Annotated in this window: 50 protein-coding genes (1 of these 50 cut by a window edge); 26 read left to right on the top strand and 24 right to left on the bottom strand. The window is 70.6% G+C overall.

Annotation, left to right across the window (positions count from 1 at the left end; all coding sequences use genetic code 11):
* The 3 genes from ABFX54_RS26385 to ABFX54_RS57040 all read left to right on the top strand — a co-directional run.
* Window positions 1–127, top strand: partial view of an Lrp/AsnC family transcriptional regulator gene (locus ABFX54_RS26385; RefSeq protein WP_346109019.1) — the 3' end only. Its footprint begins 392 nt before the window's first position; only the last 127 of its 519 coding nucleotides appear in the window; its start codon lies beyond the left edge, outside the window; the stop codon is at window positions 125–127.
* Between the two features lie 864 nt (window positions 128–991).
* The gene (locus ABFX54_RS26380) at window positions 992–1405 is read left to right on the top strand and encodes a MarR family winged helix-turn-helix transcriptional regulator (RefSeq protein WP_346109017.1); all 414 of its coding nucleotides are present in this window, start codon (window positions 992–994) and stop codon (window positions 1403–1405) included.
* Window positions 1402–1848 carry a nuclear transport factor 2 family protein gene (locus ABFX54_RS57040; protein ID WP_428834572.1) on the top strand — a complete coding sequence of 149 codons (447 nt, stop codon included), beginning with the start codon at window positions 1402–1404 and terminating at the stop codon, window positions 1846–1848. The genes ABFX54_RS26380 and ABFX54_RS57040 overlap by 4 nt, the downstream gene beginning before the upstream one ends.
* Here ABFX54_RS57040 and ABFX54_RS26375 read toward each other — a convergent pair.
* The 11 genes from ABFX54_RS26375 to ABFX54_RS26325 form a co-directional block, all read right to left on the bottom strand.
* Window positions 1739–3115, bottom strand: a complete 1377-nt coding sequence (locus tag ABFX54_RS26375) for a sulfatase family protein (RefSeq protein WP_346109015.1) — start codon at window positions 3113–3115, stop codon at window positions 1739–1741. The genes ABFX54_RS57040 and ABFX54_RS26375 overlap by 110 nt on opposite strands.
* Window positions 3116–3123: 8 nt before the next feature.
* Window positions 3124–5550, bottom strand: coding sequence for a beta-glucosidase family protein (locus ABFX54_RS26370; RefSeq protein ID WP_346109013.1), 2427 nt, complete (start codon window positions 5548–5550; stop codon window positions 3124–3126).
* Window positions 5551–5566: 16 nt separating this feature from the next.
* Entirely contained in the window at window positions 5567–7129 is a 1563-nt protein-coding gene (locus tag ABFX54_RS26365) for a sulfatase family protein (protein ID WP_346109011.1), read from the bottom strand.
* A 21-nt stretch (window positions 7130–7150) separates the two neighbouring features.
* The gene (locus ABFX54_RS26360) at window positions 7151–8077 is read right to left on the bottom strand and encodes a formylglycine-generating enzyme family protein (RefSeq protein WP_487047321.1); all 927 of its coding nucleotides are present in this window, start codon (window positions 8075–8077) and stop codon (window positions 7151–7153) included.
* Window positions 8074–10110: a dipeptide ABC transporter ATP-binding protein gene (locus ABFX54_RS26355; protein WP_346109007.1), complete on the bottom strand. Its 2037-nt coding sequence runs from the start codon at window positions 10108–10110 to the stop codon at window positions 8074–8076. The genes ABFX54_RS26360 and ABFX54_RS26355 overlap by 4 nt, the downstream gene beginning before the upstream one ends.
* Entirely contained in the window at window positions 10107–11003 is an 897-nt protein-coding gene (locus tag ABFX54_RS26350; protein ID WP_346109006.1) for an ABC transporter permease, read from the bottom strand. The genes ABFX54_RS26355 and ABFX54_RS26350 overlap by 4 nt, the downstream gene beginning before the upstream one ends.
* Window positions 11004–11011: 8 nt before the next feature.
* Window positions 11012–11959 carry an ABC transporter permease gene (locus ABFX54_RS26345; protein WP_346109004.1) on the bottom strand — a complete coding sequence of 316 codons (948 nt, stop codon included), beginning with the start codon at window positions 11957–11959 and terminating at the stop codon, window positions 11012–11014.
* A complete protein-coding gene (locus ABFX54_RS26340) occupies window positions 11956–13449 on the bottom strand; it encodes an ABC transporter substrate-binding protein (protein ID WP_346109003.1) in 1494 nt (497 codons plus the stop codon). The genes ABFX54_RS26345 and ABFX54_RS26340 overlap by 4 nt, the downstream gene beginning before the upstream one ends.
* A 200-nt stretch (window positions 13450–13649) precedes the next feature.
* Window positions 13650–14291 carry a TetR/AcrR family transcriptional regulator gene (locus ABFX54_RS26335; protein WP_346109001.1) on the bottom strand — a complete coding sequence of 214 codons (642 nt, stop codon included), beginning with the start codon at window positions 14289–14291 and terminating at the stop codon, window positions 13650–13652.
* 93 nt (window positions 14292–14384) lie between these two features.
* On the bottom strand, window positions 14385–15824 hold the full coding sequence (locus ABFX54_RS26330) for a sulfatase family protein (RefSeq protein WP_346108999.1): 1440 nt from the start codon (window positions 15822–15824) through the stop codon (window positions 14385–14387).
* Window positions 15821–17611, bottom strand: a complete 1791-nt coding sequence (locus ABFX54_RS26325) for a sulfatase (RefSeq protein ID WP_346108997.1) — start codon at window positions 17609–17611, stop codon at window positions 15821–15823. Before ABFX54_RS26325 ends, ABFX54_RS26330 begins: the two co-directional genes overlap by 4 nt.
* Before the next feature lie 99 nt (window positions 17612–17710).
* Here ABFX54_RS26325 and ABFX54_RS26320 point away from each other — a divergent pair, with 99 nt between their 5' ends.
* The 4 genes from ABFX54_RS26320 to ABFX54_RS26305 all read left to right on the top strand — a co-directional run bounded on the left by ABFX54_RS26320 (window position 17711) and on the right by ABFX54_RS26305 (window position 23443).
* On the top strand, window positions 17711–19201 hold the full coding sequence (locus ABFX54_RS26320; RefSeq protein WP_346108996.1) for a sulfatase family protein: 1491 nt from the start codon (window positions 17711–17713) through the stop codon (window positions 19199–19201).
* Window positions 19202–20030: 829 nt separating this feature from the next.
* Window positions 20031–21428 carry an alpha/beta fold hydrolase gene (locus ABFX54_RS26315; protein WP_346108994.1) on the top strand — a complete coding sequence of 466 codons (1398 nt, stop codon included), beginning with the start codon at window positions 20031–20033 and terminating at the stop codon, window positions 21426–21428.
* 46 nt (window positions 21429–21474) lie between these two features.
* Complete coding sequence (locus ABFX54_RS26310) at window positions 21475–22803, top strand: sensor histidine kinase (protein ID WP_346108993.1); 1329 nt, start codon at window positions 21475–21477, stop codon at window positions 22801–22803.
* Window position 22804: 1 nt separating this feature from the next.
* Window positions 22805–23443 carry a response regulator gene (locus ABFX54_RS26305; RefSeq protein ID WP_346108991.1) on the top strand — a complete coding sequence of 213 codons (639 nt, stop codon included), beginning with the start codon at window positions 22805–22807 and terminating at the stop codon, window positions 23441–23443.
* Between the two features lie 128 nt (window positions 23444–23571).
* Here the strand turns inward: ABFX54_RS26305 and ABFX54_RS26300 are convergent, their stop codons facing one another.
* Window positions 23572–24156: an HD domain-containing protein gene (locus ABFX54_RS26300; protein ID WP_346108989.1), complete on the bottom strand. Its 585-nt coding sequence runs from the start codon at window positions 24154–24156 to the stop codon at window positions 23572–23574.
* A gap of 195 nt (window positions 24157–24351) precedes the next feature.
* Here ABFX54_RS26300 and ABFX54_RS26295 point away from each other — a divergent pair, with 195 nt between their 5' ends.
* On the top strand, window positions 24352–25323 hold the full coding sequence (locus tag ABFX54_RS26295) for a GlxA family transcriptional regulator (RefSeq protein WP_346108988.1): 972 nt from the start codon (window positions 24352–24354) through the stop codon (window positions 25321–25323).
* An 80-nt stretch (window positions 25324–25403) separates the two neighbouring features.
* On the opposite strand, the gene ABFX54_RS26290 is transcribed toward ABFX54_RS26295, so the two are convergent.
* Window positions 25404–26027, bottom strand: a complete 624-nt coding sequence (locus ABFX54_RS26290; protein ID WP_346108986.1) for a LysE family translocator — start codon at window positions 26025–26027, stop codon at window positions 25404–25406.
* A gap of 110 nt (window positions 26028–26137) precedes the next feature.
* On the opposite strand from ABFX54_RS26290, the gene ABFX54_RS26285 reads away from it, so the two are divergent.
* The gene (locus tag ABFX54_RS26285; protein ID WP_346108985.1) at window positions 26138–27061 is read left to right on the top strand and encodes a LysR family transcriptional regulator; all 924 of its coding nucleotides are present in this window, start codon (window positions 26138–26140) and stop codon (window positions 27059–27061) included.
* A gap of 203 nt (window positions 27062–27264) precedes the next feature.
* On the opposite strand, the gene ABFX54_RS26280 is transcribed toward ABFX54_RS26285, so the two are convergent.
* Window positions 27265–28416 carry an ROK family transcriptional regulator gene (locus ABFX54_RS26280; RefSeq protein WP_346108983.1) on the bottom strand — a complete coding sequence of 384 codons (1152 nt, stop codon included), beginning with the start codon at window positions 28414–28416 and terminating at the stop codon, window positions 27265–27267.
* A 167-nt stretch (window positions 28417–28583) separates the two neighbouring features.
* On the opposite strand from ABFX54_RS26280, the gene ABFX54_RS26275 reads away from it, so the two are divergent.
* The 8 genes from ABFX54_RS26275 (at window position 28584) to ABFX54_RS26240 (ending at window position 38694) form a co-directional block, all read left to right on the top strand.
* On the top strand, window positions 28584–29888 hold the full coding sequence (locus ABFX54_RS26275) for a glycoside hydrolase family 36 protein (protein WP_346108981.1): 1305 nt from the start codon (window positions 28584–28586) through the stop codon (window positions 29886–29888).
* Window positions 29885–30805 (top strand): carbohydrate ABC transporter permease, encoded by a 921-nt coding sequence (locus ABFX54_RS26270; RefSeq protein WP_346108979.1) that lies wholly within the window; start codon window positions 29885–29887, stop codon window positions 30803–30805. Before ABFX54_RS26275 ends, ABFX54_RS26270 begins: the two co-directional genes overlap by 4 nt.
* Window positions 30806–30812: 7 nt before the next feature.
* Window positions 30813–31625 carry a carbohydrate ABC transporter permease gene (locus tag ABFX54_RS26265; RefSeq protein ID WP_346108978.1) on the top strand — a complete coding sequence of 271 codons (813 nt, stop codon included), beginning with the start codon at window positions 30813–30815 and terminating at the stop codon, window positions 31623–31625.
* A 10-nt stretch (window positions 31626–31635) separates the two neighbouring features.
* Entirely contained in the window at window positions 31636–32943 is a 1308-nt protein-coding gene (locus ABFX54_RS26260) for an ABC transporter substrate-binding protein (RefSeq protein ID WP_346108977.1), read from the top strand.
* Between the two features lie 14 nt (window positions 32944–32957).
* The gene (locus ABFX54_RS26255) at window positions 32958–34502 is read left to right on the top strand and encodes an alkaline phosphatase D family protein (protein WP_346108975.1); all 1545 of its coding nucleotides are present in this window, start codon (window positions 32958–32960) and stop codon (window positions 34500–34502) included.
* A gap of 12 nt (window positions 34503–34514) precedes the next feature.
* Window positions 34515–36479, top strand: a complete 1965-nt coding sequence (locus ABFX54_RS26250) for an NPCBM/NEW2 domain-containing protein (protein ID WP_346108973.1) — start codon at window positions 34515–34517, stop codon at window positions 36477–36479.
* Window positions 36480–36568: 89 nt separating this feature from the next.
* Window positions 36569–38176: a beta-N-acetylhexosaminidase gene (locus ABFX54_RS26245; RefSeq protein ID WP_346108971.1), complete on the top strand. Its 1608-nt coding sequence runs from the start codon at window positions 36569–36571 to the stop codon at window positions 38174–38176.
* Between the two features lie 152 nt (window positions 38177–38328).
* A complete protein-coding gene (locus ABFX54_RS26240) occupies window positions 38329–38694 on the top strand; it encodes a hypothetical protein (protein WP_346108969.1) in 366 nt (121 codons plus the stop codon).
* Between the two features lie 90 nt (window positions 38695–38784).
* Here ABFX54_RS26240 and ABFX54_RS26235 read toward each other — a convergent pair whose 3' ends face one another.
* Both ABFX54_RS26235 and ABFX54_RS26230 read right to left on the bottom strand, forming a co-directional pair.
* Window positions 38785–39462: an NADPH-dependent F420 reductase gene (locus ABFX54_RS26235; protein WP_346108968.1), complete on the bottom strand. Its 678-nt coding sequence runs from the start codon at window positions 39460–39462 to the stop codon at window positions 38785–38787.
* Window positions 39459–40541, bottom strand: a complete 1083-nt coding sequence (locus ABFX54_RS26230; protein WP_346108966.1) for an LLM class flavin-dependent oxidoreductase — start codon at window positions 40539–40541, stop codon at window positions 39459–39461. The genes ABFX54_RS26235 and ABFX54_RS26230 overlap by 4 nt, the downstream gene beginning before the upstream one ends.
* 91 nt (window positions 40542–40632) lie before the next feature.
* Between ABFX54_RS26230 and ABFX54_RS26225 the strand changes: the two genes are divergently transcribed.
* On the top strand, window positions 40633–41103 hold the full coding sequence (locus ABFX54_RS26225; RefSeq protein WP_346108964.1) for a MarR family winged helix-turn-helix transcriptional regulator: 471 nt from the start codon (window positions 40633–40635) through the stop codon (window positions 41101–41103).
* On the opposite strand, the gene ABFX54_RS26220 is transcribed toward ABFX54_RS26225, so the two are convergent.
* Window positions 41063–41644 carry a hypothetical protein gene (locus ABFX54_RS26220; RefSeq protein WP_346108962.1) on the bottom strand — a complete coding sequence of 194 codons (582 nt, stop codon included), beginning with the start codon at window positions 41642–41644 and terminating at the stop codon, window positions 41063–41065. The two genes, ABFX54_RS26225 and ABFX54_RS26220, sit on opposite strands and share 41 nt — an antisense overlap.
* Window positions 41645–41983: 339 nt before the next feature.
* Here ABFX54_RS26220 and ABFX54_RS26215 point away from each other — a divergent pair, with 339 nt between their 5' ends.
* Window positions 41984–43639 carry an acetolactate synthase large subunit gene (locus tag ABFX54_RS26215; protein WP_346108960.1) on the top strand — a complete coding sequence of 552 codons (1656 nt, stop codon included), beginning with the start codon at window positions 41984–41986 and terminating at the stop codon, window positions 43637–43639.
* Window positions 43640–43692: 53 nt separating this feature from the next.
* Here ABFX54_RS26215 and ABFX54_RS26210 read toward each other — a convergent pair whose 3' ends face one another.
* Both ABFX54_RS26210 and ABFX54_RS26205 read right to left on the bottom strand, forming a co-directional pair.
* Window positions 43693–45315 carry a SulP family inorganic anion transporter gene (locus ABFX54_RS26210; RefSeq protein ID WP_428834575.1) on the bottom strand — a complete coding sequence of 541 codons (1623 nt, stop codon included), beginning with the start codon at window positions 45313–45315 and terminating at the stop codon, window positions 43693–43695.
* 290 nt (window positions 45316–45605) lie between these two features.
* The gene (locus tag ABFX54_RS26205) at window positions 45606–46208 is read right to left on the bottom strand and encodes a TetR/AcrR family transcriptional regulator (protein WP_346108957.1); all 603 of its coding nucleotides are present in this window, start codon (window positions 46206–46208) and stop codon (window positions 45606–45608) included.
* 66 nt (window positions 46209–46274) lie between these two features.
* Here ABFX54_RS26205 and ABFX54_RS26200 point away from each other — a divergent pair, with 66 nt between their 5' ends.
* The 5 genes from ABFX54_RS26200 (at window position 46275) to ABFX54_RS26180 (ending at window position 51934) form a co-directional block, all read left to right on the top strand.
* Window positions 46275–48266: a HelD family protein gene (locus ABFX54_RS26200; RefSeq protein WP_346108955.1), complete on the top strand. Its 1992-nt coding sequence runs from the start codon at window positions 46275–46277 to the stop codon at window positions 48264–48266.
* Between the two features lie 84 nt (window positions 48267–48350).
* The gene (locus ABFX54_RS26195) at window positions 48351–48635 is read left to right on the top strand and encodes a hypothetical protein (protein ID WP_346108953.1); all 285 of its coding nucleotides are present in this window, start codon (window positions 48351–48353) and stop codon (window positions 48633–48635) included.
* Between the two features lie 47 nt (window positions 48636–48682).
* Window positions 48683–49279, top strand: a complete 597-nt coding sequence (locus tag ABFX54_RS26190) for an NUDIX hydrolase (RefSeq protein WP_346108951.1) — start codon at window positions 48683–48685, stop codon at window positions 49277–49279.
* 344 nt (window positions 49280–49623) lie between these two features.
* Window positions 49624–50283: a lysophospholipid acyltransferase family protein gene (locus ABFX54_RS26185; RefSeq protein WP_346108949.1), complete on the top strand. Its 660-nt coding sequence runs from the start codon at window positions 49624–49626 to the stop codon at window positions 50281–50283.
* A gap of 49 nt (window positions 50284–50332) precedes the next feature.
* Entirely contained in the window at window positions 50333–51934 is a 1602-nt protein-coding gene (locus ABFX54_RS26180) for a penicillin-binding transpeptidase domain-containing protein (RefSeq protein WP_346108947.1), read from the top strand.
* Between the two features lie 19 nt (window positions 51935–51953).
* Here ABFX54_RS26180 and ABFX54_RS26175 read toward each other — a convergent pair whose 3' ends face one another.
* From ABFX54_RS26175 to ABFX54_RS26155, 5 genes are all read right to left on the bottom strand, one after another.
* Window positions 51954–52802: an alpha/beta fold hydrolase gene (locus ABFX54_RS26175; RefSeq protein WP_346108945.1), complete on the bottom strand. Its 849-nt coding sequence runs from the start codon at window positions 52800–52802 to the stop codon at window positions 51954–51956.
* Between the two features lie 162 nt (window positions 52803–52964).
* The gene (locus tag ABFX54_RS26170) at window positions 52965–53612 is read right to left on the bottom strand and encodes a PadR family transcriptional regulator (RefSeq protein ID WP_346108943.1); all 648 of its coding nucleotides are present in this window, start codon (window positions 53610–53612) and stop codon (window positions 52965–52967) included.
* A 254-nt stretch (window positions 53613–53866) separates the two neighbouring features.
* On the bottom strand, window positions 53867–53998 hold the full coding sequence (locus tag ABFX54_RS26165; RefSeq protein WP_346108941.1) for a hypothetical protein: 132 nt from the start codon (window positions 53996–53998) through the stop codon (window positions 53867–53869).
* Window positions 53999–54127: 129 nt separating this feature from the next.
* Complete coding sequence (locus tag ABFX54_RS26160) at window positions 54128–54616, bottom strand: DinB family protein (RefSeq protein ID WP_346108939.1); 489 nt, start codon at window positions 54614–54616, stop codon at window positions 54128–54130.
* Between the two features lie 133 nt (window positions 54617–54749).
* Window positions 54750–55376: a class I SAM-dependent methyltransferase gene (locus ABFX54_RS26155; RefSeq protein ID WP_346108938.1), complete on the bottom strand. Its 627-nt coding sequence runs from the start codon at window positions 55374–55376 to the stop codon at window positions 54750–54752.
* Window positions 55377–55647: 271 nt separating this feature from the next.
* Here ABFX54_RS26155 and ABFX54_RS26150 point away from each other — a divergent pair, with 271 nt between their 5' ends.
* On the top strand, window positions 55648–56247 hold the full coding sequence (locus ABFX54_RS26150) for a helix-turn-helix domain-containing protein (protein WP_346108936.1): 600 nt from the start codon (window positions 55648–55650) through the stop codon (window positions 56245–56247).
* A 253-nt stretch (window positions 56248–56500) separates the two neighbouring features.
* Window positions 56501–56902, top strand: a 402-nt coding sequence (locus tag ABFX54_RS26145) for a hypothetical protein (RefSeq protein ID WP_346108934.1), incomplete at its 3' end; no start/stop codon positions are given.

Here is a 56902-nt window from a genome sequence, read left to right as displayed (position 1 = left end):
CTGCCGCAGCACCACGGATCTTGGCCGCTTCCCGACCGGACGGATCGCCTCCCTGGAGGGGATCAATGCGATGGAGACCGCACCGATCCTCCGTACCGTCAAACGTGCGGGAGCACTACTGCTGTGAGCGGCGCCCGCGCAACCCGCCGCCCAGCGTCATTCAAGGGCTCGCGGCACCAGGAGCAGGTGAGGGATCGCCCGACAGCGGAGGGTGGGCGCCGGCGTCGAGGCCAGGAACCCCCGATGACGGCCCTGAATCAGCCGCCGACCTTGGCAGCAATGAAACCTGTTGGCCTCGACAGACAAGGAAACTTATACTCTGAGTAATCGTTCGCATGCGATGCGTGCCTATCCCCTGGAGGGGCGATGACTCCATTGAGACGCCGGATTGCGGGCGCGCTACTGGTCGCGGCTGCGGCATGTAGCGCGCTCAGCATCCCCGCCGCGCAAGCTTCTACCACGGCGCGACATCAGGCCCGTGCAGATCCCTGCTGGGCAGAGCCGACTCACCGCATCGGCGGGGGCCTCATCAAGTACGAGCAGTTCGGAGCTCGGTCGCTCTGCAAGCCGCAGACCTGGATGCATTGGCATCAGGTTCACCTCGAGTGCGCCGACGGAGGAGGTCCGGCCTATCACGGCAACATGACCGGAGGCACTGGTGTGTCGGAGGCATGGTGTCCCAAGAACACCTTCCGGACTAATTTCTGGGTGACGCAGGGGCCAGACCATCCCTGAGTACGTACGCGCACTCCGCAGACAGCACGCCCGTCCGCTGGAGGCGTGCCGTCTGCGAGGTTGGGTCGCGCGGCGGTCGGGCGGCCAGGCGGAGCTTGCCGATGATGGGCAGAACCTATCTCCGACCTGGCCCTTTTAGGTAGTTATCTACCTGGCTGCGTAGGTGAGAACGAGAGCCGAGTGTCGAGCAGCTTGAGGGCCAGGTTGGCGATCACCAGGTCGGAGCTGCTGGCGAATTCGGGAGCCGGTTCGGTTGTTGCCGTTCTTCCGCGAGTTCGGCGGCGTGTGCGCCGATCTGCGGCAGGCATTCGCCCGGCACGTGGGCATGAGCCCACACCGAGTACAGGTGCTCGTCCGGCTGCGGCGTAACGGCGAGACCAGCCACAGCGATCTGCGCCAGGCGCTGGGCATCGACGGTGCGAGCGTCACCCGGCTGATCAAGGAGTTCGAGGCCGAAGGGATTGTCAGGCGTCGTCTCGACCCGGCCGACACCCGCTGCACCCTGGCCGCATCGACCCCCGCCGGCGAACGGGTAGCGGCCGACCTGGAGCGATCGCACCAGGCGTACCAGGAGCGACTGCTCGCCGATGCCACCGCACAACAGCAGGAGATCGTGCTGGACGTCCTACGGCGCATCCGCGCGAACGTGACCGCACAGGAGAGCCGATGACAGACGAAGTGCGGGCCGCCGCGTGGCGCATGTACGCGGCGTTCAACGCCCACGAGCACACCGCCACAGAGGAGATCTTCACGACGGGCTCTTCAGCCATCCCCCTGGGCGCCACCGGACCCGAAAGCGTCACCCGGGCATGGCGACAGTTCCACGAGGACTTCCCCGACGCGCAGGTCGTCGTCGAGGACATGGTCGTCGAGGGCGACACCGCCGCCGTCCGCACGAGCGTGCTGGGCGTTCCCGGACAGCAGCCACCGACGATGCTGGAGATCTTCCGGGTGCGCGACGGGCGTATCACCTGTGGCGGCGGTCGGCCCACCGGCCCCTCACTTACCGCACGACCCGCTGCTCGAGGTCCTGGAGGAACCCACGGTAGGTGTCGAGGAGCGGATCGCCGGTCTCGGCCATCCACGCGAGCAGGTGCCGCCGGGCGCCCTTGAGTGCCTCCCGATGGATCGGATCCTCGGCCAGGTTGGCCAGCGAGTGCGGATCGGCGCGGAGATCGTAGAGCTCCTCCGGAAAACGGTGCACGTAGAACCGGGCACGCTGTGCGAGCCGTTCGTCGCTGGAGGCGGCGGCGAGCATCGCCGGCCAGGTCCGTCCCATCATGTTCTCCGCCCGGTACTCCCGGGCTCCGTCGGACCACTCATTCCAGATGTAGCCGAACCGGTCGTCCTGCCGGCAGCGCATCTCGAACCGGCCCTTCGCCGCCGTCTCGTGGAACACCGTGAACACCGTGTCCCGGCCGTCCTGCCGTTCTCCGCGCAGCAGCGGGAGCATGCTTCGCCCGTCCAGCCCCGTCGGCTCCGGGACGCCCGCAGCCGCGCAGAGCGTCGGGAACAGGTCGATCATCGACACGAACGCCGTGTCCACTCGCGTCCCGGGGCGGGTCACCCGGGGCCAGCGGACGATCAGCGGCGTCCGGCTGCTCTGCAGATAGCAGTTCGCTTTGGCGAACGGCACGGCGATCCCGTTGTCGGACAGGAACACCACCAGCGTGTCGCCGGCGGCGCCGGTCTCGTCCAGCGCGCGCAGCACCTCGGCGACCACGTCGTCGCAGCGGCGGGACGAGCTCAGGTACTCCCGGTATTCCTCCGCTACCTCGGGCAGCCCGGGAAGGAACTCGGGCACGTCCCCGACGTCGTCGCCCGGCCCGAAGACCTTCGACGGAGCCGGGTACGTGGCCCGCGCTTCGGCTGGGAAGCGGTCCAGCTCATCCTGGCTGCCGGAGTAGGGACGATGCGGATCGTGCGCGTTGGCCATGAGGAACCAGGGCCGCCCCTGCGCGGCCGCCTCGCCCATGAACTGTCGGGAGGCCTCGCCGTAGGCCCGCGGATCGCGTCCCATCCCGAGCTCGCGCATGCCGCGGGTGAATTCCCAGCCGAACGCCTCCACCGGCTGCAGGTGCTCGACCTTGCCGAGGATGCCCGACATGTACCCGGCCTCGTACAGCAGCCGGGTCAGGACCGGCACCCCGGCGGTGATCGGCTCGAAGCCCTGAGCGCCGTTGCGGTGCGGCCACCGGCCGGTCATGATCGCGGAACGGCTGGGCTGGCACACCGCGATCGCCACGTGTGCGCGCCCGAACGTCATCCCCTCCGCGGCGAGCCGGTCCAGGGTGGGGGACACCTCCGCCGGGCCGCCGAAGCAACCGGGGGTGTCACCGCCCATGTCGTCCGCGGTGATCAGCAGAATGTTCGGTGGCATGATGCTCCTCAACGGCCGCTCAGTTCAAGGGTGGCGCGGACGTCACCCAGCCCTCGGGCGAAGATGATCCGTCCCTGCGAGGGGAGCGGCGTCCATGCTGCGCGCGTCTCGTCCCAGTACCGCCACAGGCGCGGATCGGTGGCCACCTCGACCCTCGCGCTCTCACCCGGCTCCACGGTGGCGGCCTGCCAGCCGACGAGCCGCACCGGCCGACGGTCGTCGGTGGGACGGAAGTAGACCTGGACGACCTCGCGGCTGGTCCGGCCGCCCGTGTTGGTGACGGTCACAGCCAGGCGGTGGCCTTGGCCGTCGAGTATCGCGGCGTCGGAGTATTCCCAGGTGGAGTAGCCGAGGCCGTGTCCGAACCAGAACGCCGGCGCGGGCCCACGATCGTGGCCTCGGTAGCCGACGAAGGCGCCCTCCGTGTATTCGAGCCTGCCTTCGACCGGGGTGACCGACCAGGCCGGGCCGGCTTCATCCGCGGCGGGGAACGTGGTGACCAGGCGGCCGGCCGGCTCGATGTCCCCGAGCAGCGTGGCCGCCACGGCGTGGCCGCCCTCCTGCCCCGGCAGGCCCGCCCAGAGCACGGCGTCGACCTGGTCGAGCCAAGGCATGAGGATCGGGGTCGCCGCGTTGACCACGACCACCGTGCGCCGGGCCGCGGCGGCGACTGCGGCGACGAGCGCGTCCTGTGCGCCGGGCAGCCGTAGCGTGGTCTTGTCGACCGACTCGGTCTCCTGCTCCTCGGTGAGCCCGACGACGACCACGGCGACGTCGGCGTCCTGGGCGGCGCTGACCGCGCGGGCCACCACGGCGTCCACGTTCTCCGGCGCGGGGCGCGCGACCAGCCCGTAAAGCCCTCTGCGGCCACGGCCGGCCGTTTCCGCCAGCGTGACCTCGGTCTCGAGGAGGTCGCCCGGCTCCGCGTCCGCCAGGGTCGTGCCGCCGGGTGGCCGCAGAACCGCCTCGCCGACGTCCCCGCTGTCCAGGGTCAGCTCGAACCGCTCGACCAACTGGCCGACGCGTACCTCCCATGCCCCGGCGCCGATCCCGCCGACCTGGAGTTTCCCGCCCTGGGGCAGACGTGCCCGTAGCCGTACGGCGTGCGGCGGCTCCGGTAGGTCGTCGTCGATCCCGATCATCGCGACGCCTGAGGCGGCATGGCGTTCGTCGATCACTGACCCGTCCTCGGCGTGCACGCTCACCTGCACCCCGGGTTCTCCGGTGACGGGGTGGACGGCGAATCCCGCCGCGGCCGGGACGGGCCGGTGCCGGGCCTCCACCCCGTCGGTGACCGCCACCGCGTCCCCGAGCAACGCGGTGAGCCCTTCGGCGACGCTCACCTGGTAGGGGGGATTGACCTGCGCCGACCCGCCGCCCATGTCGATGGTCTCGAGCGCGTGGCGGCCGATCAGTGCGACAGTGGCGCCTCGCGCCAACGGCAGGGTGGCGCGCTCGTTCTTGAGCACGGTCATGCCCTCGGCGGCCAGCCGCGTGAGCTGCTCTCTGCGCATCGGGCTGTCCGGGGCGGGCACCGGTGCTTGCCGCTCGCGCGGCTCGCCCAGCACACCGGCGCGTTCGGCGAGCAGCAGCAGCCGGCGCACGTGATCGTCGATCACCGCCTTGTCCACGTCGCCCGCGGTAACGGCGTCCACGAGGTGCCGGCCCCATGGTCCGCCGGGACCCGGCATCACGAGGTCGAGCCCGCCGTTGGCCGCGGGGGCAGCGCTCGTGGTCGCCCACCAGTCGGACACGATCAGCCCGCGGTAGCCCCACTCCCCCTTGACGATCTCGTTGATCACGTGGTGCTGCTCGGTCGCCGGGGTGCCGTTCACCTTGTTGTACGCGGCCATGATCGACCAGGCGTCCGCGTCGGCCACGGCGATCTCGAACGGCAGCAGGTAGAGCTCGCGCAACGTGGCCTCGTCCACGACACTGTCCACGGTGTGCCGGGCGGTCTCCGACTCGTTGGCCACCAGGTGCTTGAGACAAGCGCCGACGCCGTGGTCCTGCAGCCCTCGTACGTACGCGGCGGCGAGCACGCCGGACAGCAGCGGGTCCTCCGAGTAGGCCTCGAACAGCCGCCCGCCGAGCGGGCTGCGGTGCAGGTTGATCGTCGGCCCGAGCACGACGTGGATGCCCTGGGCGACGGCCTCCTCAGCGAGCATGCGGCCCACCTCATAGGCGCTGGCGGGGTTCCAGGCCGCGGCCAGCAGGGTCGCGTTGGGGAACAGGGCGACCGTGCGGCCGCCGGTGAACGTCAGCCCACGGACGCCTGTGGGACCGTCGGACATGCGCATCTCGCCGAGTCCGATGGACGGCTCGGGGCGCAGAGTGAACATGCTCGCGCCCGTGAGCAGAGCGACCTTGGCCGGCAGGTCCAGGGAGCCGATGAGGGCCTCGTGGCCGGTGGCGACGGGGTGCGGGCTGGTCATGGCAGGATCCTTCCGATCAGGCGGGCTCGGCCGCGGCGACCATGCGTTCCCATGCGGCGTGGCGTTCGGGCGTCCAGGCGGCCTCTGCGGCGTGCCACGAGACCGGTGTGGCACCGGTCGTGGCGGACAGCCGCTCCGCCAGGTCGTCGGCGAGGTGGGCGCGGCCGGTGGCGCGCAGGTGCTCCATGTAACGGTCCGGGTCGTTGTAGTAGGTGGGTCCGACCTGCAGCGTCGTCTGCATGGGGTCGGGCAGCGCGCCGGGCCGTCCGGCGTAGGTGTGCCACCACTCCGACAGGTACGTCCGCATCTGTGCCGCCAGCTCCGGCTCCTTCTCCAGCAGATCGGTGGTCAGGTGCGGATCGGCGGTGACGTGGAAGAGTTGCTCCCACTCGGCGCGGCAGCTGCCCGGATGGTAGGTGCGGATGTAGAGGTGGTCGCGGGTGCGTACCGACCGCTGGTAGGTGTGGGCGCCGTGGCCGAGCACCAGATAGGGGCGCGATGGGATGGCCGAGCCGCGTACGGCGTCGGCGAACGAGGCGCCCTGCCAGCCGCCCGGGATCGGGATGCCGAGCAGGTCGCACAGGGTGGGGGCGAGGTCGATGTTGTACAGCAGGGCGTCGCAGCGGCGCGCGTCCTCGGGCAGGTCGTCGGTCACCCCGGGCCAGTAGACGACCATCGGTACGCGGTGGACCGGCTCGTTGGCGTGACCGTGCTCGGCGTAGGAGCCGTTCTCGCCGAAGGACTCCCCGTGGTCGGCGCTCACGATGATCGCGGTCTCGTCGGCGATGCCGAGCTCGTCCAGCGTGGCAAGCAGCTCGCCGAACAGGCTGTCCCAGTACATGATCGTGCCATCGAACCCGTTGATGAGATGCTCGTAGTCGGCGCGGGTACGGATCTCCTCCGGCATGTTGTGCGGCACCGGCGAGCGGCGCGGCAGGACCGAGTAGTGCAGGTCCAGCGCGCTGCGGGGCCCGTAGACCTCCGCGTGGCCGTCGATGGCCTCCTGGTCCGGCCAGGCCGGGGGCGGACCCGATGCCGCCGCCTTCTCGGTCCAGCCCGGCTCGGTCAGGTACGGCGTGTGCGGCTCCCAATAGGTCAGGTGCAGATACCAGTCGTCCTCGTGCGCGTGCCGGCGGATCCAGTCGAGGCCGACCCGGTTGATGTCGCGCCCGTCCTCGTCGTTGAGCTGATCGCTGGCCCGGATGGATTCACGGAAGTTGCCGAGGAAGTAGTAGGCGCGGTGCCGCTCGGCGAACATGGACACGGCGGCCGTGTAGTAGCCGTGCTGTCCCAGCCGCTGGCCGAGCAGCGGGCGTTCGGGATGATTGCCGTGGCCGGAGTCGAGCCGGTAGCGGGCGGCCTCGCCGAAGTGCCCGACGACGCCGTTCGTGATGCCGAACTGCCCGCTGGTCAGCGCGGTCCGTGAGGGCAGGCAGGGTGAGTCCGAGCAGTAGTAGCGCTCGAACGTGACGCCCTTGTCGGCCAGCGCCTGCAGATGCGGCGTGGTCGGCCGCTGGTATCCGTAGGGCTGCGTGTGGTCGGCTCGGAGCGTATCGACGTCAATATAGATGACGCGCATGGAAACCCTTCTCGTGTCGGTTCAGCCGGGATCGCGGGCGCAGCGGAAGCCGGTGTTGCCCCCGGCGCTGTCCGGCGTGTTGTGGGAGCGGGCCGCGACCCGGTAACGGTTGCAGTAGGAGCTGTGGCACAGGTACGAGCCGCCACGCATCACCCGGTCGGTGCCCGAAGGCGGGCCGATCGGGTCTCGTGCCTGCGGAGGATGCTCGGTGCCCCACCAGTCGGCGCACCACTCCCAGACGTTGCCCGCCATGTTGTGCAGTCCGAAGTCGTTGGGCGGGAACGCGTGCACCGGCGCGGTCCCCGCGTAGCCGTCCTCGGCCGTGTTCGTGACCGGGAAGCGGCCCTGCCAGATGTTGGCCATGTGCCGGCCGCCGGGGGTGAGATCGTCACCCCAGGGGTAGCGCCGCTGGTCGTGGCCGCCGCGTGCGGCGTACTCCCATTCCGCCTCGGTCGGCAGCCGTTTGCCGGCCCAGCGGGCGTAGGCGGTGGCGTCGTGCCAGGACACGTGGACGACCGGGTGATCGCCGCGGTCCTCAAGACCGCTGCCCGGTCCCTCGGGATGGCACCAGTCCGCTCCCCTGACGGCCGCCCACCACGGGGTCACCTCGGGCCGCGGGGAGATCCGGCGCAGCTCCCCGTTGAGAAATCGAACGAACACGTACGACCAGCCGATGCGTTCCGCTTCCGTGACGTACCCCGTGGCTGCGACGAACGCCTTGAAGCCATCATTTGTCACCGCGAAGCTGTCGATGAGGAACGGAGAGAGCTCCACCGTGCGCACCGGTCCTTCGCCATCGAACGGGAAGCCCTCGGCGTCGTTGCTGCCCATCCGGAACTTCCCGCCGGGAAGCAGTACCATCCCGTCATCGGATCCGCGCCCCTCGTGTCGAGGGAGCACCGCCGGAACGCCGGTCGGCGGGCGGCCCGGGGCGCAGCAGCCACTCATGCCACCGCTCCGGTCCGGGCGAGTTCCCCGGCGAAGTGGCAGGCGGCCAGCTGCCCTGTGGCGGTCGGGGTGAGTGCCGGCGGCTGCTCGGCGCAGACCGTCCGCTCGGGATGGTTGAGCGGGCCGATCGGGCACCGGGTGCGGAACCGGCATCCGGTCGGCGGGCTCATGGGGCTGGGCAGGTCACCGCCGAGCACGATCCGCTCGCGGGTGCGCTCGGCGGTGTCCGGGATCGGGGACGAGGCGAGCAACGCCGCCGTGTACGGGTGTTGCGGCGCCGTGTAGACCGACTCGGCGTCGCCGATCTCGACGAACCGGCCCAGGTACATGACGGCGACCCGGTCGCTGAGGTGCCGCACCACCGCCAGGTCGTGGGCGATGAACAGATAGCCCAGGCCGAGCTCGTCGCGCAGCGACTCCAGCAGGTTGATGATCTGCGCCTGGATCGACACGTCCAGCGCGGAGACCGGCTCGTCGAGAACCAGCAGCTTCGGCTGCGCGGCGAGGGCGCGGGCGATCCCGACGCGCTGGCGCTGCCCTCCGGAGAAGGCGTGCGGGTAGCGGTCGAGGTGGCGTTCGCTGAGGCCGACGCGCTCCACGAGCGCCACCACCTCGGCCTCGCGCGCGGCTGCCGGGAGGCCGCGCACGGCGAGCGCCTCGTCCAGGGATTGGCGGATGGTGCGCCGGGGGTTCAACGACGCGTACGGGTCCTGGAACACGTACTGCACCGTCTCGCGGAGTGCCCGGTCATCGGTGCGATCCTTCCCGCCGACGTGGATCGATCCCGAGGTGGCCACGTTGATGCCGACGATGGTCCTGGCCAGGGTGGACTTGCCGCAGCCCGACTCGCCCACCAGCCCGACGGTCTCGCCGCTGGACACGGTGAGGCTGATGCCGTCGACGGCGTACACCGGCCGGTGCCGCCGGATCAGTCCGGCCTTGTCCGCGGCGACGTCCACCCGGAGATCGGTGATCTCCAGCAGGGGCGCCGGGGTGCGGTCACGCCGTGCCCCGCCCGCGGCGGCGGTAGGCATCGGCGGGATGGCCGCGCCGCGCTGCGTGACATGGCAGGCGGCCAGGTGGCCATCGCCCGCCCGTGGTGACAGCGCGGGCACCGCATCGGAACAGATGTCCTCACTCAACCGGCAGCGCGGGTGGAAGGGACAGCCTCGCGGCAGGTGCGCGGGGTCGGGCGGAGCCCCGGGTATGGAGGGCAGGCGCCGCCCCGCGGAGTGCTCGTCGATGCGGGGCATGGCGGCGAGCAGGTCGGCGGTGTAGGGCAGTTCGGGGCGGCGGAAGATCAGGTCCACCGGGCCGCGTTCCATGACCCGGCCGCCGTACATCACGACGACCTCGTCGCACATCTCGGCGACCACCCCCATGTCGTGGGTGATCATCAGCACCGCGATGCCCAGCTCGTCGCGTAGCCGGCCGAGCAGTCGCAGGATCTGCGCCTGCACGGTCACGTCCAGCGCGGTGGTCGGCTCGTCAGCGATCAGCAGCGAAGGCGAGCCGGCCAGCGCCACCGCGATCACCACGCGCTGCCGCATGCCGCCGGAGAACTGGTGCGGGTAGTCGCCGAACCGGCGTTCGGCGTCGGGGATGCCGACCTGGCCAAGCAGCTCACGGGCCCGCTCGCGCGCCTCCCGTTTGGCGCTACCGTGCACGATCAGTGCCTCGGCGATCTGGTCGCCGACGGTCATCGCCGGGTTGAGGGCGGACTGCGGGTCCTGGAAGACCATCGCGATCTCGCAGCCGCGTAGTTCCCGCATCCGATTCTCCGGCAGAGCCAGCAGGTCCGCGCCGCGATAGCGCACTTCCCCTGCGGTGATGCGGCCGGGCGGGCGCACCATGCGCAGGATCGAGCGGGCCGCGACCGACTTGCCGGATCCGGACTCGCCCACGATGCCGACGATCTGTCCGGCGTGGATCGAGAACGTCACGTCGTTGACCGCGTGGACCACGCCGCCCGGCGTGTCGAACTGGGTGCGCAGGCCACTCACTTCCAGGAGGGGCTGCGAGTGCTGTGTCATCGTCGGTTCGCCGCCTGGTTGAGAGCGTCGGACAGGAGGGTGAAGGACAGTGCGAGCAGCAGCAGCACGAGGCCGGGGCCGAGCACGTAGGCGGGCAGGCTGTCGATGTATCGCGCGCCCACGTTGAGCATCGCGCCCAGCGACGGGTTCGGCGGATTGATCCCGAGCCCGACGATGCTCAGCCCGGCCTCGATGAAGATCGCCACCACCATGTACACGGTGGCCTGCACCAGGATGGGGTCGACCACATTGGGCAGGATGTGGCGGACCATCACCGTCGGGCGTGGCACACCGAGCACGCGAGCCGCCAGGACGTACTCCCGCTGCTGCTGGGCGAGCAGCCCCGCGCGGGCGAGCCGGCCGAATCCGGGCAGCCCGGCGGTCACGATCGCCGTGAACAGGGCCGTCCAACCCGCGCCGATCATCATCACGATCATGATGCCGAGGATCAGGCCGGGGAATCCGAGGATGATGTCCAGCACTCGCTGGGTCGCCGAGCCGAGCAGCCGGGAGACATAGCCGGCCAGGCCGAGCAGCGTGCCGATCACCATGCTCACCGGCACCGCGGTGAGGATCAGGCCCAGGTCGGTACGCAGTCCGTACAGCGTACGGACAACGATGTCGCGCCCGAACTCGTCGGTGCCCAGCAGGTGCGCCGCGGACGGTCCGGCGAGCGCGTCCCTGGCCTGCTGGTCGTAGCCGCCTGGTGCCAGTACCGGCGCGAGCAGGGCCAGCGCGACCAGCAGTGTCAGCAGCACTGCCGCCGCGATGCCCTTCGCGGTCCGGAACGCCTGCGCGTACGGCGCCAGCGCGCCGCCGCGGCCGCGCCGGCGGCGGACCGTCGACTCGCCGATCTCCAGCAGCGCCGGAGCGGCGGGCGTCTTCTTCGCCATGGTCATCTTCACTGTCCCAATCGGATCCGGGGATCAAGAACGGCCAGAGTGATCTCGGTCAGCAGCTGCGCGATCACGGCGATGAGCACCGTGCCGACGATGAGGACCTGGATGACCGCGTAGTCGGCGCTCTGCGCCGCCGACACGGCCAGCTGGCCCAGCCCGTTCCTGGCGAAGATGGCCTCGATCACCACGGCGCCGGCCAGGAGGTCGCCGAACCGGATCCCGATCGCGACCACCCCCGGGCCCAGGCTGTTGCGCAGTACGTGCCGGACGCTGATCCGCCGGGACGGCACGCCCTTGGCCACCGCCAGATCGATGAAGTCCTCCTGGCGCACCGCCAGCATCGAGGTCTGCACCAGCCGCGCCACTCCGGCCGACATCGGCAGCGCCAGCGCCAGCGACGGCAGCAGCAGATACTGCATGCCGAGGTCCGGGCTCTGCAACACCGACATCTCGCCGCTGACGGGCAGGAGCTGGATGGCGACCCCGAACACCAGGATCAGCAGCAGTCCGACCAGGAACGGGGGCGCGGCCAGCAGGCCGGTGTTCGTCGCGTCGGCGAACAAGCGCGACCACCGCGAGCGGGCGGAGCCGGCCAGTACGCCCAGTCCGATCCCGAACAACGCCAGGAACAGTCCGGCCAGCACGGCCAGCTCCACCGTGCTCTCGACGCGGGTTCCGATCAGCTCGGCCACCGGGCGGCCGTACTGGAAGGATCGCCCGAGGTCGCCGGTGAACAGGCCGCCCATCCAGTGCAGGTACTGCGTCACCAACGGCTGGTCCAGGCCCAGCTGGGCACGGATGGCGGCGATGGTCTCGGGGGTGGCGTCCGGGCCGGCGATCACGGCTGCTGGATCGCCCGGTGCCAGTCGCGGTAGCAGGAACGCGATCACGCTGGTGGCCAGCAGCACCAGCACCACTGACGGGATGCGTCGGATCAGGTAGCGGATCATCGGACCAGGCACGTCTCACGTGACAGGAGGCCACCTGAGACCAGGGAGAACCCTTGGACAGCCGTGGATTTGGCGGTGATGGCCGGGGTCGTCACCAGAACGTGCTGCACCGCCTGGTCGAGCATGTACGTGGTGAGCTTTCGCACCGCCTCCGCGCCGGCCTGCCCGCCACCCGCCTGGATCACCCCCTGGACGAGAGCGGTGTACTCCGAGCTGCTGAATGTGCGGTGGGCGCCTTGGAGCCGCACGTCTGGGTTCGTCTGCGCGACCAGCGACGGGCTGGGCACCTGGCCGCGGAAGGACAGGTAGTTCCCGCCCTTTCCCGCGGCGAGTCGAGCCTGGTAGTCCGGCGCGGGGAGCGCGACCAGTGTCGGCTTGAGCCCGATGTCGGTGAGGTTGTTGGCGATGATCTGGTACACGGCCTGCAGCTGGGGGTTGTTGATGATGGTGATCGGCACCTCGGCCCCGCTCGCGCCGGCTTCTTCGATCAGCTGCCGAGCCCGGTCGGGGGTGTAGCGGTAGGCGTTCTCCAAGTCCTTGGGATACGCGGAGCCGGTGAGCCACAGCAGGCCGCTGGTGTTGCCGAGGCCGCTGAAGACCTGCTGTTTGATGCGGTCTCGGTCGATGGCGTACCCGACGGCCTGGCGGACAGCCTTCTTCGCGAACGCGCCACTCGTGTCCAGGACCAGGGAGTACAGCACGTTCTGGCCCTCGTTGAGCTGGAACTGGCCGCCCTTCTGGGTGACGGTCGCGGCGTCCTGGGTCGTCAGACCGGACGCCACCTGCGCCCGCCCGGACCGCAGGGCGGCGAGCTGAGCGGTCGAGTCGGAGATCACCACGTTCTCGATGCGGTCGAGGTGGGGCAGCGTCTTGTCCCAGTAGCGGTCGTTGCGGACCAGCGTGATCTGGGCGCCCGGCTGGTAGCGCTCCAGCCGGTAGGGCCCGGTTCCAATGATCTTGGAGCCGTCGGCGAGGTCCTTGTAGGTCTGCGAGTCCACGATGGGGGTGTCATCGAGGACGCTGGCGAGCACGGGCGACAGGGGCGTCTTGGACTCGATGGTGACCTCGTGCTCGCCCGTCGCCTTGATTCGCCAGCCGCTGATGATCTGCTTGTCGTTCGACGGGCTCGCCGGGGTGAGCGCCTGCTTGAAGGTGTACACCACGTCGGCCGAGGTGAAGGGGCGACCGGAGTGGAAGGTCACGCCATCACGCAGGGTGATCGTGGCGGTCCGGTCGTCGCCGCCGACCTTCCACGCGGTCGCCAGCAGCGGCACCGGATGTGCGAGGTCGCTGCCCTTGACGCTGATCAGCGGTTCGAAGACGCCGCGCACCCAGAACAGGTTGGCGGCGCCTTGGGCGAGGACACGGCCGGGGATGGGCGGTTGCGCGCTCGCGGCGACCAGCGTGCCGCCCGCTCGGCAACTCGCGGTGGAGACGCCGGCGGCTTGTTGCCGTTCCAGCTTGACCGCGGATTGGCAGCCTGCCGTCAACGCGGACGACAGGGCCAGTGTCAGGGCGGCTCGGAGAGCTGAACGGGAGTGTCGACGGCTTTGTATGCCTGTGCGCATGTTTGGTGCTCCTCGTTAAGCCGGGACGACGTCGCTCGCGAGCACGCTTGCGCTGACGTCGTCATGCCGACTGATGCGCCGGTCCGCGCGGGGACCGTGGCGCAGGGGGTGTTTCTGGAAGGTCAGGCCTCTGCCTGCGGAGGCTCTACCAGTGGAGTCACGGTGTTCGGGTGGTTCTCGAGGCGCAGCAGGCTCGCCTCGAAAAGCCCGCACATGTCGATCGCAGGGTCGCGGAGCCACTGCAGTTGGAGACCGTTCATCAGCGAGACCAGCTCGGCGGCCGCGGCTGCCGGATCGAGTGATGACAGGAGCCGGCCCTTCGCCTGGTCAGCCTCGATCAGTTGGGCTATCCGGTTCCTGACCCGCTGGTTGCGCTGATAGAAGAAGTCGTGGGCCGGGTGCGCCGGGTCCAGGCTTTCGGCCGCTTGGACGGTGAACAGCCGGACGAGATCGGGTTGCGTCTCGTTGCGGCGGCAGAACGCCATCAGCCACTCGCGGGTGGTGGTCTCCGTGCCCGCGAACTGTGCTTCGACATACTGCTCGTCCTGGAGATCGCGCTGCTGGAGCACCGCGATGATGAGGGCCTCTTTGCTGCTGAAGTGGTGCAGCAGTCCAGGCTGGGAGACCCCGACCTTCTGGGCCACCTCGGCCAGGCTCGTGCCCCGGAAGCCCGCGATGGCGAACGCGTCCGCGGCGACGGCGAGGATCTGCTCCCGCCGCGCGGCGGCCGGGCGCCGGATCCGGCCCGTCTCTTCTCGTGCCATGCCTGCCTCCGTTCCGCGTTCACCGGTTCACGGCCTGGCTACTGAGCTGTGAATTATTCGTAACCTACCGAGTACTCGGTAGGTAAGGAAGACCTACCGGCCAGTAACGTGAGCGGAGGCCTCGCTGCCCAGCCGGGCGACCAGTTCGTCGGGGATTTCCGCAGCCGATCGGGCATGGGCCCGCAGTGCCATGAGCAGGGTGTCCCGTACGCGGGCGCACCTCGGGTCGGCAGCGAGATTGCGCAGCTCGCTGGGGTCGGCGAGGCTGTCGGCCAGGAACACGTCCTCCTCGTCCGGCGTCGCGGGCTGCCCGTCGAGGCGAACGGTCGAGTCGAGCCGGTAGCGACCGTTCCGGATGCAGGTGCGCCGGGGCCAGCCGCGCCCGCCGTACCAGGTGCCCGCGTTCCGGTTGGGGAACGCTCGGCTCGCCGGGCCCCCGTAGCCGATGGTCGCCATGACGTGCTCGGGAGCCGGGTCGGTGAACAGATCGCGGCCGCCGGTCTCCGCCCCTGCCGCGATCCCGGCCAGGCCGAGCAGAGTCGGGCCCAGATCGAGGGATTGGGCGAGATCGCCGCGCCGCGCCGGGGCCAGGTGACCGGGCCGGCGCACGATGAGCGGCACCCGATGGCTCTGGGGCGCGAAGGTGTGCTTGCCGAACGCACCGCCCTCCCCCAGGTGCACGCCGTGGTCGGAGGTGAGCACGACAATGGTCTCCTCGGCGATGCCCAGCTCGTCCAGCGCGGCGAGGAGCGCCCCGATCTGCTCGTCCACCCAGGCCACCAGTGCCAGGTAGTCCGCTTGGGCCCGGCGCAGATCGCGCTCGGCCATCTCGCGCCCGCCGTTCAGCTCGCCGAAGCGCCGTTCGAACCGGCTCTCACCGGCACCGCGGTCGAGGTCGCGGCCTGGTTGCGCGTCCGGCCGGAAGACGCGGGCCCACCGTTGAGGGGGCACCACCGGCGTGTGCGGCTGCAGGAACGACGCGCGCAGCAGGAACGGCGTGGACGCCTGGCGCATCCAGGCGATGGCGCGCCGGGTCACCTCTTCAGGGCGGTAGTCCTCATCACGGTGCCTGCCTCCGACGACGAAGCGCATGCCTGGTGTGCGGACCAGCGAACGTTCGTCGCCGCCGGCGAGCGGGTCGCGCATTCCGGCGCCGGTGTGGTCGTCCAGCTGCCATGGGGTGAGCGCGGACGGGATGTGCTCCTTGCCGAAGCTGGCGGTGGCGTAGCCTGCGGCGGCGAACACTTCAGGAAAGGTGACCAGCCCTTCGGGGAGAGGGAACCCCGGGCTTGCCGCCTCATTGTGGTAGACGCCCGTCCGGTCCGGGGGAAGGCCGGTCAGAGCGGAGGTCCGGCTGGGCACGCATACCGGCGAGTTGGTGTAGCAGCGGTCGAACACCACTGCGCCGGCCGCCAGCGCGTCCACGGCGGGAGTGTGCGGGCTCAGCCCTCCGGCCGTCGCGTAGCAGCCGAGCGCGTCGGCGCGCAGTTCGTCACAGTACAGCCAGAGGATGTTGGGGCGGCGGAAGCTCATGTGGCGGCCTCCGCCGCGCACAGCCCGAGCAGCGCGTCGCTGAGTTCGGCGAGCCTTTTCCGCGGCAGCAGTCCGATGGCGGTGGCCGCGATCTCCACGAGGCTGAGTGGTCCTGCCATGGCCGCGAGCGGGCCTGACAGCAGGCCGGGGAGCCGCTGGTCCAGGAGCGCTCGCGCGGCCGGGTCGGTCAGTAGTTCCCGCAGCGGGGTGTGCACGCTCAGCGGCCCGTCGGGGTAGTCCTCGCGTCGCACCGGCTCGCGTGCCGCCACGACCCGGGTCCATTGCCGCCGCACCTGCAGATGGCGCTCATCGGGCTCGTCGTGCGCGGGCAGGCCGAGCCGTTCGTACTGCTCGGCAGGCGCGTCGCCGTCTCGCATCAAGCCGACCAGGAGACGGATCATCCTGGCCTCCAGCGCGTCGTCGATCAACGGCCGCTGCTGCTCCGGGTCCTCCTGGAGGTCGAACAGCAGGGTGCCGAACGTGTGCGGGTTGGACATGGCCTGGCCCGAGGTCCGCAGCACCGGCACGTCCTTGGTGAACGCGAACGGCGCCACGAGCTCGGCCTCGCGCAACTCCTCGGGGCGGAAGCGGGCCATCATGTGCGTGGGCATCAGCGTGTATTCGAACAGCGGGCCGTTGGACGGGCCCTCGGGCGCGCGCATGTAGACGTAGCGGCCGTCGGTGACGCTCACGTGACCGCCGAAAGCGCCGAAAAGGGCCGCCTGACGCACCGGCCTGTCCGATGCGACCACCTGCCCCAGCGGCCTGCCCTGCATGTCGGGAGGGCACGGGAGGCCGAACCATTCCAGCAGCGTCGGCCCGAAGTCGATCGTCTGCACCAGGGCCGAGCGGTGTTCGCCCGCCGCCTGCGCGGAGCGGGGGTCCCACACGAACAGCGGCGTGTGAATCGTCTCGTCGTACCAGGGCGGCACGTTCTTGCCCCACCAGCCGTGCTCGCCCAGCAGGAAGCCGTGGTCGGTGACGACCATGAGCAGGGTGTCGCGCCACAGGTCCAGTTCGTCCATGCGGTCGAGCACCCGGCCCAGCGACCGGTCGCACATCGACAGCAGCGCCGCGTAGCGGTTGCGTACGTGCGCGACCTGCTCGGGGGTCTCCAGCACCTGCGCGTAGTCGGGCCAGTCCAGGTGCGGACCGTCGTAGTCCTCGGGGTAGAGGTCGTGATAGCGCTGGTAGCTGAAGAACGGCTCGTGCGGGTCGAACGTCTCGATCTGCAGGAACCAGCCGTCCTCGGCATGGTTGACGTCCAGGAAGTGCAGGCCGGCGTCGAAGGTCAGCGTCTGCGGGTGGTCGGCCTCGTCGGCGAGGTAGCGGCGGTTCACCCAGTCCTGGCGGTAGGCGGGCCGCCGGACGCGTCTGAGATCCTCGGGCATCTCCGGGTCCGCGACCTGGCCCTTCCAGAAGTCGCCCTCCTGACCGCGGAAGAACTCATAGGTACGGAAACGGTTGTGGTACGTCGCGCCACCGTCCTCCCAGTAGTGGGCGTGATCGGTGGCCAGGTGCGTGTGCACGCCCGCGTCGGTGAGCAGTTGCGGCACCGAATCGTCGAACGGCTCCAGCGGCCCCCATCCCCGATGCAGGAAGTTGTAGCGCCCGGTGTGCATCTCCCGGCGTGCCGGCATGCACGGCATGCTTCCCGCGTAGCAGTTGTCGAAGGTGGTCGCACGCTCGGCGAGCCGCGCGAAGTTCGGTGCGTGGACGCCCTCTGCCCCGTAAGGCGGCAGGTGGCGGCGGTTGAGGCTGTCGAACATGACGACGATGGCCTTCACGGGTTCCCCTTCCAACGCTTTACCTACCGAGTATTAGGTAGGTAACGTTGTGGACATACAACCGTCGCACCGCCCTCATAGCAACCCCCTGGAGACATCGTGGCCACCCCGCCCGACATCGTGGTGATCGTCGCCGATCAGCTCCGCGCCGACGCGGTGGGCGCCTTCGGCGCGAAGCATGCTCGCACTCCGCACCTCGACGCGCTCGCCACCGACGGGATGACCTTCACGAACGCGTTCGTCCAGCATCCTGTGTGCTCGCCAAGCCGGGCATCCTTCCTCACCGGCTGGTATCCGCACACGACCGGCCACCGGACCCTCGACGGGCTTCTGCGCCCGGAGGAGCCGAACTTCTTGCGGACGTTCCGCGACCAGGGTTACCGGGTCGTCTGGGCGGGCGACCGAGGCGACACGTTCGCACCGGGTGCCACCGAGCTCAGCGTGGACGAGCACGGTTTCACCCGGCCCCCCGCCGGGCCACGCTGGGGAGGCGCTCCCTACCAACGGATGCGGCGCCGCCCGGAGATCACCGGAATCGGGCCCGACGACCCGCTCTGGGACCGGCTTTTCTACGGCGGTGAAGTCCTGGACGACGCGCTCGATTTCGACGAGGCGGCCGTGCGGACCGCGGAGTCATGGCTGCGTACCGTCCCATCGCAGCCATGGGTGCTGTTCGTGCCGCTGGTGGCGCCGCACTGCCCGTTCGAGGTGCCGGAGCCGTGGTTCTCCTTGCACAATCGCGCGGAACAGCCGCCCCCGGTCGCGGCGCCCGACGGAGACAACCCCGCGTACCTCGCGGCGATCAGGGACAGGCACGGTCTCGCCCGTGCCACCCCCGAGGTATGGCAGGAGGTGGCCGCCGTCTACCACGGCATGGTGTCCCGTTTGGATGATCACGTCGGGCGCATTCGCGCCGCCGTCGCCGCCGCGGGGACCACCGACAACACCGTGATCGCGTTCTTCGCCGATCACGGCGAGTACCTGGGCGATTTCGGAGTCGTCGAGAAGTGGCCCTCCGCCATGCACGCGTGCATCACCCGCGATCCGCTGATCCTCAGCGGCGGCCCCGTGCCCTCCGGCCGCACCAGCGACGCGCTCGTCGAGCTCATCGACGTGATCCCCACCCTGCTCGACCTCGCCGGCATCAGCGCGACCCACAGCCATTACGGGCGCAGTCTCCGGCACCTGTTCGACACCCCGGACGCCGAGCACCGCACCTACGCGTTCACCGAAGGCGGCTTCCTGGTCGAAGAGGAGCCGAGGATGGAGCGCGGCCCGTTCCCGTACGACCTCAAAGGCGAGCTCCAGCACGAGAACCCGACCCTTGTCGGCAAGGCGTTCGCCGTGCGAGACCGCGACTGGACCTACGTGTGGCGCCTCTACGAACCACCGGAGTTGTACAACCGCCACGCCGACCCCGACGAGACCGATAACCTGTGCGGAAGGCCGGACCACGCGGCCGTCGAAGAGAGGATGCGCACCGCGATCCTGTCCTGGCTCGCCGCCACCACGGACGTCCTCCCCATGGACCGAGACCCTCGCCGCCCCACCGTCGACTTGCCGACGCCCGGCCTGGCAGCACCCGCATGAAACCGGCCCGCAGACGCCTGGCCCCCAGGTAGACCTGTTCGGATCAACGACGAGCCCGCCATCGAGGCGGTCAGCCTCACCCGTACCTCCACCGAAGCACCAGGAGTCCCCGGCCGACTCGGCGGAGGCGGACCGGAGCAGCCGCAATGCACCCGGCGACAAGCCTGTCAGGATGTCGGCGGCCTCGTCCAGATCCGGGCACCCCCTCCGAACGTTCTGACGACCAGGCTCGCTACCTGTCATGCGCACTCCTCGCCGCCCCCAGCGGCCACGCTCCGTCGTCAACGGAACGGGCAGCCCGACGAATGCCGATCACGCGATCAGCGACTCCGGCCAGTCCCTCTCCTCCCGAGGCGGGCCGCAGCCACCCTCTCCTCCAGCTTCGTGAGCACGTCAGGGAGCGTCAGATCGATACCTCTCCTGGGCGTCGGCCGAGAACCTCGGGCACCCGGCTGTGCCGGCGCACCATCGCCGCCGATCCTTCGTCGATGTAGCCGAGGCAGCACGGGATCGCCTCGTGGTCGGCGACGAGGTGGCGGTGATGGATCGGCCCGTGCTGGGCGATCTTGTTGCGGAGGACCTGAGCGCCCGGTTGAGCACGAGCACTTTCGGCCCGCCCGGCGGCGAGTGACGGGCGAGCCGGCCGCTGACCGTGCGCATGAGCCGCGGTACCGGCGGGGGCCGGATCGGCGGGCAAGGCGCATGGAGCCGCCGGCGTGTGGAGCCATGCGCGCCGGGCGCGGCCCGGCCATCCAAGCGGCGGGTCGCGCCGGGAATGTCTATCGAAGGTGTGACGCATTCGCAGGTTGGTCCGCGACAGGCTCGGCACATGAACATCACACGCGCTCTGGCCGCGGCGGTCACGCTGATGGCCCTCTGCCCGTCCGCCGCCGCAGCCGGTGCCCGGGAAGGCGCTCTGAGCTGGGGTGACTGCCCAGGAGGGAGCGGCGCCACGGGCATGCGCTGCGCCACGCTGCGGGTTCCGGTGGACTGGTCGAAGCCCGGCGGCCGCACGATCGAGCTCAAGCTGGGCCGGCTGGCCGCCACCGGATCGCGCCCGGCCAAGGGGACGGTGCTGGCGAACTTCGGCGCGGGCGCACCGGGGATCGCCTACCTTCGTGACGTGCCCGGCGTGTCGACCGCGTTCACGCAGCTTCGGCAGAGCATGGACATCGTCACCTGGGACCCGCGCGGCTACACCAACGGCCACAGCACGCCCCTGCCCTGCCGGATCACGAGCAAGACCGATCCCGAGCTGCCTGACGATCAGGCGGGATTCGACCAGATCGCGGCCGGCAACCGGGCGGACGCCGCCCCGTGTCACGATCCCGATCCCCAGTTGTTCGACAGCATCGGCTCGGTCACGCACGCCCGCGATATGGAGGCGATCAGACGCGCCCTCGGCGAGCCCAGGATCAATCTCTTCATGGGTTCGTACGGCGGTGCCTTCGGGCAGGCGTACGCTCACCTGTTCCCGAAGCGCATCCGGACCATGGTCCTGGACGGGACAGGCAACATGAGCGATCCGGAGAAGGAGAACGCGGCCCGGGCGCGCGACAGCGAGCGGCGGCTGCGGCGATTCCTCGCGTGGTGCGCGGACGAGCCCTCTTGCGTGCTGAGAGGCAAGGACGTACCGCGCCTGTGGCAGGAGCTGGTGGCGCGGTCGGACCGGGCACCGCTTCAGCCCGGCGGCTTCGACGGCGTCAGACTGCAGGACTACCTCGGACAAGCGCTGATCTCCCAAGGACCCGAGCGGTGGCCGGCCCTCGCCGAGGCCATCGCCGCCGCCGGACGTGGTGACGCGTCCAAGTTCGCCGCCTTCCCCGCGCTCGGTGGACCGAACCCGGACGTCATCGCGTGTCAGGACATGCCGCGACCTGCGAGCCATGCCGCGCTGAAGGCTGCCATGAAGCGGCTGCGCGCCGTCGCGCCCAGCACCGGGACGGGTGGCACGACGGTGACCAGGCTTCGCTGCCTCGGCTATCCATCGCCGGTGACCTTCCCTGCCGGGCCGCTGCCCAAGACCGTGCCGCCGCTGCTCGGCGTAGGCACCTGGGCCGACTTCCCAGCCACCGAACGGGTCGTCCGCCAGGTACGGGGAAGCCGGACGATCTACCATGACGGGCCGGGCCACGAGATCTACCTCTCGGGCAACGCCTGCGTCACGGAGAAGGTGAACGCGTACTTCGTCGACAAGACTCTCCCTGCTCCCGGGACCGAATGCTGATGCCCGAATTTGCCCTGGCAGCCGGGTGTGTCCCAGGGTGAGCCGCATGCCACCTGAGCACAGAGGCCGGCTCCGGACGTTCCGCATGCTCGCGGGCACCCGTCGCCTCCCGCAGCCCACCCGCCGGCCGGCGGACGGGAGCCGCCGCCCGCGATGGTGGCGGCTTCCGCCGGTGATCCCGGGCATCCCGTCGATGGCCGCCGATGCCCTGCAGGCGCTCGCCTCCGCGATCGCCGTCTACGCGGTGGCGAGCTGGGAGCGGGCACTGTGGGACCTGAGTGGGGGAAGTGGAGGAGTCACCGCGCCGACCGTGCCAGGTGAGCCGGGCGTGGGCATTCCCCTGATGCCGGCCGCCTTCAGCGTGGGCGTGGCCGCGCCGCTGGCGCTGCGGCGCCGGTTCCCGCTGAGCGCGGCGCTCGTCTCGGTGGCGGTGGCACTGCTCGGTACGGGGGTGCCTGGATGGCCGGGGCGGCTGGTGGCGGCCGTCGCGCTCTGCTCGGCCACCTATCATCGGCCACGGCAGGCCCCTGTTCTGCTCGTCCTGGCCGTGGCATCGGCACTGACGCCGATCTTGTTCGCCACTCCGCTCCCGGGCGGCGCCTGGCCACCCGGGTTCGCGGGCCGGGTCAGCCCCACACCCCTGGCGCAGGGTGTGCTGATCGCCGTCGCGCCGATCGCCGTCGGATACGCGTCGCGCCTGCACCGGGAACACGCCGAGCAAGAGATCCTGCTGCACCAGGCCCAGGCCGCCCGGGTCGTGGCCGAGGAGCGGGCCTGGATCGCCAGGGAGATCCACGACGCCGTCGGACACCACCTGACCGCGATCCGCATGCAGGCGAACGCCGCCCGCCACGTCCTGCCCGACGCGCCTCCACCGGCCGCACGCGCCCTCGGCACCGTGGCCGATCTGTCCGCCTCCGCGTTGCGCGACGTCCGCCTCCTGCTGACGGCGCTGCGCGACGACCACCGGCCCACCGGCGCCACCCTCGCCGACGTGCCCGCCCTCGCCGACCGGCTGTCAGCCCCCGGCTGCCGCGTTCACGTCACGATCGACCGGCACGCCGCGGCCGGCCCGCTGCCCGCCCTGGTCGACCACGCCGGCTACCGCCTCGCCCAGGAAGCCCTGACCAACGCGGTACGGCACGCCGCCGCGAGCCGCGTGGACGTGCGGATCCACCAGGACCTGGACACCGTGACCATCCTCGTCGAAGACGACGGCCAGGGCCGCCCACCGGCCGGCCACCCACCGGCCGGGAGCGGCCTGCGCGGCATGCGGGAACGCGCCCACCTGCTCGGCGGACGGCTCGACATCGGCCCCCGCCCCCCGCACGGATGGCGCGTCGAGGCCGTCCTGCCCACCCACAGCGGAGGATGACATGACGATCCGGATACTGATCGCCGACGACCAGCCCGAGGTCCGCTCTGCGCTGCGGCTCGTCCTCGACGCCGAGCCGGACATCGAAGTGGTCGCCGAGGCGGGCGACGGGTCCCAGGCCGTGCGCGCGGCACACCGGCATCGCCCCGACGTCGTCATCATGGACATCCGCATGCCGCGCATGGACGGCCTGGCCGCCATCGAAACCCTCACCGGCGCGGGCACCGTACCCACGATCATCGCCCTGACCACGTTCGACCTCGACGAGTACCTGTTCGGCGCGCTCCAAGCAGGAGCCGCCGGCTTCCTGCTCAAGGACACGGACCCACGCCTGCTGCTCGACGCCGTCCGCGCCGCCCACCAGGGCCACGGGCTCATCGATCCCCAGGTGACCAGACGCCTGATCCACCGCTTCGCCACCCTCAGCCCCAAACCGGTCACCCCGGCGTACAACCAACTCACCGTCCGCGAGCGGGAAGTGCTCCACCACCTGGCGCAAGGGCGCAGCAACGCCGAGATCGCCCGGGAACTCTGGATCGAGGAGGGCACGGTCAAGACGCACGTCAACCGCATCCTCGCCAAGCTCCGCCTACGCACCCGCGTACACGCCGCGATCTACGCCCATCAGCATCGCCTCTGATCCCTGCTCGCGGCCGATCACGCGGGACGGCGCACACCGCGATCCGTCAGCACCTGGACGGCCTCACCGCCCGCCACCTGCCGCTCGCGCGGGCTCGGAGTCGGATGGCGTTGACGACGCGGTGTGCTTCATGCTCCCGGAGCGTCGATCGGGTTGCTGCCGAATCGGCCGGAGAGCGCGACGACCCGTTCGAGGTGAGCGAAGGCGCCCTCCGGATGCCGATGGACCTCGTCGAGAAAGCTGCTTCGCATGCTCGATGCGAAGTCGAGCCGCGGATAGGCCGTCAGGATGTCGGCGAGATCATCGGACGCGAGCCCTTCCCGGCCGAGTCCGGCGACGTCGACGGCCGCCCCCGCTTGGACCAACCGGAACACGGGCACCTGCTCGGCCACGAGGTTGGCGTGCCGCAGAATCGCCTCCTCCACGAGGTGGATGCGCTCGAGGTCCCATCCGCGCCCTTCGAGGAAGCGGCACGCCACATCGGCACCGACGCGTGCGAACTCGCTCTCGCCGGCGTAAGTGTCGGTGAGGCCGAGATCGTGGATCATCGCCGCGACGAAGGCGGCCTCCTCGTCGGCTTCGGGCTCTGGCACGAGGCACCGGCCGAAGAGGTACGTGCGATAACTGTGATTGAGCAGGTAAGCGGGTGCGGCCTCGGCGGCGAGGTCGGCGGCTGCCCGGCTCGTGGGCGTTCGAGGAATCGCGGGGATCATCGGCTGGTCCATTCGTCAGAGGAATCGAACGATCACCATCATCGTCGGCGGCACGACCTGTGTCCGCAAGGACGCGGACATGTCAGATCCGGACACGGCTGCGCCGGGCGGGTCACGTCCGGATGTGACATGTTCATGTCGCTGCGGACATGCCGACGATCCGGCAGAGTTGGTGCCATGACCTCTCACCTCGTCGTGATCACCGTGTTCGACGGCGTGGAGCTCCTCGACGTCGCCGGACCGCTTGAGGTGTTCTCCACCGCTGATCGCCTCCTGGGCGAAGACGTCCCCGGCTACAGGACGCTGGTCGCCGGCCCCCGGCCTGGGCTCGTCCGCTGTGCCGGGGGTACCTCGATCGCAGCCGATGTCTCATGGAGAGAACTGCCTCGCGAGATCGGCACTCTCGTCGTGCCGGGTGGCCTGGTGTTCGATGAGAGCGGGGTGAAGGCGCTGGAGGTGGAGTCGCTTGTCCAGTGGCTGGCCGGTCACGCCGCTCACAGCGCGACTCGAATAGCCTCGGTATGCGCGGGAGCGCACATGCTGGCCACCGCCGGGTTGCTCGACGGGCGGCGGGCGACGACGCACTGGGCGACGGCGGGCCAGCTCGCCGCCGACCATCCCGAGGTGACCGTCGAGCCCGACGCGATCTACGTGCGTGACGAGCACGTCTGGACGTCGGCGGGCGTGTCCACGGGGATAGACCTCGCGCTCGCCCTGGTCGCCCGCGACCACCATGCCGAGTTGGCCCGCCGTGTCGCCCAATGGCTCGTCATGTACATGCGGCGACCGGGCGGTCAGAGCCAGTTCAGCGAGCTTCTGGCGTACTCGTCAGCCACGGACGCCCAGGTCGCCCGCCTGCAGGCATGGATTCCGGATCATCTCACCGAGGACCTGTCCAACGACGCGCTCGCGCGCCGGACGAACCTCAGCGTCCGGCACTTCTCGCGGCTCTTCCGTCAGCACGTCGGGGTGACACCTGCACAGTATGTGGAGTCGGTCCGACTCGCCGCCGCCGCGCGGCAACTCGTCCACACCGGCAATGGGCTCAGAGCCATCGCGAACGCGGTCGGGCTCGGCTCGGTCGAGACGTTCCACCGGCTGTTCAAGCAGCGCTTCGGCGTCACGCCCGCGGCCTATAGGGAGCGTTTCACCACAGTGGAAGCATGACCGTGTCGTCTCGCCCTGACACCGCCGCTGACACGGCACCGCGTGAAGGAAAATCTCTCGCAGGGATCGAAGACACCCTTTCAAACACCCGCTGCCACCGCGATGCCCAGTCCCAGCAGGACGACGCCGGTGATCACGCTGAGTCCCCGCAGGACGGCCGGCCGCGACACCAGGGCGCGACCCCGGCCGACGGCCCAGGTGAGCAACGCGTACCAGGAGGCGCTGACGAGCGCCCACAGGGCTCCCAGGGCGACGGTCGACAGGAACACCGGGCCTTGCGCGGTCACGAACTGGGGCAGCACCGAGACGGCGAACACGCCCGCCTTGGGGTTGCCGAGGTTGGTGATCAGGCCGGTGACATATCCGCCCGCGAAGCCGGTGCGCCGCCCCTCCTCGCGGGACGGGCGGGCGGAGATGGGGGTGAGCGCGGTCCGCAGCGTGTTCACCCCGAGAATCATCAGCACGACGCCGCCGGCGATCCGGAGCGCCGCGTATGCGGCGGGGCTGGCGAGCAGGACGGCGGACAGCCCGGTCGCGGCGGCCGTCGACCACAGCAGGAAGCCGCTGGCGTTGCCCGCGAGCGTGCCTTGCAGCGTACGCCGGCCGCCTTCCAGAGCCTGGCGGATCATCAGGGCTTGGCTCGCGCCTGGCAGCATCGCCAGCAGCAAGGTGGTGGCGAGGAAAACGGGCACATGCGTGGGCATGGGAAAGAACCCCTTCCCGGGGAACGCGGCCGATGGATGCACCACCAGGCTTCCCGTCTCGCGCCCCAAAGAGAAGTTAAAAGAGAAGGGCGCAGCGTTAAGATGAGTAAATGCTGGTGGATCCGGGGCAGCTGCGCCTTCTCGCCTTGATCGAGCGGCACGGCTCCCTGACGGCGGCGGCGCACGCGCTCCAGCTCACACCCGCGGCGGTCACCCAGCAGGTGGCCAAGGCCGAGCGCGACTGGCAGGCGCCCCTGGTCATCCGCGGTCCTCGCGGAGCAACGCTCACCGCGGCCGGTGCGCTGCTCGCCTCCCACGGCCGAACCGTGGAGGAGGCATCGGGCAAGGCCGAGGCGCAACTGGCCGCGCTGCTCGGCCACCTCTCCTTCCGTCTGCGGATCGGCACGTTCCAGGCGGCTGCCCTGCACCTGCTGCCACCGGCCCTGACGGCCCTGCGCCACCGCCATCCGGACGCCGACATCTCCCTCATCGACGTGGTGTCCGGACGCGGAGCGGGCGAGATCATCGCCGGGCGCCTGGACCTGGCCGTCGTCGCATCCTGGGGAACGCCGCTCGCCCCGCCCCCGCACCTGCGGGCCCACCCGCTCCTGCTGGACCCGATGGTCGTGGTCCTCCCCGATGACCACCCGCTGGCCACCGGGCAACCCGCGGACACCGCTCTGCACCTGCGACAACTACGCGACGAATCGTGGGTCTCCATCCTGGCCGGCCACGCCGCCCGCGAACAGTTCCACGACGCCGCCCGCCAGGCCGGCTTCACTCCCACCGTACGGTTCGAAACCGAGTCCTACGACGTCGCCCAGGCCCTCGTCGGCACCGGCATCGCGGTGGCACTGGTCTCACGCCTGGCCCTGACCCACGCGCCCGGCACCACCCACCGCGAACTGGCCCACCCCAGGCCCTACCGCCAGATCTACGCCTTGACCAGAACCGACGCCGGCCTCACACCACTCGCAGACCTGCTCATCGACCTCCTCCGTGATGTCGCGAGCGACATCACCGCCACCTGGTAAGCCCCCTCGCAAGAAAGAACAACACTCACCGAACTCACGGCCTACTCCCTGCTCGATTCACCCCGGTTCCCAGTCGTCAAGGAGACGACGCGGCACGAAGCCGGATTTGGACCGGCCCGATCAAGCTGATGAACGCGGTCGAGGCGAGGTGGAGGCCTCGCGTGGAAGGCTGCGCCGCTTGTCCCGATGCGGCGACGCCGGTTTCACCGGCTGATGGGCAGCGGTCCCGCCTCAGGGGTGAAGAATCGGCGGTCGACGTGCTCCACCGCGTGGTCGATCGCGCCCACCACCACGCACTCGTCGCCCAGCGTGGACGCCCGCACCTCGGGCGGGCGGATGCAGCGCTGTTCGAGCCGGTCGCGCAACGGGGGCAGCAGGACGTCGGCCGAGCGGGAGAATCCGCCGCCGAGGACGACCAGTTGCGGGTCGAGCAGCAGCACCATGGCCGCGGTGCCCACGGCCAGGTCGTCCACGTAGCGGAAGAGCTCCTCCAGCGTGGCCAGGTCGCCGGCGCGGGCGGCGGTCAGCGTGTGGCCGGCGGCGTCCTCGGGTGAGGTGCCGGGCGGCACGACGGCGCTGGTGTTGAGGTGCTCGGGGGCGTGGAACCAGCGGGACTCCGGCAGCATGGCGACTTCGCCGGCGGCCGCGCCGAACCCGCGGTGGACCTTTCCGTCGATGATGAGCCCGGCGCCCATGCGCCTGCCGACGTGCAGGAACACCACGTCGCGGGCATCGCGGGCGGCCCCTCGCCGAAATTCGGCCAGCGCCGCCAGCCGGCTGTCGTTCTCGACCAGGATCTCGCACGGGAACATCTCCCGCAGGCGGCCCGCCAGGTCCAGGCCGGTCCACGCCGGGACGGCGGCGGAGAAGGCGATGCGGCCGTCGGGAGTGATCACGCCGGTGGTACCAGCGGCCACGGCCCACAGATCGGCAGGGGTCTTGCGGCTGGCCGCGAGACAGCCGGATACGGCGCGTTCGATGGCGGCCAGGCGTTCGTCCAGCGGGGCGTCCGGTTCGACGGGCTGGCGGGTCTCGGCCAGGACGTGGCCGTCCAGGTCGGACAGCGCGGCCCGGACGTTGTGCCCGCCTATGTCGACGCCGACGAGATGCCCGCTGTCGGCGCGGAAGCGGTAACGGCGGGCCGGTCGTCCCATGGTGCCGGGGCTCGGCGATACCTCTTCGACCCAGCCGAGTGAGGCCAGTTCGTCGACCACCTCCTTCGTGGAGGGGCGCGACAGCCCGGCCCGTTCGGCGAGCGCCGACAGGGTGAGCGGTCCGGTCTCCCGCAGTGCCCTGATGGTGGTCAGGGAGTTGAGCTGCCTGAGGCGGGACAGGTCGCCGCCGCGTAGATCCACCAAGCCACCTTAATGTAGGTCTCCTCTGTAATCAGACATTATGCCAGCGTCGGCAGCCGGGCGCGTGCTCCAGGATGGCCGCATTTGCCCGGAAGTTGTCCATTGACCGTTGTGATCGTTCACTGCTACTAATGAAGCGCTCCTTCTTAAGTGAGATGAGGCAGGCGATGTCCTTCGCAGATATCGGCGAGGTCGGGTGCGCGCGGGGCGAGGCGCGGGTGTTCGAGTTCGGATGGCAGTCGTGGAGCCCCACCGGCGTCTACCGGTTAGGTGACACCCCGCCCCGACCGGCCGACGGCAACATCCAGACCCTCTGCTACCGCCCGGAGACGCCGGTACCGGCCGGGTCGTTCCAGGGCGAGGGCCTGCTGGCCGTCGATCCGGGGGACGGCGGCCCGGTGGAGCTGTGGTCGGCGCCTGATCCGCCGGCCGTGCCCTCGATCCGGGCGCGCCGGGTGAACGACCGTCTGGTGATCTCCGCCGACGGTCCGGTACGGCATGAGCGCGTCGAGGGGGGCCTGGGACGAGCGCTGCGCCATTGGGCCGACGGCCTGGCCCCCAGCCGCGCTTTCCCGTCCGTGCCACCGATGTGGTGCACCTGGTACGGCTACTTCGACCGGGTCACCGAGGCCGACGTGCTGGAGAACCTGAAACTGGCCGCCGAACACGAGCTCGGCGTGGACATGTTCCTCATCGACGACGGCTACGAGGCGGGCATCGGGGACTGGCTGGACCCCAGGCCCGGCTTCGGCTCGCTGGAACGGGCGGTCGGTGCCGTGACCGCGTCGGGCGCGAGGGCCGGCATCTGGACGGCGCCTTTCCTGGTCGGCCACGACAGCCGCCTGTACAGGGAGCACCCGGACTGGATGGCCGGCGGCGCTCACGCGGGCCACATGTGGGACCAGGACCTGGCCGTGCTCGACGTCACCCATCCGGACGCGGCCGCGTACCTGGTCGGCGTCTTCGAACGGTTCGCCGCGATCGGCGTCACCCACTTCAAGCTCGACTACCTCTATGCCGGCGCTCTGGCCGGGCGGCGGCACGAGGATCTCGGCCCGATCGACGCCTACCGGCGCGGCCTCGAACTGGTCCGCCGGGGCGCCGGCCCCGGCGCCACGCTGCACGGCTGCGGCGCGCCGATGCTACCGAGCATCGGCCTGGTCGACATCATGCGCGTCAGCCCCGACATCGCGCCCACGCTGCACCCGAAGAAGGGCGACCTCAGCCAGCCGTCGCAACTCGGCGCCCGGCTGACCGGCGCGGCCCGCGAGTTCCTGCACGCCCGCTGGTGGGTGAACGACCCCGACTGCCTGATCGTCCGCCCCGAGGTCGAGGCACGCGAGGAATGGGCCGCGCACATCGGCGCGACGGGCGGCCTGCGCGGCTCCAGCGACCCGATCGCCGCGCTCGACGACTGGGGGCTGTCGGCCACCCGGCGGCTCATGGTCCCCACCCGCACGGAGCCGGCATGAGGCGGCACGGCGGCATCCGCGGCCGGGAGAGGCCGTTCCCGTCGCACACCCGCGGCACCTGGTACGCCTACCTGTTCGTGGGGCCGAGCCTGTTCGGCGTGGTCGCCTTCCTGCTGCTGCCGGTCATCGTCGTCTTCGTCCTCAGCTTCTTCCACTGGGAGCTGCTGTCGGACCCGTCCTTCACCGGGCTGGAGAACTACGCCCGCCTGGTCGGCGACGGCGAGGCCTGGCATTCGCTCTGGGTGACCGTCCTGTACGTGCTGCTGTGCGTCCCGTTGCAGACCGTGCTCGCCCTGGCCGCCGCCATGCTGCTGAACCAGCGGGTCAAGGGCGTGCGGTTCTACCGGTCCCTGTTCGTGGTGCCCTGGATGGCCACCCCGATCGTGCTCGGCCTGGTCTGGAACTGGATCTTCGACCCGCGCGACGGCGCGCTCAACCAGGCGTTGTCCCTGATCGGCGTGACCGGCCCGGACTGGCTGTCGGACCCCTCGTGGGCGCTGCCCGCCGTCGCCCTGGTGACGGTCTGGCAGTACAGCGGCTACAACATGCTGTTCTTCCTGGCCGGGCTGCAGGGCATCCCGAAGGAGTTGTACGACGCGGCCGCCACGGACGGCGCCACGCCGCGCCAGCGGTTCTGGCGGGTGACGCTGCCCCTGCTCAACCCCACGATGTTCTTCGTCATGGTGACGAACATGATCGGCGCCTTCCAGGTGTTCGACACCGTCTACGTGATGACGAACGGCGGGCCCTCGGGCAGCACCGCGGTGCTCAACTTCACGATCTTCGAGACCGCGTTCAGGCGGTTCGACTTCGGCTACGCGTCCACGCTGTCGATGCTGCTCTTCGTGATCATCCTGCTGGTCACGCTGGTGCAGGTCAGGTTCTTCAGCAAGCGCACCACTTACGACCTGAGCTGAGTGACGGATGACGACCAAGCGGATCCTGCTGTACGCGGCGCTCGCGGCCGGGGCCTTCATCTCGGTCTTCCCCTACCTGCTGGTGGTGCTGACCGCGTTCAAGACCAAGGCGCAGCTCAACTCCACCGAACCGTGGCTGCCCGGCGTGCCCCCGACCCTGGACAACCTCGGCCGGCTGCTCGGCGGTGACTTCCCCCAGTACATCCTCAACACAGTGATCATGACCGTGCTGCTCACGCTGGGGCAGCTCGTGTTCACCACGTTCGCGGCCTACGCCTTCGCCCGGCTCCGCTTCCGCGGCCGGGACGTGCTCTTCTGGCTCTACATGGCCACGATGATGGTGCCGAGCGCGGTGACCATGATCCCCCTGTTTCTCATCATGCGCGAGCTCGACCTGGTCAACACCTGGTACGGGCTGCTGGCCCCGTACATTCTCGGCACGCCGTACGGCATCTTCCTGATGCGGCAGTTCTTCAAGGGGCTGCCCGCCGGCCTCGAGGAGGCCGCGCGGATCGACGGGGCGGGCCCGCTGACCGTGCTCGTACGGATCCTGCTGCCGCTCTGCCGGCCCGCCCTCGGCACACTGACGATCATCACGGTGATCTCGTCGTGGAACAGCTTCCTGTGGCCCCTCATCATCACCAGCGGTGACGCCACCAAGGTCGTCACGGTCGCGATCGCCGCGCTCAAGGTCGGCATCGGCGTCGACTACAACCTCATGATGGCCGGCGGCCTGATCGCGCTCGCCCCCATGGTGGCCGTCTTCGTCTTCTTCCAGAAGTACATCGTCCGGTCGGTCGTCCTCACCGGCCTGAAGTAGGAGAGCCCACGTGCGAACCCCCCGTCTGCGCCACGCGGCCGTGCTGGCCGGTGCCGCCCTGCTCACCCTGACCGCCTGCGGCTCCGGCGACGCCGGTGCCGGCGACGGCGGCAAGGTCACCCTGACCTACCGGCTCTGGGACGACCAGCAGAAGGTCGGCTACGAGAAGGTCATGGCCGCCTTCGAGAAGGCCAATCCCGGCATCGACGTCCAGATCGAGCTGCTGCCCTACGACCAGTACTGGACCAAGCTGACCGCCGACGTCGTGGCCGGCACCGCGCCGGACGTGTTCTGGATGACGCCCACCCAGTTCCCCGAGTTCGTCACCAAGGGCGTGCTCGCCGAGGTCGAGGCCGACACCGCCAAATACAACCAGACGGTCGTCGGCTCCTTCACCTACCAGGGCGAGCTTTACGGCGTGCCGAAGGACTGGGGCACCGTCGGCCTGCTCTACAACAAGGACCTGTTCGACAAGGCCGGCGTCGAGATGCCGGACCAGCTCACCTGGAACGCCGACGGCACCGGCACCCTGCTGGACGTCGCCCGCAAGCTCACCGTGGACGAGGCCGGCAAGCACCCCGACGAGGCCGGCTTCAATCCGGACAAGGTCAAATCGTACGGGTTCGGGTCCTGGAACCACTACCAGACCCAGTGGATGAACTGGGTCAACTCCAACGGCGGCAAGCTCCTCGACCAGCCGTTCGGCAAGTACACCTTCAACGACGAGGCGTCGGTCCAGGCGCTGCGGTTCGGTGTCGACCTGATCAACAAGTACCACGTGTCGCCGCCCGCCACCCGGACGAACCCGCCCACCGGCAAGATCACCGACATGTTCACCGCGGGCGAGGTGGCGATGTTCCCGGCCAACAACGCGCTGCTGCCGTTCGTCGCGCCGGGGGCCGGCTTCAAGCTGGGCGTCGCACCCATGCCGGAAGGACCGCAGGGCCGCTCGGTCAACCTCAACGGCCTGGCCGAAGCCGTCTACGCCAAGAGCGAGCACCCCGAAGAGGCGATGAAGCTGGCCGCCTACCTCGGCACCGCGGAGCCGCAGAAGATCATGGCCGACGGCGGCTACGTCTTCCCCGCACTCGACGGTCTCGCCCAAGGCTACGTCGGCTTCTGGAAGGCCAAGGGCATCGACGTCTCCCCGTTCCTGGAAGAGGCCGAAGGCACCACCTTCCCGCTGCCCGTCACCACCGGGTTCACCGGCTTCGAGACGAAGCTCAACCAGATCTTCAACGAGATGTACCTCGGCAAGCTCACCCCGAAGCAGGCGGCCGACCAGGCCGTGGCCGAAGGCAACGCGACCATCGAGTAGGGAGCCCCCACCCCATGATCACCCGGCGTGCGTTGTTCGCCGGGGGCGCGAGCGCGGGCTTGGCCCTCGCACTGGGCGGCAGCCCGGTGCGGGCGGCGGCCCGTCGTGCCCCCTTGTCCGATCCCTTCCAGCTCGGCGTCGCCTCCGGCGAGCCCACGTCCGACGGCGTGGTGCTCTGGACGCGGCTCGCCCCCGACCCGCTCGCCCTCGACGGCCTGGGCGGCATGCCGGACCGCCCCGTCCCCGTCAAGTGGCAGATCGCCAAGGACGAGAACTTCAAGAACGTGGTGCGCGCCGGCACCGAGACCGCCGTGCAGGAGGAGGCGCACAGCGTCCACGTCGAGGTGGACGGCCTCGACGCGGGCGCGGAGTACTTCTACCGTTTCCGCGCCGGCGGCGACATCTCCGAGACCGGCCGCACCATGACGGCGCCCGCCCGGGGCGTCCGTGACCGCGCGCTGAACCTGTCGTTCACCTCCTGCGCCGACTACCAGACCGGCTGGTTCACCCCGTACCGCCGGATGGCCGAGGACCAGCCCGACCTGATCGCCTTTCTGGGCGACTACATCTACGAGTACGGCGACTACAAGTACCCCGTACGCGACCAGGCCGGCGGCGAATGCCTCGATCTGGCCGGCTACCGGCTGCGCCATGCCCAGCACAAGGCCGACCCGGAGCTGCGGATGGCGCACGCCATCGCCCCCTGGGTGGTGGTCTGGGACGATCACGACATCGAGAACGCCTGGGCCGGCGACGTACCGGAACAGCCCGACCCGCCCTTCCTCAAGCGCCGCGCCGACGCCTTCCAGGCCTACTACGAGAACATGCCGCTGCGCCGCGCCCAGAAGCCGGACGGCTCGTCGCTGCGCCTTTACCGAAGCCTGCGCTGGGGCTCCGTCGCCAACCTGCACCTGCTCGACACCCGCCAGTACCGCGACCTGTACGCGTGTACCGGCAAGTCCGGCACCGTCGGCCCCGAGTGCCAGGAACGCTTCGCCCCCAACCGCACCATCCTCGGCCAGGAGCAGGAGGCCTGGCTCGACGGCGAACTGAAGGGCTCGGAGGCCACCTGGGACCTGCTCGGCCAGCAGGTGTTCATGATGGAGATGGACTGGACCAACGGCGAGGGCAAGGGCTACTCGAACGAGGGCTGGGACGGCTACGTCGGCTCCCGCGACCGCCTGGCCGCCGGCATCGACGCCTACCGGCGCAACGCCGTCGTGCTCACCGGCGACGTGCACTCGCACTGGGCCGGCGAGATCAAGCGCGACTACCGCGACCCCGGGTCGAAGTCCGTCGCCGTCGAGCTGGTCACCACCTCTGTCACGAGCGCGGGCGACGGCCTGGACGAATACCCCAACACGCAGATTCTGCTCGACGAGAACCCGCACGTGAAGTTCTTCAACGGCCGCCGCGGCTACGTCAGGACCCGGATCAGCGACAGCGAGATGAAGGTCGACTTCCGCTCGCTGGCCCGCGTCACCGAGCCGTACGCTCCCGCCTACACCTCCGGCTCGTTCGTCATCGAGCCCGGCGTCCCCGCTCTCAACCCGATCTGACGGGATCCTCCCATGCGTCTCGCGCCGGCTGCCCTCGCGGCGGCCCTCCTCGCCATGCTCTCCGTGCCGTCACCCTTACCCGCCGCCGCCGAGGTCCCGTCCCCGGCAGCCGCGCAAGCGCCGCCCATGGGCTGGAGCAGCCGCTCGCTCGGCTGCTCGGTCTCCGCGACGTCCGTCCGGCAGGCCGCCGACGCGCTGGCCCCGCTCGCGCCGCTCGGCTACCGGTACGTCATCCTCGACGACTGCTGGCTGGCCCCGCAGCGCTCCGGCGGCGCGCTGGTCGCCGACCCGGCTCGCTTCCCCGGCGGAGTCAAGGCCCTGGCCGGCTACGTCCACGGCAAGGGGCTCAAGCTGGGCCTGAGCCTCTCAGCCGGGACGAAGGCGTGCGCCGGCGGCGGCCCAGGCTCCTACAAGTCCGAGGCCGCCGACGCCGCTCTCGTCAAGGGATGGGGCGCCGACTACGTCAAGTACGACTGGTGCTCCATCCCCGCGGCCGACTTCCCCGGCAAGAACGTCCAGCAGATAGCCCAGACCCTCTACCCGCGCATGCGCCAGGCGCTCGGCGACGGCGTCGTGTTCGCCATGAACAACGAGGACGGCAGCACCGTCCCCTGGCTGTGGGGCAAGGACGCCGGCGCCACCACCTGGCGGACCAACCTCTACAACAAGCCCATCGCCGACAACTACCCGAGCATGGTCTCCATCTGGGAGTACAACCAGCTTCGCGCCGAGTACGCCGGCGCGGGCAGTTGGGCGGACCCCGACCTCATCCAGGCCGGCCTCGGGGGCATGACCGCCACCGAGTACCGCGCCCAGTTCTCCCTCTGGGCCATCGGTGCCGCACCGCTCATCCTTCAGGCCGACCCGGCCAAGGCACCCGCGGCGATCGTCGCCAACCCCGCCGTGATCGCCGTCGGCCAGGACCGGCTCGGAGCGCACGGCAGGCTCGTCCGGTCCGACGGCTGGTACCACGTGCTCGTCAAGCCCTTGGCGAACGGGAACCGGGCCGTGGTGCTGTTCAACGAGAGCGACCGGGCCGCGACGATCTCCACGGACCTCGGTGCGGGCCGCCACCTCGTCGAGGACCTGTGGACCGGCGCGGTGACAGGCACGAAGGGCGCTCTGGCCGCGCAGGTTCCCGCCCATGGTGCCGCCATGTACCGGGTGCTGGACGATCAGACCCGGGTTCCGCTCGTCACGTTCGAGGTGGACCCGTCCCCGCTCGGCGACGACCGGCCGACCGTACTGGAGCCCGGCAAGACCGGCGAGATCAGCACCCGGGTGACCAACACCGGCGCCACCCGGCCGGTGCGCGACCTGACCGTACGGCTCACGGTCCCGCAGGGCTGGCAGGTCACCGCCCGTACGCCCGCCACCACCGGACAGCTGAACGGCGGGGAGACGTTCACCGTCACCTGGGCCGTCACGCCGCCCGCCACCGCGGCTCGCACCGACCACCCGCTCAACGCCACCGCGACCTTCGAGGGCGGCCAGGTGCCGGGGGCCGCGGTCGTCAAGGTCGCCGCGGCGCCCGGCTCCGGCACCACCTACCTCAGCGACCTGACTTGGACCGCCGTCCAGAACCACTTCGGCCCCGTCGAGAAGGACACCTCCAACGGCGAGGCCGCCGCGGGCGACGGCAAGCCGCTCACCATCGCCGGCGTCCGGTACGCCAAGGGCCTCGGCGCGCACGCGCCCGCCGAGATCGAGTACTACACCGCTGGCCGGTGCACCACGCTGCAGTTCCTGGCCGGCATCGACGACGAGGTCGGCCAGGCCGGTTCCGCCCGCCTGGAGGTGTGGGCCGACGGCGGTCGCGTCGCCCGGTCCGGGCTCGTCACCGGGGCCGGTGCCGCCGTGCGGGTCACGGCCTCCATCCAGGGCGCCCGCCACGTGCGGCTGGTCGCCGGCAACGGCGGCGACAACGCCTACTCCGACCACGTCGACTTCGCCGACGCCACCATCACCTGCACCTAGGGGTCGGCTCCACCGACGCCGGCATCACCTGCAACCAGGGGTCGACTCCACCGACGCCACCATCACCTGCGACCAGGGGGAACCTGTTCATGATCGTGCCCAAGCCCGTCCACTGCCAGGCCCGGCCGGGACACTTCGTCCTCGGCGGGCGGACCGCGCTCGCCGCCGACCCGGCGCTCGGCGACGTGGCCGCCTGGCTGCGGAGCGAGATCGGCCCCGTCATCGGCGGCGACCTGCCGCCCGCCGCTCCAGGGCCGGGCACGATCACGTTCGCCCTGGACGATCTGCCGCGCGAGGCGTACCGGCTGACGGTGGCGCAGGACGGAGTCCGGATCGCGGCAGGCGGCCCCGCCGGAGCGTTCTACGCGGCGCAGTCGCTCCGGCAGCTCATGCCCCCGGCCGCCTACCGCAAGGCCGGCCCGGGCGGTGAGCTGGAGATTCCGGCCGTCCACATCGAGGACGAGCCACGCTTCGGCTGGCGCGGCTGCCTGCTCGACGTCGCCCGCCACTTCATGCCCAAGCATGACGTGCTGCGCTTCGTCGACCTCATGGCCATGCACAAGCTCAACGTGCTTCACCTGCACCTCACCGACGACCAGGGCTGGCGCGTGGAGATCCGCCGCCACCCCAGGCTCACCGAGGTCGGCGCGTGGCGCGCGCAGAGCCAGACCGGCTGGAACGGCCCCCTCGACGGCCGGCCGCACGGCGGCTACTACACCCAGGACGACCTGCGGGAGATCGTCGCCTACGCCGCCCGCCGGCACATCACCGTCGTCCCCGAGATCGACCTGCCCGGCCATACCCAGGCCGCCATCGCCGCCTACCCCGAGCTCGGCAACCTGGACACGCCCCTCGGCGTGCGCACCGGCTGGGGTGTCGGTGTGAACGTGCTCAACGCCGAGGACAGCACGGTCAAGTTCTTCCAGGACGTCTTCGACGAGGTGCTGGAGCTGTTCCCCAGCCCGTACGTGTGCGTGGGCGGCGACGAATGCCCCAAGGACCAGTGGCGTGACAGCCCGGCCGCGCAGCGCCGCATCCGCGAGCTGGGCCTGCGCGACGAGGAGGAGCTGCAGAGCTGGTTCATCCATCAGTTCGACGCCTACCTGACCGCCCGCGGGCGGCGGCTCGTCGGCTGGGACGAGATCCTCGAAGGCGGGCTCGCGCCCGGCGCCGTCGTCGCCTCCTGGCGCGGCGACCTTGGAGCCGTCGCCGCCGCCAGGAACGGGCACGACGTCATCAGCACTCCCAGCACCTCGGTCTACTTCGACTACCGGCAGGGGCCGGGCGAGGACGAGCCGGTCCCGTTCGGCACCGTGCTCTCGCTGGAGGACGTCTACGCCTTCGAACCGATCCCCGCCGAACTGCGCGGCGACCCCGCGGCGGAGCGGGTGCTCGGCTCACAGTGCGCCGTGTGGACCGAGCTGATCGATTCTCCCCGGCAGGTCGACTACATGGCCTTCCCCCGCCTGACCGCTTTCGCCGAGACCGTGTGGAGCACGGCCGACCGCGACGCGGCCGACTTCCTCCGCCGGCTGGAGGCCCACCTCGATCGGTTGGACGCGATCGGCGTCGAGTATCGGCGCGAGAGCGGGCCGCTGCCCTGGCAGACCCGCCCGGGCGTCCCCGGCCGGCCCGAGAGTGCCGACACCTGGCAGCGCAAGATCGACGCCTGGACCGGTAACTTGCGTCGCTCCTGATGATGTCCCGAAGCTCAGCCGTCGGGGCTGACCTGGGGTTCGGCGTTTCCGCTCTGCGAACGGCCCCATGCCGCACGGCCGCTCCCCTGCAGGGTGGGACGACGGCCGGATCCGATTTCCGCTGTCGACAGCGGGGCTGCCATAGTCGCTGGATGCATCATCGTCCCCGCACCTGGGTTCTGCGACGGTTGCGGTCACTGACTTGGCTGGAGTTGCTCAACATCCCCCTTCAAGCGGTGATCTGGTTCGGCTCGGTGGGGTTTCCGGTGACGGTGGCGAACAGCGTGGGCTTCGCGTTGTTCGCGCTTCTCCTACTGGAGGGTGCAGGGTACTGGTTCGCCAAACACCGCCAGATCGCCACGCACGACAAGTCCCTCCCAGGAGCTGGAGCCTTCGCGGTCGCCCGCAGGGGTAACGTCGCCGCGCTGGTCGTTGGATTGCTGTTCATCGCCTGGGCAGTGGTGAACGAAGCTGGCCAGGCCTGGGGTTCGGACTGTTCGCGGTGCTGGAGCATGTGAACTACTTCCACACCCAACTCATGTACGACACCGCTGAGGATCTCCGCTACCCGCGCTCACGTGGCGCTGCCTGTGCCGCTTGCGGATCGCTCACTTGGACCACTCCCCGATCGTGTCGTGCGCGGTTGTCTGGATCAGCAGCCGGAGCTCGGCGGCCTGGACGTTGGCGCCGAAGGCGGCGGTGCCCGGCTCGAGCCGGACGCCCTCGGCGAGGGGTCCGATGGGCAAGGGGTCGAAGCCCAGGTCGTCGACGAGCGCCGCGACCTCGGTGACGTCGGCGTCGCTGTCACCGGCGACCGCGATCGCCTTGCGGCCCGGTGTGCCGGCGGGCCGGCTCTCGTCCTCCAGGTCGTGGTACCCCATGTGGTTGAAGGCCTTGACGACGCGTGCGCCGTCGAGGAAGCGCCGCACCTCCTCGCTGGAGGAGACGCCGGGCACGAGCAACCGCTCGCGGGGCCCGTCGACCTCCCACCAGTGGTTCATGGCGTCGATGACGAGCTTGCCGCGCAGCTCGCCGGTCGGGAGCGCGCGGTACTTGCTGAGCGGGAGCGCGAGGATCACGACGTCGGCGTCCCGTACGGCCTCGACGGCCCGGACGGCGGTGGCGCCGGGCGTCAGGACCTCGATGGTGAGGGCGATCCTGGCGGGATCCCCCGACCCCGCGACGAGTACTCGATATCCGGCGGCGAGAGCGAGGCGGGCCAGGACCGTGCCCACCTTGCCGGCCCCGAGGACGCCGATCGTGCGTACGGCCGTGCGCCCCGTCATCGGGCCGCCTCCACCGTGCCGGACACCGTGCTGTGCCGCTCGGCCAGCAGTTCGCGCACCATCGGGATCACCTTGGTGCCGTACAGCTCGACGGCGCGTAGCCGGTAGCCGGCCGCGACGGTGCCGGCGGCGGAGTAGATCAGGTCGAAACGCCCGACGTCGAGGGTGCGGATGGCACGGGCCATCCTGCGCGCGACCGTCTCGGGTGAACCGACGTAGAGGGAACCGTGCTCGACGTCGGCCTCGAATTCCGCACGCCGGAGAGGGGGCCAGCCGCGCAGGGCGCCGATGCGGTCGCGCATCTCCTTGTAGCCGGGCCAGAAGAGTCGCTTGGCCTCCTCGTCGGTCTCGGCGACGAAGCCGGGCGAGTGCATCCCGACCGGGTAGGCGGTGGTCCCCAGCTGTTCCGTGGCGCGCCGGTACAGGTCGATGTACGGGGCGAAGCGGTCGGGCGCGCCGCCGATGATCGCGAGCATGAGCCGGAACCCGTACCGCGCGGTACGGATGACGGACTGGGGCGACCCGCCCACACCGACCCACGTCGTCAGCCGCCCGGACTCCGTCTTGGGGAACACGTCGGCGTCCTTGAGCGCAGCGCGCGTGGTGCCCTCCCAGGTGACCGGTCCCTCGTCCAGCAACTTGTGGAACAGGTCGATCTTCTCCTCGAAGAGGATCTCGTAGTCAGCCAGGTCGTACCCGAACAGCGGGAACGACTCGGTGAACGACCCGCGGCCCAGGATCACCTCGGCGCGCCCGTTCGAGAGCGCGTCCACCGTGGCGAAACGCTGGAAGACGCGCACCGGGTCGTCGGAGGACAGGACCGTCACCCCCGAGGCGAGGTGGATGTGTTCGGTCCTGGTGGCGATGCCGGCCAGCACCGTCTCGGGAGTGGAGATCGAGTACTCGGGACGGTGGTGCTCACCGAGGCTGACGGCGTCCACGCCGACCTGGTCGGCGAGCACCGCCTCTTCCACGACAGCGCGGATCGCCTGAGCATGGGAGACGACCTTCCCCTGATCGTCGCGAGGCAGGTCGCCGAAGCTGTCTATGCCGAACTGGACGGCGGCGCTGTCGGTCATGGGTTCGCTCCTTGGGAGATCCGTGTGCGATGGGATTGACGTGTCAATCGCCTAACGTATGTAGTTGATGTGTCAATTCCCAGGAGGTGCCATGGCTCAGAAGAAGCGCCGCACGATGCCCACGCGCGAGGAACTGCGCATCTGGCGCGACTACATCGAGACCGCCGAGACCTTGCGCACCCTCCTGGAGGGACGGCTCCAGAGCGAGTCGTCCTTGTCCTCCGCTGACTATCGAGTGCTGCTCGCGCTGAGCGAGGCGGATCGAAAGACGTTGCGCTCCTCCGAGCTGGCCCAGCTGATCGGCTGGCAACGCAGCCGCCTGTCACACCACCTGGGGCGGATGGAGAAGCGGGGGCTCGTATGCCGGGCCCCGTGCCCCGACGACGTCCACGGCATCGATGTGCGGCTGACCGACCTCGGGGCGGAGTCGTTCCAGCGCGGCTCACGCCCGCACCTGCGTGACGTGCGCGAGCTTTTCGTCGACGCGCTCACCCCGGAACAGCTGGCACAGGTCGACGAGTTCACCGGGGCCCTACGCCGGCATCTCGACCTCGAGCCGTAGCACGCGCATCGCCTCCGTCAGCTCCCGGCGGGGATGGCGTCCTGGCTCGGCGCGCGCCGCGGTAGCCGTACTCCTCGCCCGCGCTCTGCAGCGGAACGACGACGATCGTGGCCGCGAACATGACCAGCAGGTCGGCGACCGCCCAGTTCCCTGCCGGGGATGGCTCCAGGGCGGCGAGAACCGTCAGGTAAATCGCCCAGACCGGTGCGAGGAAGAGGATCGCCCGGCCGAGGACCGCCGGCCGGAACGCCCCGGCGACGGAATGCAGCCAGCCGCCCTTGACGCCGTACAACCGGCGCTGGATGAGCATGCTCCAGGGGATCAGCAGCGCGGTGGAGGCGAAGGTGGTGGCCATCGTGACCGGCGTGAACTCCGTACCGCCCGTCACGACGCTGTCTCGTCCGAGCAGGAGGTCGATCTGGCCCCCGAGCTGGGCGAAGGCAGCGCCGAAGCCCAGCAGGCCGGCGTGCAGCAGCACTATCGCGAGGATGCCACGGCCGATTCGGCGCTTCTCCCCCGCCAGCACCAGGTGATACGGCACGCCCTCAGGGATCGGTCTGGGCCGACCCTCCGGACCGCCGGCGGACGAGGTCCCGGACAGATCAGGCATGGTGTGTCTCCTCGAGAAGGCGTGCGCGGGGCCCGAGAGATCCCCGTCGTGCCGGGATGCCGCTCGCGCCCCGACGCGCCGACCACACCCGGACGCGGTGAGGTCCTGTCGCTGTTCGAGATTGTCCGTGGGCCGTTCGAGAGCCGGCGTCAGCACATGGGTGCCAACGCCTGCCACCGGAGTCTCCGCAGCTCAGTGGCACCATGGAATGGACGGCGGCCTCCCGGAGGTTGCAGGACAAGCAGTCGTTCATGGAAGAAGGCGTTTCGCATGTCAGCGCAGGCCCGTGCGGCCCGGCTCATCGTGCAGGCTCTGGAGGCGGAGGGCGTCGAGTACGTCTTCGGCATCCCGGGCGAGGAGAACATCCATTTCGTCGACGCGCTCAGCGACTCCCCCATCCGCTACGTCCTCGTACGTCATGAGCAGGCCGCGGCGTTCATGGCCGAGATGTACGGCAGGCTGACCGGCAAGGCGGGGGTGGCCTCGGCCACGCTCGGGCCCGGGGCGATCAATCTGCAGCTGGGCGTGGCCGATGCCACCACCAACAGCACCCCGGTCGTGGCGATCACGGCGCAGGTCGGGCTCGATCGCATCTACAAGGAGTCGCACCAGGTGGTGGATCTGGTGTCGTTGTTCAGGCCGATCACGAAGTGGTCGGAGCTGGCGCCGTCGGCGCAGGCGCTGCCGGAGCTGATCCGTAAGGCGTTCAAGACCGCTCAGACCGAGCGGCCGGGCGCGGTCTATCTGGCCATTCCCGAGGACGTGGAGTCGGCGCCGTTGCCGGAGGGGCTGCGGCCGCTGCCGGTGAACGTGGTGCGGCCGCAGGATCCGTCTCCCTCGCAGATCGCCCGGGCGGCCGAGGTGCTGGCGGGGGCTCGCCGGCCGATCGTGCTGGCCGGGCACGGTGCCAGCCGGGCCGGGGCTTCCGAGGCGCTGGTACGTTTCTCCGAGCGGCTCGGGCTGCCGGTGGCGACCACGTTCAACGGCAAGGGTGTCTTTCCGGACGATCATCCGCACGCGCTGGGCGCGGTCGGGTTCATGCGGCACGACTATGTGAACTTCGGCTTCGACGAGGCCGACGTGCTCATCACCGTCGGGTACGAGCTGCAGGAGTTCGACCCGGTCAAGATCAACCCGAAGCGGGACAAGAAGATCGTTCACGTGCATCAGTTCCCGGCCGAGGTGGACGACCACTACCCGGTCGCCGTCGGCGTGCAGGGTGACGTCTCGCGTTCGCTGGACGCGCTGGCCGGTGCCGTGGATCGGCGCTTCGAGCTGAACGGGACCGGGGAGCGGATCCGCCGCATGCTGCGGGAGGAGCTGGAGCAGGGACGCGAGGAGGGCGGGTTCCCGCTGTCGCCGCGCCGGGTGGTGACCGACATCCGCGAGGCCATGGGGCGCGAGGACATCGTGCTGGCCGACACGGGCGCGGTGAAGATGTGGATGGCCCGCATGTATCCCACCTACGAGCCCAACACGATGCTGGTCTCCAACGGGCTGTCGTCCATGGGGTTCTCGGTACCGGGCGCGCTGGCCGCCAAGCTGGCCTTTCCCGGGCGCAAGGTGCTGGCGGCGACGGGTGACGGGGCGTTCCTGATGAACTCGCAGGAGCTGGAGACGGCGGTGCGGGAGCGGATCCCGTTCGTGGTGCTGGTGTGGGTGGACGGCGCGTACGGGCTGATCGAGTGGAAGATGGATCTGGAGCTCGGCCGCAATTCGCAGGTGGCCTTCGGCAACCCCGACTTCGTCAGGTACGCGGAGAGCTTCGGGGCTCGGGGGTATCGGGTCACGAGCGCGGACGAGTTGCTGCCGACGTTGCGCAAGGCGCTGGACGATGATGTGGTGTCGGTGGTCGCGGTGCCGGTCGATTACTCGGCGAATCTGCAGTTGACCGACAAGCTGGGTGAGCTCACCGGCCCCTTCTGAGCCTCCTGTGGAATGGCCCGCGCGGCGCGGAAAGTGCGCGCCGCGCGAGCCGGTCAGCCGGCCAGGCGGGGGACGATGCCGGAGGTGTGCAGCCGTTCGCGGGCGGCTTCGATGGCCGCGCCCGTGGTGGCGAACACCTGCCCGGCCTGGACCAGCCGGGCGATCACCCCGAGCGCCTCCAGCGGCTGGTGGCCGTCGTCGGGGATGCCGGAGACGTACACCAGGATCCCGCGTTTCTCCAGCCGCGCGATGGCGTCGCCCAGGGCGCGGGCGCCGCTGGCGTCGATGGTGGTGACGCGGCGCAGGCGCAGCACCACGACGGACACGCCGGTCACCTCCGACAGCTCGCGCAGGAAGCGGTGGGCGGCGGCGAAGAACAGCGGCCCGTCGAGCCGGAAGGTGACGATGTGCTCGGCGAGCAGCGCGTGCTCGTCCTCGGTGTGCTGCGGCTGCAGGTCGTGGCGCAGCGGCTCCTGGTCGAGGCGGACATTGCGGGCGATCGCCCGCAACGCCAGCGCTCCGGCCACCACCAGGCCGAGGATGACGGCCAGGACGGTGTCGAGGGTGAGGGTGGCGACGGCGGTCAGGACGAGCACCAGGCCGTCGCCGCGGGTGCTGCGGAACATGGCGCGTACGGCGTCCTTCTCCACCATCCGCACGGACGTGGCCAGCAGCACGCCGGCGAGCGCGGCGAGCGGGATCTTGGCGACGAGTCCGGCGGCCAGGTAGACGATGACGCCCAGGATCAGGGCGTGGGCCAGCGCCGCGAGCCGCGAGTGGGCGCCTGAGCGCACGTTGACGGCGGTGCGCACGATGGCGCCGGTGCCGGGCATGCCGCCGAACATCGGCGTGACGATGTTGGCGATGCCCTGGCCGAACAGCTCCCTGTCGGGGTCGTGCCGGTGGTGTCCGGTCATGTTGTCGGCGACGGCGGCCGACAGGAGCGACTCCAGCGCCGCCAGCGCGGCCACGGCGACGGCCGGGGCGAGCAGCGACGGCAGCACCTGGAGGTCGAGGAACGCCAGCGACGGCGCGGGCAGCCCGGCGGGCAGGTGGCCGATCCTGGCCAGCGGCAGCCCGGCCAGCTCCACGACGAGGGTGACGGCGGCCACGACGACGAGCGAGAGCGGCAGCGCCGGCCGTACGCTCGCCACCACCAGCAGCACCGCCGCCACGGTCAGCGTGGTGGACATGGCCCACCAGTGCGGCCTGGACAGGAAGTCCATGACGGCGTGCCAGGCCACGACGGCGATTTTGTCGCTGTCGTGGGCGGGGACGCCGAGCGCGTGCGGGAGCTGCTGCAACGCGATGACGCCGGCCATGCCGACGGTGAAGCCCGCGACGACGGGCGCCGGCACCAGGGCCATGTAGCGGCCGGCGCGCGCCAGGGCCAGCCCGACGAGGAGCAGCCCGGCGAGCAGGCCGACGGTCAGGACGCCGGTGGCGCCGTGGGCGCTCATGATCGGCATGAGCACGACGGTCATGGCGCCGCTGGTGCCCGACACCTGCAGGGCCGAGCCGCCGAACAGCGCGGCGAGCGCTCCGGCGACCACGGCGGTGGCCAGGCCGGAGGTGGCGCCGAGGCCGGAGGAGATGCCGAAGCCGAGCGCCAGCGGCAGCGCGACGATCGCCACCGTGAGCCCGGCCAGCAGGTCGTCACGGGGACGGTCGCGCATGGCGGCCAGCGCGGCGCGTTCGGGCAGCACGTTGCGGACGCGGCCCCAGCCCGCGGCGAGCACCGCGCTCACGTCGTGTCACCGTTCGAGCCGATCCTGTGACTGCATGCACGCATGAAAGGTTCGCCCATGATCACTCCTTCTGGGTAAAGACAACCCCGCGTTGTCCCCAATTGCATAACTCTGCAATTGGTGAAGAGATCGTCAGCGTATCAACTGCACCCCGTCTCACCTGGCCAAACTGGACGGGGAAAGGTGTTCGCCAGGCGTGAAAACGCCCCTGGACAAAGTCAGGCGGGCAACATCGCGAAGGCCCGTCCGGCCGCGCGCACCGCCTCCGGCTCCACCTCGGCCATCGGGCGGCCCTCGGCGAGCATCGACCAGTTGCGCCGGGCCAGCACCCGTTGCGTGGCCATCACCTGGCCGGCCAGCAGCGCGGCGGTCAGGCGATCATGGGATCCCTCCAGCGCCTCCGCCAGAGCCTCCTCGTCGCGGGCCATGTGCTGGTGCAGCCGCGCCAGCAGGCTCGGCGCGGTGGAGAACACCAGGCGGTGGTACGCCACCACGTCAGGGTGGTCGTTGAGCCCCGTGACGGGGTCGTGCGCGGCCAGCCGGTCGAGGAAGTGGCGGCGCAGCGCCTCCAGCGGGCTCAGCCCCGGCTCCCGCTCGCGCACCACCCGGGCCGACTCCCCGAGGTGGTCGGCGATGCGGTGCAGGACCAGGTCCTCCTTGGACGCGAAGTACTTGAACAGCGTCGGCTTCGAGACCCCCGCCACCGCCGCGATCTCCGCCACGGGCACCGCGTCGAAGCCGCGCTCCAGGAACAGCCGGATGGCCGCCTCCGAGATCGCCTCGTGCACGCGCCGCCGCTGCAGTTCCCGCAGTCCCGTCATGGACGCACTCTACCAAAGTGTTAACCTGGTCAATCTCTTAACCCGGTTAATGTTTCTGGAGGCGTGATGGGAACGCTCGACGAGGAGCGCGAGCATGTCGAACGCTGCCGGGCCGGCCTGCGCAGGATGCTGGACGGCGCACGGGACAACGTGATCGCCGGTGAGACCGTGGCCGGCGACCGCTACAGCGCCGAACGCCTGGGACGCCACCTCAAGAGCCTGGCCAAGGAGCTGAGCGAGGCGCCCGACGGCCCGCCGTTCTTCGGCCGGCTCGACTTCGGCCCGGACTCGGCCGAGCACGGCGGGCGCGCGTACCACATCGGCAGGCGGCACATCAGCGGCGAGCACGGCGGCCCGCCCGAGGTGATCGACTGGCGCGCGCCGGTCGCGCGGGCGTTCTACCGGGCCAGCGCCCGCGACCCCCTCGGTGTCGCCGTACGCCGGCGTTTCGGCTGGTCGGACGGCATGCTGACGAGCTTCGAGGACGAACGGCTGGCGCGCGGCGAGGAGGGCGGAGGCACGCTGCTCGCCGCCGAGATCGAGCGGCCCCGCGTCGGCCCGATGCGCGACATCGTCGCCACCATCCAGCCCGAGCAGGACGATCTCGTACGCGCCGAGCTGGACACCTCGATCTGCGTCCAGGGCGCGCCCGGCACCGGCAAGACCGCCGTCGGCCTGCACCGGGCCGCCTACCTGCTCTACGCGCACCGCCGCCGTCTCGGCCGCGACGGCGTGCTGGTGCTGGGCCCCAACCGGGCCTTTCTCGGCTACATCTCCGCCGTCCTGCCCGCGCTCGGGGAGGTGGACGTCGAGCAGACCACGCTGGAACGGCTGCTCGGAACGGTCCCCGTCACGGCCGAGGACGCGGAGGAGGCGGCCTTGGTCAAGCACGACGTACGCATGGCGCAGGTGCTGCGCCGGGCCCTGTACGGCCGCGTGCGCAAGCCGGTCGAGCCGGTCGCGGTCGCCGACGGCTCCTACCGCTGGCGCGTGCCCGAGGACGAGTTGCGCCGCGTCGTGGACGACACCCGGCGCGAGTCCCTCCCCTACGGCGTGGGCCGCGAACGGGTCAGGGCCCGCGTGGTGGCGGCCGTGCGCCGCCAGGCCGAGTCGCGCGGCGCGACGGCGAACGCCGCCTGGCTGCGCCGGATCGGCCGCGGCGTCACCGCGTGGCTGGACGGCGTCTGGCCCGCCGTCAAGCCGCAGGAGATCCTGTACGAGGTGCTGCGCGGCCCCTCGGGCGACGCCCCCGACCCGGCGCGCGGCGTGCTGACCGAGGCCGAACGCGCCGCCGTCACCTGGGCCAGGCCGCCTCGAAGCGTCAAGAGCGCCAGGTGGACGGCGGCCGACCTGGTGCTGCTGGACGAGCTCGCCGGCCTGATCGCGCGTCCGCGCGGCTATGGGCACGTCATCGTGGACGAGGCCCAGGACCTGTCGCCGATGGAGTGCCGGGCCGTGGCCAGGCGCAGTGAGCACGGCTCGCTGACCGTGCTGGGCGACCTGGCGCAGGGCACCACGTCGTGGGCCGCCACCTCGTGGGCGCCGCGCATGGAGCTGCTGGGCAAGCCGGACGGTGAGGTGATCGCCCTGACGACCGGCTTCCGGGTGCCGGCGGCGGTGGTGGCGCTGGCCAACACGCTGCTGACGGCGCTGAAGGCAGAGGTGCCGGCGACGCGCTCGTACCGCTCGGACGGACGGCTGCGGGTGACGCGCGCCGCCGGGCTGGGCGAGGGAGTGGTCGCGGCGGTGCGCGACGCGCTCACGTTCGAGGGCTCGGTCGGGGTGATCGCGGCCGACGCCGAGGTGGAGGCGCTGACGTCCGCCCTCTGGAACGACGGCCTGGACGTGAGCGGCCGGCTCGGCGTCGTGCCCGCCTCGCTGTGCAAAGGCCTGGAGTACGACCACGTCGTCCTGGCCGAGCCGGCCGCCATCGCCGAGGCGGAGCGGCGCGGGCTCAACCGCCTGTACGTGGCCCTCACCCGTGCCGTCTCCCGCCTCGACGTCGTGCACGCCCGGCCGCTGCCGCCGGAGCTCGTCCTGCCCGCCGCAGCCACCTGAAATGGGCAGACGCCGGGTACGCGTGGCTCGACAGGGCCTGCCGTCCGGTGTGTGATGTGGTTCACCCTGAGGAAGGAGCCGCCCGTGACCGCTTCGCAGGACCCGCCCCCAGGCGGCGACCCGGGCCGGCCGCCCCCGCCGGCTCCCGCGCGCCGGCCCAGGGTGAGCGACCAGGTCCTGTCGATCATCGGGTTCGTCTGCGCCGTGGTGGCCGTCCTGTACGTCCCGGTGCTGTTCGGCCTGGCGGGCGTCGTGCTGGGGATCGTCGGCCACACCCGCGGCGAGCCCCTGGGCCGCTGGGCGGCCATCGCCGCGGGCGCGGCCATGCTGGCCGGCACGATGCTCAGCATCCTGCTGGTCCCGCGCTGACGTACGGATCCAGGGCCGTCCGTACGGCCCCGTGCGATCCTTGAGGGGTGCTTTCGCCCATCGACGCGCTGCGCGAGCAGGTCACCGCCCGGCTGTCCGCCTTCGACCGCCGTCAGGTCCCGCCGGCCGGAGGCGTGCGCCGCGCCGCCGTCACCGTGTGCGTGCTGGAGGACGCCGGGGGCGGCCCGTACGTCATCGTGATCCGGCGCGCCGCCAGGGGCCGCAACCCCGGGCAGTGGGCGCTGCCCGGCGGGAGGGCCGACGACGGCGAGCAGCCCGTGGCGGCGGCGCTGCGGGAGCTGGCCGAGGAGACCGGCGTCACCGGCGTCGAGGTGGCCGGGCTGCTCGACGACTTCGTCACCGACTCAGGGTTCGTGATCACGCCGGTGGTGGCGTTCGGCGGCCGGCAGGAGCCGGTGCCCGATCCGCGCGAGGTGGCCTCGGTGCACGCGGTGCCGGTGGAACGCTTCCTGGCGCCGGGGGTGCCGCGCTGGAAGGGGAAGCTGCTGCAGATGCCGCTGGGGCCCTCCATCGTGATCCACGCGCCGACGGGGGCGATCCTGTGGCAGTTCGCCGAGGTGGCGTTGCGCGGGCGCGAGCAACGGGTCTTCGACGTGGCGCAGCCCCACTGGACCAGGACCTGAGGGTGGCTCAGCCGCAGTGGAGCGAGGGCCTGATGCGCGGCCCGGCCGCCCTGGAGCGAGGGCCTGAGGGCCCGCGACCTGTCGAAACCACGCTCAAAGCGGAGGCCGCGATTACCTTTCCTGCCGGACGGTGTGCTTAACTCAAGATTGCCGATGTGGTCTGTGTCCCCCGGGCCGCAAATTACCGCCTTCACGGAATACCGTTCGGCTGGAGCCGTGTTGTGCACCTCGCCGAGGAGGCGACCGCCACATCGGCCTAAAAGCTTTCCCAGGCGTCCCGCCGCACCGGCGGGACGCCTGCTTTATTGTGGGGTGGCCGCCCGCCCGATGATCAGGAGAGCTCGTTGCTGTACGAAGTGGTCAAGTTCGCCTCCGCGCCGCTCGCCAACGCGATGTGCCGGCCGCACATCTCCGGCGCGGCGCACGTGCCGCGGACCGGCCCCGCGATCCTGGCCGTCAACCACCTCTCGATCCTCGACTCGTTCCTGCTGCCCGCGCTGCTGCCGCGCCACGTGACGTTCACGGCCAAGAACGAGTACTTCTCCGGCAACCCCGTCTCCGGCTTCTTCATGCGGCTGGGCGGCAGCCTGCCGATCGATCGCGAGAGCGCGCACGCCGCGCAGGCCATGCTCGACGACGCCGCCGCGCTGCTGGAGCGGGGTGAGCTGTTCGGCATCCACCCCGAGGGCACCCGCTCCCCCGACGGCCGCCTCTACCGCGGCAAGATCGGGGTGGCCTGGCTGGCGCTGAAGACCGGCGCGCCGGTGCTGCCGGTGGCGCTCAGCGGCACCGAGAAGGTGCTGCCCGTGGGCGCGAAGGTGCCCAGGCCCGCCCCGATCGGCATCACGATCGGGGGGCCGATGCGGTTCGAGGGCGACCACACCAAGGCGCGCGACCGGCGGCGGGTGACCGACGAGATCATGATGGCCATCCAGCGGCTGTCGGGCCAGGAATACGTGCCGACCTACGCGGCCAGTTACAAGGCGTCCAATGGCATGTCATAGCACGACGCCGGGCTCGGACGCCTGGCGCCGGGAAACGGGGGGCTGATCAGTGGCACGGGGTCGTACCATCGCGATCGTTTCCGGCGCCACCGTGCTCGCGGTGGGGGCCGCGGCCGGCGGTGCGTACTACGTGCTGCACACCAGGGGCACCCCGGCCGAGACCGCGCAGCGCTTCGCCGCGGCCTGGCAGGCCGGCGACAAGAGCGCCATGACGCGCGAGCTGGCCACGCCGCAGCAGCTGGGCGCCTACGACCAGCAGCGCAGCGCGCTCGCGGTCGAGTCGGCCGCGATCAAGCTGGGCCGGGTCGCCGAGGGCGACGGCCGCGCCACCGTCCCCTACACCGCCACGCTCAACCTGAAGAACCTCGGCGAGTGGACCTACGAGGGCGAGATCGGCCTGGTGGTGGCCGACCGCACCTGGAAGGTCGACTGGAAGCCCACGACGCTGCACCCGTCGATGACGCAGGGAGCGGCGTTCTCGCTCAAGACCAGCTGGCCGGACCGTGCCAAGATCACCGACGCGTCCGGCGAGCGCATCGACACCGGCACGGTCGGCGGGTCGGTCCAGCAGCTCGTCGGCTACCTCGACAAGGCCACCAAGAAGGACGTGGCCAAGCTGGGCTCGTCCTACAAGGTCGGGCAGGCGGTGGGGCGCGGCGGGCTGCAGGAGACCTTCCAGAAGCGGCTGGCCGGCCGGCCCGCGACCGAGATCCGGCTCGGCGACAAGACGCTGAAGACCATCGAGGGCGCCGACGGCGAGCCCGTCGAGACCACGCTCGACCCCGAGGCGCAGGCCGCCGCCGTGACCGCGATCAAGACCGTCAAGAAGCCCGCCTCGCTGGTCGCGATCCGGGCTTCGACGGGCGGGATCCTGACCGTGGTCAACAACGTGGGCGGGTTCAACCGGGCGCTCGACGGCCGCTATCCGCCGGGCTCGACGTTCAAGGCGGTCACCGCGATCGGGCTGCTGGCGGCCGGGATGTCGCCCGAGGACAAGGTGACCTGCCCCATGTACGCCACCGTCGGCGGGCTCAAGATCCGCAACTCCGACAAGGAGGAGTTCGGGAGCCTGTCGTTCCTCGACTCCTTCGCCCACTCGTGCAACACGACCTTCGCGCCGCTGGCCGAGCAGAAGCTGGGGGCCGACAAGCTGCTCGAAGCGGCCGAAAGCGTCGGCTTCAACCAGCCGCTCAGCATCGGCGTGCCCGCCGCCAAGCCCAGCTTCCCCAAGGCCGCGTCGGACGCCGAGCTGGCCGCCGAGGCGTTCGGGCAGGCCAGGATCACGGCCAGCCCGCTGACGATGGCCTCCGTCGCCGCGGCCATCGCCGACGGCACCTGGCGTCCGCCGACACTGGTGCCCTCGATCAAGCAGAAGGCCACCGAACGCGAGCTGCCCGACGGAGTGAAGTCCGGGCTGCACACGATGATGTCGGCCGTGGTGACCAAGGGCACCGCCAAGTCGGCGGGCCTGCCCGCGGGCACTCACGGCAAGACGGGGACTGCGGAGTACGGGACGGGCGAGAAGCTGGAGTCGCACGCCTGGTTCATGGGGTTCAAGGGGGATGTCGCGTTCGCCGTGGTCGTGGAGGGCGGGGGCGGCGGCGGGGCGGTCGCCGCCCCGGTGGCGGCCACGTTCCTCAAGCACTTGTGACGTTTCAGGCGTTTTGCCGTCAGGCGTCTTGCAGGAATCGGCGGAGTTCGGCGGCCACCCGGTCCGGGTGGCCGCGCTGGGCGGTGTTGGAGGTGGCGCTGTGGTCGAGCCCCTCCATGAGCACGCGGCGGGCGCGCGGCAGGACCCGCTCCAGCCCGGCGAGTGCCGAACGCAGGTAGGCGGGGCTTCTGGTGCCGCCGAGCAGCAGCACCTCGGCCCGCACCTGGCTGTATATCGCCAGGTCTCCCGCGGCCCGCGCGGCCAGCTCCAGGTCCTGGCGCAGCGTCGGCGCCAACTGCCCGAACGACTGCCCGTCCTGGCGCTTCAGCATCAGGGTGGTGAGCAGTTCCAGCACCCGGCGGGGCAGGGCCTGGAAGATCGGCGGGCCCAGCCGGGCGGCCTTCATGCCGGTGACGAGCGCTGCCGCGGTCCTGCCTGCGGCCAGCTCGCGGTCAAGGCGCGGCAGGCAGTCCGGCGGGAAGGCGTCCGCGTCCTCGAACAGTGGGGGCTCGAAGGCGACGGCCTTGCGTACGTCCAGGCGTTCGAGCAGGGTGCGCAACATGATGATCGCGCCTGAGCTGACGCCGGCCACGTACGGCGCTCGCGTGGCGTCGAGCAGCGCCTCCAGGTCCTCGATCTCGCTGCGCAGACCGTAGCCGGGGCCGGCCGGGCCGCTGCGGCCCCGGCCGCGGCGGTCGGGCAGGTAGCAGGTGAAGGCGTCGGACAGGGCCTGGGCCAGCTCGATCTGACTGTGTCCGGTCTGCATGGCGCCGTGCAGGATCACCAGGCCGGGGCCGCGCCCGACCTGGTGGTAGGCGATCTCGGTGCCGTCGGCTGACGTGACGGCGCCGAGGGTGGTCGTGGTCATGAGGGCTCCCATCGTTTCCGTACGGGAGGTCCGTACGGTCGGCACGCGAAGGAAGCCCGGCTATCGTAGAGCTGCCCTCTCGTGGGCCGGGGCTCCGCTTCGCGGGTCTTTCGGTCGGCGAGGTCTCCCGGCGGTGGTGTTGCCGCACCTCCGCCGGGCTTTTCACTCTTCTGTCGCTCCCCTTTCGGCGAGTTCGGCGAGGCCGGGCGGCATGCGGCCGGTCCGGTGGAAGTCGCGCCAGGCGTCCAGGCCGGGGAAGGTGCCTTCGGCCAGCTCCGCCAGCAGCGAACGCACCCAGCCGGCCTGCGCCTCCAACATCGCCAGCGCGTACTCGGACTCGACGAGGAACAACCTGGGCAGCTCGTCCCGATGCTCCTCCAGCGCCCGCCGGTCGGCCTCGATCCGCTCCTCCAGCGACCCGAGCCGGCTCCGCAGCAGCTTCGTCACCTCGTCGGGGGCCAGGCCGCCCATCACCGACAGGCCGGCCTCGAACGAGGACGGCTCGCGCTTGGGGGTGGACAGGAGCGCCCGGGTCCAGTCCTCGGCCTCTCTGCGGCCCGCCTCGGTGACGCGGTAGACGGTCCGCTCGGGACGGGCGCCCTGCCGGCCGCTCTCGACCGCCTCCAGCAGGCCGTGTTTGTCGAGGTTGCGGACGACTGTGTAGAGGGTGCCCCATTTGATGGGCATGTCCTGGTCCTTGCCACGGGCGCGCAGGATGGAGGCCATCTCGTACGGGTGCATCGGGCGCTGGACGGCGACGGTGAGCACGGCCAGAGCCAGCAGGTTGCTCACCGGACGCCGCTCGGCCATGCCGCACACTCCCTCACTCTATTACTCGTCTGCGAGTATACGGCTGCGAGTATCTACTCGGCAAGGGCCGTTCGGGGCTCGGCGTACGGCATGGGCGGCGGCCAGGAGTGAGAGGCCGAGCCAGATGGACGGGAGGTCACGGGTGTCCGCGGGAAGCGCGCTGGAAACGACGACCAGGAAATGCTCGCTGTTCAGCACTCTGCCGAAAGCATTCGCCAGGACGTTCACGCACCCGCCCGCGATCAGAAATCCGGTCACGGTGTGAGTGAACGTCGTCCGCGCCATTTGCCCGTCAGCGCGACCAGCAGGGCGAGAAACACGAACAGCAGGAGTACGGACTCGATTACGGTCAGCCAGAAAACCGACGAATTCCCGCGCACCAGCATGGAGGCGAGCGCGCCGAGCCCCAGGCCGGCGTCCGGGCCGGCGTCTGGCGGACGGTGCTCAGGAGGAGCGGTGCCACGGCCACTGCTTGGGACCTCGGACTTTCGGTCTGGAAAGGGTGCTGTGGTCGGTCAGCGGCCGGTTGTGCCGTCGATCAGTTCGCGCAGGATGTCCGCGTGGCCGGCGTGGCGGCCGGTCTCCTCGATCAGGTGAGTGAGCGCCCAGCGGACGCTCGGCCCCGGACGGCCCGTCCTGGGCAGCGGGGCGGCGAGGTCGGTGCAGCGGTCGAGGACGTCGTTCGCGCGCTCGACGGTCCTGCGGTAGCGCTCGACGACGTCGGCGACGCTGTCCGCCGGCGCGGCGTGGAACGTCGCCTGCCAGCCGGTGACCTCCTCCCCGAGGAAAGTGGCGCGTTCGACGGAGGTGAGGTGGTTGAGCAGGCCGAGCAGGTTCGTTCCGGAGGGTACGGCGGGCGTACGGACCTGGGGTTCAGGGGCGCCGTCGACTTTCGCGGCGATCGAGGCGCGCAGGTAGTCGAGGAAGCCGCGCAGGACCTCGATCTCGGTGCCTCCGGTACGGGGCGGCGAGGTGTCGCGGCGGCGGCGGGAGGCGGTGGTCATGGTGATCTCCTTCGTACGGGAACGGCTCGGGCGCGGGGCCGGACCGGGCAGCGGCGTCGCCGGACTCGGGCCGCCGCACGGCCGGGCTCGGTCCGTGCGGCGGTGCCGTGTGCACGGGCCGACGCGTGATCGGTCAGGCCGTGCGGCGGATGAGGAGGACGTGATCGATGACCTCGGCCGTGCGGCCGCCGGGTCCGGTCGCGATTCGGCGGGGTGTGTCGGCGCGCTCGACCGTCCACGCCGCCGGGTCCAGGCCGATGCCGGCCGCGATCTCCTGCGGGGACGGATAGTGAGCGTCGGGGTCTTGGTTCCATGACCACGGCATGGTCGAACCGTGATCGACGACCAGCAACCGCCCGCCCGGACGCAGCGCGTGTGCGGCCGTGCGCAGGACGGCCGCGCGGTCCACGTCGAACGGGGTGTGCAGGTAGTGGGCGCAGATCAGGTCGAACTCGCCCTGTGGGAACGACTCGTGCAAGGCATGCCGTTCGGTGACGATCCGATCGTCCAGGCCGGATGAGCGGGCGAGGGCGGCGAGCCGCTCGACCGCGACGGCCGAGATGTCGACGGCGGTGACGTGCCATCCCTGGCGGGCGAGCCACAGGGCGTCGCCGCCGTCGCCGCAGCCGAGGTCCAGGGCGTTGCCGGGCAGCAGGCCGGCGATCGTCTCGGTGAGTCGGTCGTTCGGGCGCGGGTCGGTGGCCGCGGGCCGGGCCGCGTAGACGCCGTCCCAGAACGTGGTCATGTCGGTGGTGCTCATCGAAACTCCCTCTGCTGCCGGGTGGCTGCGCTCATCGGAACGTTCGCGATCCGAAACGCGCCCCAGGACGGAACGCGCTCGGGTCGAAACACGCTTCGGGCCAGAACGCGCCCAGCCCAGAACCCCTTCTGACCGGAACGCGCTCTGGCCGGAACGCGTGTCAGGTCGTAAGGTGCTGCGGGCCTGAACGCGCCTCAGGCCGGAACTCGCTCAGTCTCGCCAGCCCTGCCCGATTTGGCACGCGTTCTTGCGGTTCTGGCAAGATGGCCTCGTGGACGGCGCGACGGAGGAGGTCCTCGACGCGGTGGGGCCGCGGCTGCGGGCGCTGCGCCGTGCGCGCGGGATCACCCTGGCCGACCTCGCTGCCACGACAGGGGTGTCGGAGAGCACACTGTCGCGACTGGAGAGCGGGCAGCGCCGGGCGACGCTGGAGTTGCTGCTGCCGCTGGCCCGCACCTACGACGTCCCGCTGGACGACCTCGTCGGCGCCCCGCGCACGGGTGACCCCCGGATCCATTTGAAGCCGATCCGGCGGCACGGGATGATCTTCGTTCCACTGTCCCGGCGGCCTGGCAGCACGCAGGCGTTCAAGATGATCATCCCCGCTCGGCCGGAACCGCTCGAACCGACACCGCAGACGCACGAAGGCTTCGAATGGCTGTACGTGCTCAACGGCCGCCTGCGGCTGGTGCTCGGCGAGCGCGACCTGACGATGACGGCCGGCGAGATCGCCGAGTTCGACACGTCGCTGCCGCACTGGCTGGGGAGTGCGGACGGTGGCGCGGTGGAAGTGCTGGTCCTGTTCGGTCTGCAAGGAGTACGCGCGCACGTACGCGCCCGATCTCGGCGATCGTCCCACGACGAAAGCTAGACGCGGCGGAAACCAGTACGTCGCGCTCTGGGGCCGCAGGTCGTGCGGCACCCCGGTTCGTCCCTGGAAGCGGATCGCGTTAACGATCTCACGTAACTCCGTAGTTGCCCCCATGACCGCTGACGGACGAGTGCGCGGCCTTCCACGCCGCACTCTGCGAGCGGCCCCATGCCGCACGCCCGCTCCCACGCCGGGTGGGACGACGGCCGGATCCGATTTCCGCTGTCGACAGCGGGGCTGCCATAGTCGCTGGATGCATCATCGTCCCCGCGCCTGGGTTCTGCGACGGTTGCGGTCACTGACTTGGCTGGAGTTGCTCAACATCCCCCTTCAGGCGGTGCTCTGGTTCGGCTCGGTGGGGTTTCCGGTGACGATGGCGAACAGCGTGGGCTTCGCGTTGTTCGCGCTTCTCCTACTGGAGGGTGCAGGGTACTGGTTCGCCAAACACCGCCAGATCGCCACGCACGACAAGTCCCTCCCAGGAGCTGGAGCCTTCGCGGTCGCCCGCAGGGGTAACGTCGCCGCGCTGGTCGTTGGATTGCTGTTCATCGCCTGGGCGGTGGTGAACGATCCGGGGGCTGGAAGCTGGCCAGGTTTGGCGTTCGGACTGTTCGCGGTGCTGGAGCATGTGAACTACTTCCACACCCAACTCATG

It is taken from the genome of Nonomuraea maheshkhaliensis (genome assembly GCF_039529435.1).
GTDB classification, from domain to species: Bacteria; Actinomycetota; Actinomycetes; order Streptosporangiales; family Streptosporangiaceae; genus Nonomuraea; species Nonomuraea maheshkhaliensis.
This window is presented reverse-complemented; position numbering and strand designations above follow the sequence as displayed.

Bases quoted from the DNA above. Each gene is read 5' to 3' on its own strand.
- ABFX54_RS26160 (WP_346108939.1), bottom strand. From the start codon at position 54,616: ATGACCACCGCCTCCCGCCGCCGCCGCGACACCTCGCCGCCCCGTACC.
- ABFX54_RS26290 (WP_346108986.1), bottom strand. From the start codon at position 26,027: ATGCCCACGCATGTGCCCGTTTTCCTCGCCACCACCTTGCTGCTGGCG.
- ABFX54_RS26275 (WP_346108981.1), top strand. From the start codon at position 28,584: ATGTCCTTCGCAGATATCGGCGAGGTCGGGTGCGCGCGGGGCGAGGCG.
- ABFX54_RS26175 (WP_346108945.1), bottom strand. From the start codon at position 52,802: ATGACCACGACCACCCTCGGCGCCGTCACGTCAGCCGACGGCACCGAG.
- ABFX54_RS26155 (WP_346108938.1), bottom strand. From the start codon at position 55,376: ATGAGCACCACCGACATGACCACGTTCTGGGACGGCGTCTACGCGGCC.
- ABFX54_RS26365 (WP_346109011.1), bottom strand. From the start codon at position 7,129: ATGCGCGTCATCTATATTGACGTCGATACGCTCCGAGCCGACCACACG.
- ABFX54_RS26270 (WP_346108979.1), top strand. From the start codon at position 29,885: ATGAGGCGGCACGGCGGCATCCGCGGCCGGGAGAGGCCGTTCCCGTCG.
- ABFX54_RS26335 (WP_346109001.1), bottom strand. From the start codon at position 14,291: ATGGCACGAGAAGAGACGGGCCGGATCCGGCGCCCGGCCGCCGCGCGG.
- ABFX54_RS26170 (WP_346108943.1), bottom strand. From the start codon at position 53,612: ATGGCCGAGCGGCGTCCGGTGAGCAACCTGCTGGCTCTGGCCGTGCTC.
- ABFX54_RS26230 (WP_346108966.1), bottom strand. From the start codon at position 40,541: ATGACCGACAGCGCCGCCGTCCAGTTCGGCATAGACAGCTTCGGCGAC.
- ABFX54_RS26300 (WP_346108989.1), bottom strand. From the start codon at position 24,156: ATGATCCCCGCGATTCCTCGAACGCCCACGAGCCGGGCAGCCGCCGAC.
- ABFX54_RS57040 (WP_428834572.1), top strand. From the start codon at position 1,402: ATGACAGACGAAGTGCGGGCCGCCGCGTGGCGCATGTACGCGGCGTTC.
- ABFX54_RS26205 (WP_346108957.1), bottom strand. From the start codon at position 46,208: ATGACGGGACTGCGGGAACTGCAGCGGCGGCGCGTGCACGAGGCGATC.
- ABFX54_RS26200 (WP_346108955.1), top strand. From the start codon at position 46,275: ATGGGAACGCTCGACGAGGAGCGCGAGCATGTCGAACGCTGCCGGGCC.
- ABFX54_RS26250 (WP_346108973.1), top strand. From the start codon at position 34,515: ATGCGTCTCGCGCCGGCTGCCCTCGCGGCGGCCCTCCTCGCCATGCTC.
- ABFX54_RS26215 (WP_346108960.1), top strand. From the start codon at position 41,984: ATGTCAGCGCAGGCCCGTGCGGCCCGGCTCATCGTGCAGGCTCTGGAG.
- ABFX54_RS26315 (WP_346108994.1), top strand. From the start codon at position 20,031: ATGAACATCACACGCGCTCTGGCCGCGGCGGTCACGCTGATGGCCCTC.
- ABFX54_RS26375 (WP_346109015.1), bottom strand. From the start codon at position 3,115: ATGCCACCGAACATTCTGCTGATCACCGCGGACGACATGGGCGGTGAC.
- ABFX54_RS26245 (WP_346108971.1), top strand. From the start codon at position 36,569: ATGATCGTGCCCAAGCCCGTCCACTGCCAGGCCCGGCCGGGACACTTC.
- ABFX54_RS26330 (WP_346108999.1), bottom strand. From the start codon at position 15,824: ATGAGCTTCCGCCGCCCCAACATCCTCTGGCTGTACTGTGACGAACTG.
- ABFX54_RS26350 (WP_346109006.1), bottom strand. From the start codon at position 11,003: ATGGCGAAGAAGACGCCCGCCGCTCCGGCGCTGCTGGAGATCGGCGAG.
- ABFX54_RS26240 (WP_346108969.1), top strand. From the start codon at position 38,329: ATGCATCATCGTCCCCGCACCTGGGTTCTGCGACGGTTGCGGTCACTG.
- ABFX54_RS26165 (WP_346108941.1), bottom strand. From the start codon at position 53,998: ATGCTGGTGCGCGGGAATTCGTCGGTTTTCTGGCTGACCGTAATCGAG.
- ABFX54_RS26370 (WP_346109013.1), bottom strand. From the start codon at position 5,550: ATGACCAGCCCGCACCCCGTCGCCACCGGCCACGAGGCCCTCATCGGC.
- ABFX54_RS26255 (WP_346108975.1), top strand. From the start codon at position 32,958: ATGATCACCCGGCGTGCGTTGTTCGCCGGGGGCGCGAGCGCGGGCTTG.
- ABFX54_RS26360 (WP_487047321.1), bottom strand. From the start codon at position 8,077: ATGAGTGGCTGCTGCGCCCCGGGCCGCCCGCCGACCGGCGTTCCGGCG.
- ABFX54_RS26305 (WP_346108991.1), top strand. From the start codon at position 22,805: ATGACGATCCGGATACTGATCGCCGACGACCAGCCCGAGGTCCGCTCT.
- ABFX54_RS26345 (WP_346109004.1), bottom strand. From the start codon at position 11,959: ATGATCCGCTACCTGATCCGACGCATCCCGTCAGTGGTGCTGGTGCTG.
- ABFX54_RS26355 (WP_346109007.1), bottom strand. From the start codon at position 10,110: ATGACACAGCACTCGCAGCCCCTCCTGGAAGTGAGTGGCCTGCGCACC.
- ABFX54_RS26225 (WP_346108964.1), top strand. From the start codon at position 40,633: ATGGCTCAGAAGAAGCGCCGCACGATGCCCACGCGCGAGGAACTGCGC.
- ABFX54_RS26210 (WP_428834575.1), bottom strand. From the start codon at position 45,315: ATGCGCGACCGTCCCCGTGACGACCTGCTGGCCGGGCTCACGGTGGCG.
- ABFX54_RS26310 (WP_346108993.1), top strand. From the start codon at position 21,475: ATGCCACCTGAGCACAGAGGCCGGCTCCGGACGTTCCGCATGCTCGCG.
- ABFX54_RS26265 (WP_346108978.1), top strand. From the start codon at position 30,813: ATGACGACCAAGCGGATCCTGCTGTACGCGGCGCTCGCGGCCGGGGCC.
- ABFX54_RS26285 (WP_346108985.1), top strand. From the start codon at position 26,138: ATGCTGGTGGATCCGGGGCAGCTGCGCCTTCTCGCCTTGATCGAGCGG.
- ABFX54_RS26235 (WP_346108968.1), bottom strand. From the start codon at position 39,462: ATGACGGGGCGCACGGCCGTACGCACGATCGGCGTCCTCGGGGCCGGC.